Below are 57,671 nucleotides of genomic sequence, written 5' to 3'. Positions count from 1 at the left end.
TAGAGGTCAAAACCCAACAAGCCGTCTAGGGCAAAATTCCCTTCGCGGACTCGGTTGTAGGCGCGGTGGATTTTGCGGTTGAGGGACAAAATCATTGCGACTGCGTGTTCGGCGACGGCGTAGGGAGAATAAGCGGGAACTCGGAGAAGAGTTAAGCCTAAATCGCGGGCTGCGGCTAAATCGACGTGATTGAATCCGGCCGATCGCAAAGCCAACAACCGAACACCATTTTGGGCGATCGCCTGGAGCGTTTTTGCATCCAAAGAGTCGTTAACGAAGGCGCAGACTGCCGGAAATCCAGCAGTCAGAACGCTAGTTTCCAGGTTCAGGCGCGGTTCAAAAAACACCAACTCGTGTTTGTCGGCGTTGGCTGCTGTCAGAAAAGTGCGATCGTAGGATTTGGTGCTGAATACGGCTACCTTCATGATGTTTGCCTGCAAATCCAGTAATAGTTGGCGATTCCTTCCAGATTAACTCTAAATTTTACTAAAATGCCGTTGCCCCAAACCACCCACTTTCCCCGATCAATATGGAGTTTTGCAACGAAAACATCTCTGAAATAACCAGATTTTTAGCCCTCCTCACAAATCCTACTGACGTTTTCAAAAAAACTTCTTAAGCTATGGTAAAGGGCGAGCATGAATTGCTAATTGTTTAGGAGAAACTCAGGTGCAAAAACAACTCAGACCAATAATTCATGAAATCTTAGAAGGTTCAGAGCGTAGCAATTTATACAGCTTAGCAGGCAATATTATTATCACTGGTTTGATTCTGATAAATGTTGCAGCTTTTATTGCTTCTACTTCCCCCAGTTTCTCCCAAGAACAAAAAAGTATTCTAGAAAAGATCGAAATTGTTGCATCCTTAGTATTTACAATAGAATATGGTTTGAGGCTGTGGGTATGTACAGTAGATCGCAGATATAGCCACCCGCTTTGGGGAAGATTGAGATACAGTCTGACACCACTAAGTCTAATAGATTTAGTTTCAATATTGCCATTTTTTACAGTGCTGTTATTTCCCGAGTTAAGCTTCATCAATTTAATTCGCCTGTTGCGTTTGTTACGGCTGCTAAAAATGAGCCGTTATTCACACTCAGTGCGAACTATGGGAGCAGTATTGTACGCAAAAAAAGAAGAATTAATCGCCACAGCTTTTGCAGTTTTCATTCTGTTAATATTTGCCTCTAGCATCATGTATTTTGTTGAATACGAAGCGCATCCCAAAGCTTTTGGGAGTATCCTCGATTCAATGTGGTGGGGAGTTGTGACATTGACGACTGTCGGCTACGGCGATATTTATCCTATCACTCCTTTAGGTAAATTTTTAGGAGCAATTTTAGCATTTTTGGGAATCGGGATTTTTGCGCTACCCGCAGGGATAATTGCTTCTGGTTTTTCCGAGGAAGTGCAAAGGAGAAAACAGGAAAGAATTGGGGCAAACTTAGACCAATCTGCTAATTGTCAATCGGTACCAATGCTCGGGGAAGTCGAGATTGGTTTTGAAGAACAGCAAAGGGCGATCGCGCTTTACGTCGAAAGTTCCGCCGACTTAATGCAAATGTGCATCAACTCGGCGAAACAGAAATTAGGAAGTCATATTGAGAATGAAGAAGTTCTTCGGGATTTAGCTATTCATCTGTACAACGAGACTGTTCGCAAATTCCAGCTTTAATCAAAGCCATTGACAGTTGACAGTTGACAGTTGACAGTTGACAGTTGGTTCAAATTACCAATGACTAATGACTAATGACTAATGACTAATGACTAATGACTAATGACCAATGACCAATGACTAATGACTAATTACTAATTACCAATCTGGCGGTAAATTGTAATATTCAAGAGTCGATCGATCTTTGAGCAATTCTTGAGTTTGTTCATCCACCCGAATCTGACCATCAGCCAAGACTAACGCCCTTTGAGTCGTTTTCCCAATCCAGTTCAAATCGTGGGAAGCGATCAAAATTACCTCGATCGGCAATTGCGACAAAACCTTAGCCAAATGCCTCCGCCACGACGGATCTAGTCCATTTGTAGGCTCATCCAAAATTAAAATTGCCGGCTCTAATGCTAAAATTGCAGCTAATGCTGCCAACCTTCTTTGACCCCCAGAAAGCTCGTGGGCCGAACGGTTGGCAAATTCAACCAAACGGAATTCGTCTAATAGTGCTAAAGCCCGATCGCGCGCAACTCCCTCTGGTACTCCATAATTGCGTGGCCCGAACATCACATCCTCTAAAATAGTCGGCATAAATAGCTGGTCATTCGCATCTTGAAAACAAAATCCAATCTGCTTACGCGCTTCCGATAAAGTTGCCTGTTCCAGCTTAGTTCCCTGCACTCTCACCTCGCCAGATTGTGGCATTTTTAAGCCGATTAAATTTTCCAGCAAAGTGCTTTTTCCAGCGCCTGTCAAACCAAGTAAGGCAACTCTTTCTCCCGGTTGTAAGGTGAAGGAAATTCCTTGCAATACAGGTTTTTGCTGCGGATATCCGAATACTAAGTCTTGTACTTCGATTGTTGGCACAACTTTGAGATTAGTCAATTTTATTTACCTCAATTTTAGGATTAAGAGTATTTAGCCGCAGAGACCGCAGAGGGCGCAGAGAGGGAAAGAGAAAAGGAAGAAGCAAGAGGGAAGAAGTAACAATTACCAATTACCAATTACCAATTACCAATTACCAATTACCAATTACCAATTACCAATTACCAATTACCAATTACCGTAAGAAGCTATTGTTAATCCGGCTGCGGTTAAAATCGTGACTGTCAGCCAGAGTCGCTCTTTTGGTGTTGATTTTGAGTCGGCGGGCAAACTGCCTTTGTAGCCACGAATCATCATGGCTGCGTGGACTCTCTCGGCGCGATCGAGACTTCGCAAATAAAGCGCTCCTATCATCGAAGCACTGGCGTATCTCAGCCATCCCACGCTACCCGACAAACCTCGCAGTTGAGCGGATCGTTTCATCCGGTTGACTTCTGCGAGCAATATTTCTAAGTATTGTCCAGCTAAAAGCACAATCTCTTGTAAGCCTGCTGGTAGGGGCAATCCTTTCAGGGCAATTCCGAAGCTGTGTGGCGGCAAAGTTAGCAGAAAACTGTTCATAACTAGCAAGCAAATGAGGGAACGCAGCAACAGAAAACTCGCTCGTTCCCAACCTTGTGGTAGCACTAATAAGGAGAGGAAAATTAATTCTGCTCCTAATAGTTGCAGCAGGGTTCGCAGCGGTGCTTTCAGCCAAAGTGACCAAAAAAGTGCGATCGCCCCATAGATGCCCAGCCACAGCCAAGCACCTGTCTTCATAAAACCAATCCCAATCACAATTGTGAGAGACAGTCGCAATCGAAAAGGTATTGATAATTTAAGCATCTTTAGATTTCACCAACTGAGCAATCCCAAAAGCCGTACCGAAACAAATACCAGAGCCTAAAACTCCAGCAATGCTAGTACCTATTGGTTGTTCTTCTAATCCTTTAACACCGTAACCAGCTAGAGGAGTTGGAATCTCAATCGCCACAGCTTCTTTATCTTTAAAACCGTATTGTTCTGCTACCGCTTCTAACCCATCAGGCCAACTTGAAGCAAACAATGAAAGCACGCCACTAATTAATAACACCCCAATTACTGGCACTAACCATTTCTGTAATTGTGGCTGTTCTCCTGGTAACAAATCCGGCCGTACTTTCACGAGATAAGTTAAAACACCGCCTGTAATTAGCCCTTCACCAATCCCAATTAAAATATGAATACCTACCATTGCTGGCAATGCGATATTCAGCTCTACTGTGCCCGAAATTGCCAATTCAATCGCCACACAAATCGAAGCAGCAACAACGCTGAGAGCGGCTGCAATCCCCGCAGCTAGCGGCAAACGATTTCTGGAACCTCCCAATAGTTGCTGCAATGGCTGCAACAGCCACCAACCCACCCAAATTCCGACTAGCCCCATATTAAAAATATTCGCTCCCAGTGCGGTGATGCCCCCATCCGCAAACAAGACGCTCTGAATTATAAAAACCGTACTCATCGCCAGAGTTGCCGCCCAAGGGCTACCCAAAACCACGGAAGCTAGTGCGCCTCCCAACAAGTGCCCGCTGGTGCCACCTGCTACAGGAAAGTTAATCATCTGGGCCGCAAACACAAAAGCCGTGGTTAAACCCATGACTGGAGCTTGTCGCAACCCAAGACTGGCGCGGGTTCGATTTAGGGCAACTGCAATAAATGCTGCGCTTGCTATGCCCGTGGCAATTGCTACGGGCGGTGAAAGAAAACCATCAGGTATGTGCATCGATATCTCCAAAACATGAGAACTCCCAACCTTTTAGTCAACTATTTTTTACAAAACTTTACAATCCCCTCTGGGGGGATTTTTGCCGATTTTGGTTTCAGAAGCCACGTATTATCGGCTTTTTGATAACTATTATCAATAATTCGCGATCGACCTGGCAGTAAAATCCCTGAAGAATCAAGCTTTGACGCAAATCTTAAAATAAAATTAACAAAAGACTAAAAGTCAATAATGTCCCTTATTATCTGTTCTTGAGAATTAGTTGCATTACTTGCTTTCTAAAAGAAGCGGTAGAAATGCCGAGTAAGCAGTAAAAGTAAAAGTTTTGGGTGCTCTAAAAACTAAAAAGCCGGATTCTATTGCTAGTTAATGTCCTTTTAGCAGTATTTTAAGGCGATCGATCGCGTGAATGTGCGATCGACTCCTCCGCACGGCTTGTATTCTCAAGAAAGTCAAAATACTAATGCAACTATTCTCAAATACGTTCCCGAACAATCCAAACTCAATGAGGCCCGATAGCGGTGCAAAATTCAATCGAAAAATCAACTACCGATTTAGTTCCATCTGAATTTCCCAGACAATTAGATATTGCTCAAGTTTCTGTCTACGGGCTGAGCATTTTATCCGCTGGTTTATTTCTGTTTATGCCTTTCGTTAACCTACTCCATCCCAGCCCTTGGCAGCGATGGATGGGAACCATTCACGGCATGGGTTCAATGTTGGCATTAGTAGTCATGGCTTATACCGGACACTTAGCATTTCCCTTGCTACGGGGAGTCGGTAAAATCTTGCCACAAATGCGTACATTAGCCTTTTGGTCAACTCTTTTGAGTTTTTTAGCCATTGCTACCGGCAACTTATCATATATGCGCTATCGAGCAGGCGCAGATTTTGGCGGAGCTCGTGCTTGGCTGAAATCAAACTCGCCTTTAGTCCAGTACATTTTGATGGAATATCACGAATTTAGCGTGCTATTTACATTGCCTTTGACAGTAGCTTGTGCGTGGATTTTGTGGCACTATGGCGACTCAATTTTAGAGAAAAAAAATCGCCCCGTTTTAGCAGCCACGTCTGTAGCTTTGATGGCAATCATGTTTTTTGCAATGGGCGGCATGGTGAGCGGACTTGGTGTTGCTAAAATTCACGCTCTTTAGTAAATAGTTAGTTGATCTAAGATTTTGCACTATTCGCAATAATCTTCTTATGTGCGGGCTAGAAGCCCACCCCACGAAAACATTTATTTTTTGTGGAACAGTCATCTTGCCTGTTTATTTTGACACTATTAGCAACAGCTAATTACCAATTTTCAAACTTAGGAGATTTCTGCAATGACTCGACAGTTTTCCCGTGACAAATCTGCTGCAAATGAACCTTTTTACGGCAAAATTTGGACTAATCTAAAACGCTTCCCCAATGCTTTAGCTGACGGAGCAGAAACTCCGCCTAAAGATTCTGGTCCTGCGGCTGCCGCATTAATTAGTGCTGGAATTGGCTGTTTTACAATGATGGTAACTCACCACTTGTCAGACACATCCAAAGCCACAGAAAAACTTGTTTGGAATCTCGGTACTTGGATTCCCGGAAGCAAGACTGATAACGAATTGTGGGGAAATATCGGCAGTTACACTGGCAAAGAAACTATGTTGCTTGTCGGTTGGCTTGTCAGTTGGCCCATTCTCCATGCTTTATGGAAGAATAAGAACATTAAAAGCCGCACCATATTTTTATGGATGTTTGGCTTATTAGTTGCCGCCACAGCTATGTGTTGGCATCCTCTATTTCCCTATTTGCCGTTAACTTAAGTAATACGAGGTTTGTTGTCAATGGAAACTAAAAATAAGCCACTTCCAGCGAGGGAGATGCACAAATTTGTTTGGGTTGGCGTAGGAGTTTTTACTCTTTTTTGTGTGACTTATCCCATCGCCATGTGGCGTGTCACTCAAAAAGAAAAGTTTCGCGGTATTTACGTCAAGTCTTTGACAATTGAGGGGAAAGATCCCGCTAAGGTAGCAGATGTTAATGCTGTTGCTAATAAACCGGCGGAGCCAGCTATGGCGACTAGCACAACACCTCCGGCTTTAGCTGTTGATAGCACAAAAAAACTGCCTGAAAAGTCTCCTGAAATTGCACCTGTTGCTAATAAGTCTCCTGAAACGGCTATTGCGAGTAGCCCTACAGATAAGACTGTCCAAGCATTGCCTGTGTCAGCAGGTAAGCAGGAAGTTCAGGCGGTTGAGGTCACTAATCAGACAGCGGAAATTACCGATCGCACCAAACTAGATGAGTTAGCTCTCAAAGTGTACGATCGCATAAATCAGACTTGGCAAGCTACTCCCACATTCACTCAAAATCTAGTCTATCGAGTCACTGCAAGTCAAGACGGGGCGATCGGCAACTTCGAGCCCCTCAACCAACCAGCCAAGGATTACACCCAAGAAACCCCCCTGCCAAATATGCTGAAGTCTTCCCAGACAGGCAGCACCAAGGCGACAGTACCCGCAGCTAAGTTTACGGTAGTATTCGCTCCTAGCGGAGTATTGGAAGTTAACCCGTAAAACTAATATTAGTCATTTACTGGATAGGGCGAACCTTTAGTCATTGCAAAAGGTTTGAGATTTTTCCAGTGCGGCATCGACTCAATTCTCATCAGGTTTTTTCGAGATTATAGCATCAATCTTGATCCCAAAGTCTAACTTCAGGGTGTAGTTTTACACGCGCTCAAATACAACCCAAACATACATAGGGCTTGCTGAAAAATCAATCACATATTGCGTGGCATAGGTTTAGATGGCGCGAGGGAGAAAAAAGTGCAAGATAAACAGGTAATATAGATCAAAACCCGTGCATCACCTGCGATTGTGTACAAAAAAGCTGAGCTTGCTCCCTCCTTACCCTCCGAGTTTGAACTGCCCTTCGGAGGAAATTTATCAATCCTCAACCGTTGGGTCAAAATGGCTCAAATAATCCCGTGGGATGAATTTGAATCAGAATATGCTCAAAACTTCCCGACAAAAAAGGGGGCACCCGCCAAATCTTTTCGGATAGCATTAGGGGCATTAATTATTAAAGAAAAATTGGGAATTAGCGATCGCGAAACCGTAGAACAGATCCGCGAAAACCCGTATTTACAATACTTTATCGGTCAATCAAGCTACAGTAATGAGCTACCATTTGACTCATCTCTATTAGTTCACTTTAGGCAACGGATTAGTTTGAACCTAATTAATAAAGTGAACGAAAGCATGGTCAAAAAGATGCTAGAAATTACACCAGTTAAACCCGAAAAAAAAAAGGGTTCGGACGCCAAAAATGAGTCACCCAATCGCGGCAAATTAATCATAGATGCAACCTGTGCACCAGCCGACATTACTTATCCGACTGACTTAGGACTATTAAACAAAGCGAGAGTTCACACCGAAAAAATCATAGATATCCTATATAAACAAGTTAAAGAAAAAATCCCAAAAAAACCAAGAACCTATCGTAATATCGCCCGAAAAGACTACTTATTAATGGCTAAACAAAGAAAGCCACCTCGCACAAAAAGAAGACAGGCAATTAAGAAACAACTTCAATATGTCAAAAGAAACCTAGCTCATATTGAACAGCTAATTGAATCAGGTGCGACCCTAGAAGCTCTGAATAAAAAGCAATATAAAACCTTGCTAGTCCTCACAGAAGTCTATCGCCAACAGCAATCATTAATTGATAAAAATAAACAGAGTATTGAACATAGAATAGTAAGTTTAAGTCAACCCCACATCCGTCCTATCAGAGGAAAAGCCGGAAAAAGCGTAGAGTTTGGAGCTAAACTGTCAGCGAGCTGCTTTGAAGGATATGTATTTTTAGACCGAATGAGCTGGGATAGTTTTAATGAGTCAGGGGACTTAAAAGCCCAGGTAGAAGCTTATTATCGATTCACTGGACATTATCCAGAGTCCGTTCATGCCGACCGAATTTACCGAACAAGAGAAAACCGAGCATGGTGCAAAGAAAAAGGAATTAGAATCAGTGGGCCTCCCCTAGGAAGACCGCCAGCAAACGTCAGTAAATCAAAAAAGAAACAAGCGTTGGAAGATGAGAGAATTAGAAATGCAATTGAGGGTAAGTTTGGGCAAGGAAAACGAAGATTCGGTCTGAATAGAGTGATGGCTAAACTTGATAATACATCTGGTACAGTTATTGCAATTACTTTTTTGGTAATGAACCTCGCCACCTGGTGGCGTCGGGTTTTTTGTGTGTTTTTATGTCTATTTGGAAAAAGAACACCTGTTTTTTTAGGGGAGATAATCTACAGCTATACTTGGGGCGACTCGATACAGAAAAAACTTATCTTTAACCAAGCTTGAATATATTGATCGCTCCTGCTCTTGGTTGGCAATCAATTATTCAGCAAGCCCTACATATCAAAGGAGTTTCTAATGGTTCCCGATAACTTGTTGAATACATCATTTCCCCTGTTTCCCAATACTGCTATTGCAGACTTAGGAATATCCAGTGACTTGTCGCAGTTGAATAGTCTGATTGCAAAGTCGATTGGCTCACCCAGCACCCTCAATTCAGAAAGAACCGCCAGCGAAATTAAACTACTAGATAATGACAGCCTAATCACAGGCGATGGCAGCGGTACACTTTTTGCAGGCACTGGTAAAGACATCATCAATGCCGGGGCAAAAGCCACCAGCATCTTCGCTAGCGAAGGTAATAAAAGCATCGTCGGCAGCCCAGGTGACGATACCATCTACGCTCAAACAGGCAATGACATCATCAATGCCGGAGAAGGTAACAACCGCGTCTTCGCAGGCAAAGGCAACAACCGCGTGGTTACAGGTAGTGGCAACGATTTCGTCACCGCAGGTAGTGGCAACGACCAAATCTACACCGGTGCCGGCGATGACAACATCAACGCAGGCGACGGCGATAACTTGATCAAACCAGGAACTGGCAACGATACAGTTTCCCTTGGCAATGGTAGCGATCAAATCGTTCTCGAAGCAGGCCCTGGTTCCGTTACCATATCTGGATTTAATGGGAGTACAGATAAACTGCGCTTAGGCGACAGCCTCGCGGGCCAATTCCTCTCCTTTGTCACCGAAATGGGCAACACCCTAATCAAAGCCGGAGATGACTTGTTGGCAACCATCAAAGACGTAGCTACGGGAGTACAAAAAGCTCTCCTTTCCAACGATATCCCGCTGTACCGCTACCAGGCTATTGACCTAGGTTCGATCGCACCCACAGGCAATGCCACCCAAGCTAATGCTATTAACGACAAAGGACAAATAGTTGGTCGTTCCCAAACCACCGAAGTAAGTGGCACAGGCTTCCGCAATCAAGGATTTGTTTGGGAAAATGGGGAGTTCAAGCCACTGACTAGCACTGGCATCAAAAATGGCGGCGGTGACAATACCGGAAAAGAGGTTACTCAGCGCGGTGGTGGCGGCTTTACTGCGGCCATCAATGATCTAGGTGCGATCGCCGGTACAAGCGATGAATTTGCCGGTCGAGCCACAGACCGCGGCTTGCTGTGGCAAAGGGAGGCTGGTGGCGATTACACCCTACAAATCACCGATTTGGGTGGTGTTGAAAGCTACTTCTTCGACATCAACAACAAAAACGAAATTGCTGGCCGCCACATCTACGGGCCCGGTTCTACCTCAACAGCCTCAAATCGCACCCGCGCCTTTTATTCAAGCGAAGGTTTCATCAACCCCCTGCCAGATTTGGGCGGTGACACAGGTAGAGCGGTTGGAATTAACAATAAGAGTGTAATTGTCGGCGAAGTTGACAGTGACGGACTCAACGACAAGACCGTAAACACTGCGGCGTTGTGGGAAAAAGGCGCAGACGGTAAATATAAACTAACCAACCTCGGCACCTTTGGGGCAGAACAAGCCACTCTCCGTGACATCAACGATAGCGGTCAAATCATCGGTAGTACGAGCGGTGGCACTGGGGCTACAGCCACAAGCTCACCCTTCCTCTTGCAAAACGGTCAAAAAATCAACATCGGCAGCCTTGGCGGTGCAACCGGTGCCGCCGCTGGCATCAACCAATTCGGTCAAGTGGTCGGCGTCTCCCAGAATTCGAGCCTTCAAAACCGCGCTTTTGTCTGGAACAACGGCACTATCAAAGACTTGAACAGTTTGATCCTCACAAATCCGAGCTTTGGCGGCTCGAATGTGACATTAACTAACGCTACTGGCATCAATAACTTTGGCGATATTTCTGCCTATGGCAGTTACACCTACAGAGATGCGAAGGGCGTAAACCAAACAGGAACTCGCGCTTATCTGCTGAAGGCATTGGTGACGACTTAAATAATCAGTCGAAGTACAAACGCAGATACTTTTTGGGTATCTGCGTTTTTCTGTGTGCATGTGGGGTTAAAAAATTCCTTTATTTCTGATAATTATAATAATTATCAGAAATGTCAAAAATGCTAAGTTAAAACGATGTACTGAGGGCGGGAGCGATCGATAACTTTTTCCTCTTCCAATCGAGACATTAGCCGCGTGACGGTAATCCGAGTTTTGCATTCGATATTGCTATATTGCTATTAAATTAAAAAATGTGATATTATGACAACTGCTCTTGACTGCATCTTAGATCGAAAATAGCAAATGAAAGAACTCGACGAGAAAAAAACCCAAGAACTGCTATGCACCATCATGGAATGGGAACTAGCAGGAGTAGTGCGCTACACCCACTATGCACTAATGGTGACAGGGCCAAACCGAATTCCCATCGTGCAGTTTTTTCAAGCACAAGCAACCGAATCCCTACTCCACGCCCAACAAGCCGGAGAAATTTTAACAGGTTTAGACGGACATCCCAGCCAAAAAATTGCCCCCATCGAAGAAACATACAAACACTCCATCAAAGACTTGTTGGAAGAAAGTTTAAATCACGAGAAAAAAGCGCTTAAAAAGTATAAATCCTTACTAGAAGTCGTCACAGACTCCAGCGTTTATCTCGAAGAATACGCCCGCACCCTAATTGGACAAGAAGAATTGCACCAAGTGGAACTCAAAAAAATGCTGCGGGATTACAGTTGATTTAGTCATTAGTCGTAGGGTGCGTCGGTACAAAGAATCACTCAAAAAAAATAGACAATCTCAAAGCGACGCACCTTACCATTCGTCATTGTCATTAGTTACTCCAGAACCGCCTTAAGAGTATCTATAGCGTATCTAGCTCTCATATTCGCGGACGTTGTTGGGAAGAGATCCCTATACGTTCAAGGGTTATAATAACCTGTCAGTCATACCTCATCTTTTTGAGAAAGGCTATAAGTCCTTCTCTTAGTTTCTATTCCTTCACGCCCTAGCGCTTACGCGCGGCTTCGCCTAACGCGCCTTCGCGGATCAATAAATTGATATTCTGCCAGCGCTAAAATAAAAGTTGCTAAAGACTAAACACTAACTACAAATTAGCAGTTATCAAAAAATGAACTTTACTGAAGCCATCCCAACCTTTGTAATTACTCTCCGTGAAGGCGTAGAAGCCGCCTTAGTCGTCGGAATTGTCCTAGCTTGCTTGAAAAAAGCCGACCAAACTCACCTCAATTCTTGGGTTTATGCAGGTATCGCAGCCGGCATTGCTGCTAGCGGTTTTGTCGGTGTTTTATTCAATGGATTGCTCGCAGCACTATCAACATCAAATCAGCCTTACGCACCCGTAATTAAACAGCTATTAGAAGGCGTATTGGGAATTTTTGCGATCGCCATGCTAAGCTGGATGCTAATTTGGATGACTCAGCAAGCCCGCTTTCTCAAAGCCGAAGTTGAAGGCGCACTTACCGCAGCTTTAAAATCAAACACGAATGCTGGCTGGGGCGTATTCGGCTTGATTTTTATCGCCGTACTTCGCGAAGGTTTTGAAACAGTTATATTTATCAGCGCTCAATTTCAACAAGGTTTAACTCCAGCTTTAGGTGCTGTGGGCGGTTTGCTTGGGGCTGCAATCATTGGTTCCCTAATTTTTAAATGGGGTGTCAAAATCGATATCCGCCAGTTTTTCAAATTTATGGGAATCTTATTATTGCTAATCGTCGCCGGTTTAGCAGTCTCTGCACTCAAACATTTTGACGCCTCCGCTGCCATTTTGTCCCAGACGGATAGCCAGTATGCAGCAATTTGTGTTTTTTACGATCGCACTGCACAACTCCACTCTTGTATTTTAGGCCCGATGGTGTGGAATGTAGCGGGAGTTTTGCCCGATCGACAATTTCCGGGAGTGATTCTCAAAGCGCTCTTTGGATACCGCGATCGAATCTATCTTTTGCAAGCTGTTGGTTATACAATATTCTTACTAACAGTCGGCGGTCTTTACTTCCAAAAATTAACCCCTCAACCGACTCTTCCTACCAAAAATACTCAGCCTGCTCCCCCTCAGTAGCCTTAGCCTTGCTAGCAGTTTTTATCCTTTGCTTGGCTGCTCCAAGGGCGATGTTCAGTTGACAGTTGACAGTTGACAGTTGACAGTTGACAGTTGACAGTTGACAGTTGACAAAGGAAGGAAGAGGATTGGAGTAATGAATCGTCTTCTTTTGATTTCTCAAGGGCGATCGGGCGGGCGGGCTTTCAACCAATTCTTTATGGTAAAAAAATAATTGAAAAAAAATCACCCCAAATTTTCAGGTTGCGGGATTGATTGTTTGACTTATGTATGATACTATTTGATAATGGGAATATTTTTTATTTTTTTGATAAATACTTATATTTCAATTATTAAATTATACAGTCAATAGCCCTGAAAAGCAAGTGGCAATCCTCAAAAAAAAGAAAGTTTTTTAACTAAACTTAACAAAATTTTAAAAGTTAACAGTTAGCCGTTAACAGATGTCTCAAAGACCGGGCTTAAGTGGTACAGCATTTAAGCAGTATATTTCAATGACCCGTTATCGAGTCGCCAAATCCTCTATCCGAATTCCCCTATATGGGTCGATCGCCACAGACAATCTCTGGCACCCGCAGTAGCTTACCCTTAGCGCCATTGCCTGAAGTCGCAGGCAAACCCAGAAGAAACAGGAAGCTGTTCTTGCCGGCAAAAAATCGACTCCCAGCAAGATTTTTGGCGAACAGTTTTCTGATATGCGCTCAAGAGGGCTTATAATTAGTACAAGAATATTTACAGAACCCTAAAAGTTCTTAATGAACCTTATAATCCTTAGTCAGGAACTCCGAGGCTCAAGCCACTGAGCTTGTAAGAAATTGCAAGCTGTTCTGACCAGACCCCTCTTGGGAGGAGACGTTATTTAGGTCACGACACCGGCGAATGATCCGCCAGTTTTCCGCTCTGTCACCTGCGATTAAACAGTTTTAAAGTCACTGAAACAGTGTCGCAGGTCTAACAAGCCTTTATAACCAGGTCGAGGCGAACATTACCCCGGAAGGGAGGCTCCATCAGGAGCGAACATTATGCGTACAGGGTTGCAAGATTTGAGATGGTAATTGTCCCATTGAAAGTACATTACAAAAGTACACCAGACTCTTGCAACTCCAAGGCGGTAATGGTAAAGATTCAAGGCGGTTGAAATCGCCTGGTCATTTTCCTCTCAGGTCTTTCATACCCTGAGTTTCCCACTTACCGAGTTTTTTTATGAAGCTTAAAATTAAAAAATTGCTCCTTAAAGTTACCTGGAACCCCCAGAAGGCTGTAGCCTCCGCCATCTGGTTAGCGGTGAGATAAATGATGATGCCTCGGATACTTGTTATTGATGATGACGCGGCGATCGCCGAACTCGTAGCCGTCAACCTAGAAATGGCTGGCTACGAAGTCACCCAGGCAGAAGACGGCATCAAAGGTCAGGCACTAGCAATACAAATGCTCCCCGACCTGATCATGCTAGACCTGATGCTGCCTAGAGTAGACGGATTCACAGTGTGTCAGCGATTGCGGCGTGACGATCGCACCGCCGACATACCCGTCTTGATGTTGACAGCCTTAAGTCAAACTCAAGATAAAGTAGAAGGCTTCAACTCCGGCGCCGACGATTACCTGACCAAACCCTTTGAACTAGAAGAAATGCTGGCACGAGTGCGAGCCTTGCTGAGGCGCACAGACCGCATCCCCCAAGCTGCCAAACACTCAGAAATCCTGAATTACGGCCCGCTAACTCTTGTCCCCGAAAGGTTTGAAGCTGTTTGGTACGTTAATACCGTCAAACTGACTCACCTAGAGTTCGAGTTGTTGCACTGCTTGCTCCAGCGCCACGGTCAGACAGTCTCTCCCAGCGAAATTCTCAAAGAAGTCTGGGGTTACGACCCCGATGACGATATCGAAACAATTCGCGTACACATCAGACACCTGAGAACCAAGATGGAACCCGATCCCCGCCATCCTCGGTACATCAAAACCGTATACGGCGCGGGTTATTGCCTGGAGTTGCCCAGCAACGAGCAAGTAGCCGAGGAAAGCAGATCATCGGAAAGCAAATCATCTGCTTGAGCTAGCGTGTCCGATGCCACAAGCAGTTAAAAATCTAACTAGAAAAGCCTGAGAGCAAACGCTCTCAGGCTTTGTTGTTTAGAGTTTGAGATGAATATGCCAACAAGTAGCGATTAACTCTCTTGATTCAGAAAAAAACAATCCCGCACCCCTTCTAGCCCCACTTTTATCAAGCTTGCCCAGAAGAAAGTACCGAATTTCTTTTGCCACCTTGTCTTTTCCGAGAGGATTAGATAGCTACTTAAACAAAACTCTACCTTTACTAAGACTATTTGTCAATAAATTTATAAATCTTGCTCTAAATTTTATTCTGCCCAACCGGAGGAAAAGTTCTTATTGTAGCTCAAAACCAATTGTAGACTTGGTTTTACGATATTTTAAACGGCTGTGTTACATATCTTAACTAAAATAAGTGAAAAACTTTATCAAATAGCCCTTGACGAAACTTCTAAAATTGTTGATTATCTATATCAATAAGCCGCACAAGCTTAAGACTCAATTGACATCTTTCTCAAGAGGTAACTCGCCGTGACAAGCATGGCCAAAAAATCCTTCCCAGCCCAAGGAGAAACCTATCCCTGGTGGGCCGGCAACGCCCGCTTAATCAACCTTTCGGGTCGTTTGCTAGGTGCTCACGTCGCCCAAGCCGGCCTCATCGTCCTCTGGGCGGGAGCCTATACCCTGTTTGAGCTTTCCCGCTTCAACCCAGAATTGCCCATGTACGAACAAGGCTTAATTCTGCTGCCCAACCTAGCCAGACTTGGCTTGGGTGTCGGAGCCGGAGGCAAAATTGTTGATACCTATCCGTACTTTCAGATTGGTGTCATTCATCTAATCAGCTCAGCCTTTCTCGGCTTCGGTGGCATCTTCCACTCCCTCAAAGGAGAAGCCACCCTCGAAGAAAAAACTCCTTTCTTCGGCTACAGATGGGAAGACAAAGAAAAAATGACCACAATTTTAGGCATCCACCTAGTTTTGTTAGGTATCGGAGCCTTCTTATTGGTGGCCAAAGCAATGTATTTCGGTGGTTTGTATGATACCACGATCGGGCAAGTGCGGGTGATTTCGGAACCCACATTCGACCCAACTGTGATTTTCGGCTACCTATTCGGCGCAGGTGGCAAAAACTGGATTGCCTCCGTCAACAACCTCGAAGATGTTGTCGGCGGCCATATGTGGGTAGGAATTCTCTGCATAATCGGCGGGTTGTGGCACATTCGCACTCAGCCTTTTGCTTGGACAGAAAACCTGTTCGTCTGGTCAGGAGAAGCTTATCTCTCCTACAGTCTTGGCGCTTTAGCCTTAATGGGTTTCATCGCCGCCTACTTTGTCTCAGTCAACACCCTGGTTTACCCAGTAGAATTCTTCGGCCCAGCCTTAAAAATTGGCATCCAGCAATATCCCTATTTCGATAGTGGAGAAGTTTTGACTTCTCGAACTTGGCTGGCAAATTCTCACTTCTGGTTAGCCTTCTTCTTCTTGCAAGGACATATTTGGCACGCCCTCCGAGCAGCGGGATTTGACTTCCGCAAAGGCGAAGTCGTCAACCAAGTTGCAGCGAATGCAGCGAGTTAACCCAGAATTTACGCGCGGGGGTCAAAAACCCGGTTTCTGCACCAACATTTCTCGAAAAAAGCGACGACTTTTGTGAGAAACCGGGTTTTTTGGGCAACTCCAATTCACCGAAATTAGAGGAAAGCGAAAATGCAAGCAATAGCTGAACCGAATTTAAAACCAGAACCGGAAAAGCCAGAAAACGAGTACGGCTGGTGGGCTGGTAACGCCCGTTTCACAGAATTTTCAGGACGAATTTTAGGAGCTCACGTCGCTCACGCAGGTTTGATTGTACTCTGGGCCGGGGCGATGACCCTGTTTGAAATTTCCAATTTCAACCCACAGCAGCCCATGTACGACCAAGGTTTAATCCTGCTGCCGCATTTGGCAAGTTTGGGTTTGGGAGTAGGTAAAGGTGGTCAAATTGTTGATATCTATCCCTATTTTGCGATCGGAGTTGTGCATTTAATTAGCTCCGCAGTTCTTGGTGCCGGCGGCCTTTATCATTCCTTGCTCGGCCCGAAAGTATTGCCACAAAACAACACTTTCTTTGGTTCCTTCGGCTACGACTGGGAAGACAAAGATAAGATGACCAGCATCATCGGCATTCACCTATTACTATTAGGTGCTGGTGCTTGGCTGCTAGTCGCAAAAGCCTTATTTTGGGGAGGTCTTTACGATCCCCACGTCGCAGATGTACGAATAATTAGCGAACCAACCCTCAATCCCGCCCGCATTTTTAGCTATCTCTTGCCCGTACAAGGCCCGGAAGGAATGGCAGCAGTTGACAACTTAGAAGATGTTGTGGGCGGTCACATTTATGTCGGCTTGCTCTGCATCATTGGCGGTTTCTGGCATATCTTCACCAAGCCTTTTGCCTGGGCCCAGCGAGTGTTGTTTTGGTCGGGAGAAGCTTACCTTTCTTACAGTTTGGGCGCTTTGGCTTACATGGGCTTTTTGGCTGCCTACTTTGTGACAGTAAACGACACTGTTTATCCAGAGGTTTTCTACGGCCCTGTGGGTTTAACCGGCCCGGAAGCCACAGTAGTTTCTTCGCGGACTTGGCAGGCAACAAGCCACTTTATCTTAGCGATTTTGGCGCTTTCCGGTCATATTTGGCACGCCCTGCGGGTACGGACAAAAGCAGCAGGATTTGATTTTCGATCGGGCGAATTTGTAACGGCAACTCCTGCTATGGTTCCAGTTGCAAGTGCAACGACAACCGTAAGTTTTTCTGACACGACTGTAACTTTTTTGCGGAATTTGCCGATTTACCGCAAGGGATTGTCTCCCATAGTCAGGGGATTAGAAGTTAGCTTGGCTCACGGCTATTTCCTGGTAGGAGCTTTTGCAGTATTGCTGCCTTTACAAGAAAAAGGTTTAGCACCTCTGGCAGGATTGCTGGCAACTCTGGCATTAGTCTTGATTTTGGCAATAGGCCTCTCGATTTACGAGAATCGGAACATCGAAGCAGGTAAAGTTCTTTACTGGCACAAAACGCCGGAAGATTGGAGTTTATTCCGGGGCGGTTTTGTGATCGGAGGTACGAGCGGAGCTTTCCTTGCTTATTTGCTGCTAGACAATTTTGCTGGCATTGATGCAATTTTCCGAGGTGTTGTGAACTGAACTCAAAATAGAATCTGAATCGAATTTAAGCAAGAAATTAGAACTTTGTTTCTTGCTTAAATTGGCTCATTTCTGGATTTGTGTGTACTGTTGAGAAAATCACCCTATGACTGTTTTTATTTGCTGTTTCTGTATCGGGACTTTGATGGTTCTGTTTTTGTGGAGTATTTCGGTAGCGCTGCGAGAAGGATTCTATCAAATTCGGCGACTGCATCAAATTCCGTGTTCGGATTGCGAGTTTTTTACTAATGACTACCGTCTCAAGTGTACCGTGCGGCCGTGTGTTGCTTGTACTGAAGATGCGATCGGCTGTACCGACTTTGAACCGAAAACTTGTTTTGCCAATTCTTGTCAACAACATTGCTCTAAGCTTCATAAACCTTACACAGAAATACCGACAACTAATCCTTCAGTTACACCTTTAGCAAGAGGGAAAAGCGGCTATAGCCCTCAATTATGAATTGCGAACAATTTGTAGGGGTAGTGCCCCGTGCCTACCCTCCTCTCCTCTCCTAGATAACTAAATCCTTCTGCCTTCACAAATATGAATTTATACAGTGCTAACTCACTCAAAGTCGAACTCAACCAGAGGGGCTGTCGCCTGACTCCCCAGCGAGAAACTATTTTAAGCGTCTTTCAAAATCTACGGCAAGGCAATCATTTGAGTGCAGAAGAGTTATATAAAACTTTACAGAGTCAAGGAGAAAAAATTGGCTTATCTACTGTATATAGAACATTGCATTTATTAGCCAGAATAGGGATTTTGCGCGAACTAGAATTAGCAGAAGGACACAAACATTATGAACTAAATTTGCCTGAATTACACCACCATCATCACCTGGTTTGCATTCAGTGTCACAAGACTTTTGAATTTAGCGATGAATCGATTTTTAAAATTGGGAAAAAGCAAGTTGAAAAAGCTGGTGTAGAATTGCTGGATTGTCAGTTAACTGTGCGTGCTGTTTGTTTTGAAGCGCTGCGGGAGGGATGGCCTTCTTTGATACCTAGCAATTGGTTATGTCCTCAATACCATTCGGAAATGGAGAGTGAAGTTCTTTAGGGGCGGTGGCTGTGAGCTCCCGCCCTTGGCAATCAAGCAACCTCTGAATCGAAACGTTGGTGTTCCATCCGAAATACGTTGGCGTACAAACTAGCAACAATCTGTTTGCCTTCCTGGGTCAACTGCAAATAACCGAGAGATTCGCTAATGTGAGGATAAATTCCACTCCAGTAAAACTTAGAGTAGCTTTGGAGCAAGTCGCCCGGATGTCGGTATCCCAAAACTTTAGTAGCACCGCTTTCTTCCAATTCGTAAAACAGCGCGCCAATTTTTTGTAAATATTGTGGGTTGCTGAGCTGACCTATCAAGTCAGCACCGCGAACTAAACTAGAATAATTACCTGCATCTTGGTCAATGTTGCCGTCAAGCACCGAGAAACGAGTCTGTTCTATGTTCTGCTTGATTATCTCAGCATTAATTAGCTTGTGGTTGCCGAAGCGCTCGTCAATGAATAGTTTTGCTCTGTCAACTCGGTAAGGAGATAAACTAGCCGCTGTTGCACCAGGAGCAAGTGCAATTCTCATGCCATCTTTTCCGGTAGCATACAATCCTGCTGATGCTTGGTCTTCTCGGCAAACTCCTTTGACATATCCGATATCTTGGCACAGCAAAGAAATGATGAAGTGCAGCCAATTTTCACACGAGACTCCGCCCTTGCGAATGTGTTTTCCCCGCAAAATTTCTTGACCGACCAAGGTAATACAAATGGCGTGTTCTGTATTGTGATAAAGAGCGTCGCTGCTGGCAATGTTTTCTAACGCCATTGCCCCCACCCAGGCAATAATGTCGGCATAGTCGGATTTGTAGCCTCCGTAAGTGCGACTATATCCATTTTCTAGTTGTTTGATGAAAGCTTCGATCAGCAGTTCTGTAGAATTAAACATACCCTGTCCTTTTCCTTGAATATTGCCTGTCAAGTGTGGTGAGTCTTATTTGAGTCTCTATATAATATAATTTATATATGATTTTATGGATGAGATTTTAACTCAAAACTGAAAACTCACTCACCTGCGTTGTTGGCGCTTGCCTTTGGAGGTAATATCAACACTCCAAACGCCACTTAGTCCATGACTAAAAGCCATCCCCGTCGGACTGCATAGAGCAGTCTGCTAACAATTTTTAGCTCGTCTGAACTTTTTAAAGTCTCAGAATTAATTTCGTATTGAATTTGGTGGAACACCGTCCGATCTATCTTACCGGATTTCCAAATATTCAAGTAAAGTTCGGAAATTGTACTTTCAGGAATATAAGTTTTGGTTTTCATCTGCGCTCAACTAAATGTATATTGCTTATTATCAGGTAATTTTATATAACTTTATGTGATGTCGATCTCTCTGAGGCTGTGATGCGAGCGGCTGTGATGCGATCGCACGGTAGAGTTGATGGGCGTCTCCGAAAAATGGTGGTTCGATATTTCGCGCGATCGATTTTGCACCACTGCTGTGACCCTCTTCAAAGTTGGGCTTCAATATATAATGCCACATATGTATTGGTACGACGGGCGATCGCCGCATCCCAACTTCGAGCAAACAAGCAAGAAAGTTCGCCCGCCGTGGAAATTTCTTGCCAAAAAAACTCGAGTCGTGTACTATATAGAGTCTGGTATCCTCACTTACCCATAATTATTTTCATTTATCCCGTCCCCACACAGGGGAAGGGACTTTCAGTGCGGATGCCGCCAAATCACTATATTCAGCAAAAAGCTAGAAATGCCGTAACTCATGCCCACTATTCAGCAACTCATCCGTTCAGCACGGGAACAAACGCAGAAAAAAACCAAATCGCCAGCTCTCAAGAGTTGCCCCCAGCGCCGCGGAGTTTGCACCAGAGTGTACACGACCACCCCGAAAAAACCCAACTCGGCGCTGCGGAAAGTGGCTCGGGTACGGCTGACCTCTGGTTTTGAAGTGACAGCCTACATCCCCGGCATCGGTCACAACTTGCAAGAACATTCGGTAGTAATGATTCGAGGCGGTCGGGTAAAAGATTTACCTGGAGTTAGATACCACATCATTCGCGGTACATTAGACACTGCCGGCGTGAAAGACCGCAAGCAAGGTCGTTCAAAATACAGTTGACAGTTGACAGTTGACAGTTGACAGTTGACAGTTTAAGAGCGACCTCTACCTAGAAGGAAGAGGATTGGAGTAATGAATAGTCTGATTTTAACTTCTCCCTCACTCGTGTTCCGGCTTTCAACCAATTCTTTCTGGTAACTCGCATCCTTGAGGGGTGGAAAAGCCAAACTTTCGATCGTCCGCGATCGATAATATCTGAGTTCAAAACCCCAAATTCAATCATTCAAAATCAAAAATCCCAAATAGAACTATGTCTCGCCGCACAGTTATTCAAAAACGTCCAGTTCCTCCAGATCCAACCTACAACAGCCGGTTGGTAAGCATGATGGTGAGACGGATCATGCAGCACGGCAAAAAATCCGTGGCCTCCAGCATAGTCTACGACGCCCTGAAAACCATCCAAGAACGCACAGGAGCTGAACCGTTAGACTTGTTTGAAAAAGCAGTCAAAAACGCTACACCCCTGGTAGAAGTCAAAGCCCGCCGGGTAGGTGGCGCTACATACCAAGTGCCGATGGAAGTACGTTCCGATCGCGGAACCACCCTCGCACTCCGTTGGCTGATCAGATTTGCCCGCGCCCGCACAGGCCGCTCGATGGCTGCCAAGCTGGCTAACGAACTGATGGATGCAGCCAACGAAACAGGCAGTGCTATTCGCAAGCGCGAAGAAACACACCGTATGGCAGAAGCTAACAAGGCTTTTGCTCACTACCGTTACTAATTGCCAAATCGTCGGGCATGGAGAAGAGGTCGATCGCGCGGCATAAAAGCATCGGGCGATCAATTGAAAAGTGTAAATTTTGAGTATTGAGATTGCTTCTCCAGGGACAATGCTGCCGGCCATTCGTGAAGCAAACTCAAAACTCCCAAAGTAAAAATTCACCCGGTCTCTGAATCCTCCATGTCGCATCCTTAATATTTTTGTAAACAAATGTTGCAAAAAATATTAAAATGTAACAATACGCTCCATATACTTATGTTCTAAGTCGGTAGCGATGGCAAACAAAGTTATTATGTAGTATAGTTGTATTATAGCAACACAAACTCCAAGGAGGTAGCTGTGGCACGTATCGTCCCGCTAGAGAAAACTCGCAACATCGGCATCGCCGCCCACATTGACGCGGGCAAAACAACAACAACAGAAAGAATTCTGTTCTATTCTGGCATGGTTCACAAAATGGGTGAAGTGCACGATGGAACAACAATTATGGACACGATGGCGCAAGAGCGAGAGCGGGGAATTACGATTACTGCTGCCGCTATCACCACCACTTGGAAAGAGCACAAAATCAACATCATCGACACTCCCGGACACGTAGACTTCACTATCGAAGTAGAACGTTCCATGCGAGTGCTTGACGGAGTGATCGCAGTATTCTGCTCGGTAGGTGGAGTGCAACCACAATCGGAAACAGTTTGGCGACAAGCCGATCGGTATAAAGTACCGCGAATCGTGTTTGTCAACAAAATGGATCGGATGGGCGCGAACTTCTACAAAGTCTATGCTCAAATTTGCGATCGGATGAGAGCGAACGCTGTACCCATCCAAATCCCGATCGGCAGTGAGGAAAACTTCCGGGGAATTGTAGACATAGTGCAAATGAAAGCCTATATCTACAAGAACAACACGGGCACTGATATCGAGGAAGTAGAAATCCCCGATGAAGTCCAAGAGCTAGCGGCCCAATATCGCACCAAGCTGATCGAATCCGTAGCAGAAACCAGCGACGCCCTTACCGAGAAATACCTCGAAGGTGTAGAACTAACCGAAGACGAAATCCGTTTGGCCCTGCGCCACGGTACTGTCCAAGGTACGATCGTCCCCATGCTGTGCGGTTCGGCATTCAAAAACAAAGGCGTTCAGTTGTTGTTGGATGCAGTCATCGACTATCTGCCGTCGCCCTTGGAAGTTCCCCCAATTCAAGGACTCCTACCCAACGGCGACACCGCAGAGCGCTTTGCCGACGACAACGCCCCGCTGTCAGCTCTGGCATTCAAAATCATGGCAGACCCCTACGGTCGCCTGACCTTCCTCCGCGTTTACTCCGGTGTCCTCAAAAAAGGTAGCTACGTCCTCAACTCCACCAAAGACAAAAAAGAGCGGGTTTCTCGCCTAATTGTACTCAAAGCGGACGATCGGATAGACGTAGAAGAACTCCGCGCCGGAGACTTGGGAGCAGCCTTGGGTCTGAAAGACACCTTCACCGGTGACACCATCTGTGAAGAAGGCTCCGAAGTGATTCTGGAGTCCCTGTTTATTCCAGAACCAGTCATCTCGGTAGCGGTGGAACCCAAAACCAAACAAGACATGGAGAAGCTCTCCAAAGCCCTCCAGTCACTCTCCGAAGAAGACCCCACCTTCCGAGTCAACGTTGACCCAGAAACCAATCAGACAGTCATCGCCGGCATGGGAGAACTGCACTTGGAAATTTTGGTAGACAGGATGCTGCGCGAATTCAAAGTAGAAGCCAACGTCGGTCAGCCGCAAGTAGCCTACCGCGAAACCATTCGCAAATCCGTCCGCGCCGAAGGTAAATTTATCCGCCAAAGCGGCGGTAAAGGTCAGTACGGTCACGTGGTGATCGAACTAGAACCTGCTGAAGAGGGAACCGGCTTTGAATTTGTCTCCAAAATTGTCGGTGGCACTGTACCGAAAGAGTACATCAATCCGGCAGCACAAGGGATGAAAGAAGCCTGCGAATCAGGTATTCTAGCAGGATATCCCGTGATCGACCTCAGAGCTACTATGGTAGACGGGTCTTTCCACGATGTAGACTCTTCAGAAATGGCATTCAAGATCGCCGGTTCAATGGCAATCAAAGAAGCCGTGATGAAGGCGTCGCCTGTGCTGCTAGAGCCTATGATGAAGGTAGAGGTTGAAGTTCCCGAAGATTACATCGGGAACGTCATCGGAGACCTCAACTCGCGTCGGGGTCAGATCGAAGGTCAAGAGACGGATCAGGGAATTGCCAAAGTTTCTGTAAAGGTTCCACTAGCAGAAATGTTCGGTTACGCTACTGACATCCGCTCCAAAACCCAAGGTCGAGGCATCTTCACAATGGAATTCAGCCATTACGAAGAAGTGCCGCGAAATGTGGCTGAAGCCATTATCGCTAAGAACAAAGGGAACTAATGATTTAAGGTTTTAGATTTTGGATTTTGGATTGAATCCAAAATCTAGAATCTAAAATCTCAAGTCTAAAATCGCTAAAAAAAACAAGGAACAAATCGAGAATGGCACGCGCAAAATTTGAACGGACTAAACCCCACGTAAACATCGGCACAATCGGTCACGTTGACCACGGCAAAACAACTTTGACCGCGGCGATTACGATGACTCTCTCTGCACTAGGTCAAGCAAAGGCTAAGAACTACGCCGACATCGACGCTGCGCCCGAAGAAAAAGCACGGGGTATTACGATTAATACCGCTCACGTAGAATACGAAACCACAGGTCGTCACTACGCCCACGTGGATTGCCCCGGACACGCTGACTATGTGAAAAACATGATCACCGGTGCTGCTCAAATGGACGGCGGCATCCTAGTAGTGTCAGCGGCAGACGGCCCCATGCCTCAAACTCGCGAACACATCCTGCTAGCTAAGCAAGTTGGTGTTCCCAGCTTGGTTGTCTTCTTGAACAAGGAAGACATGGTGGATGACGCTGAACTGTTGGAACTGGTAGAACTGGAAGTTCGCGAACTTTTGAGCTCTTACGATTTTCCTGGCGATGACATCCCCATCGTGACTGGTTCTGGCTTGAAAGCTCTCGAAGCGATGCTTGCTAACCCCAAAACCAAGCAGGGCGAAAATGAGTGGATTGACAAGATTTACAAGCTGATGGAAGCAGTAGATGCTTACATCCCTACTCCAGAACGCGAAATTGACAAGCCTTTCTTGATGGCAGTTGAAGACGTATTCTCGATTACTGGTCGGGGTACTGTGGCTACTGGTCGGATTGAGCGCGGCAGTGTCAAAGTAGGCGAAACTGTCGAAGTGATTGGTCTTAAGGACACTCGCAGCACTACGGTGACTGGTGTGGAAATGTTCACTAAGTCCTTGGATGAAGGCTTGGCCGGCGACAACGTGGGTCTACTCCTCCGGGGTATTTTGAAGGCTGATATTGAAAGAGGCATGGTAATTGCCAAGCCAAAATCCATCAGTCCTCACACTCAGTTTGAATCTGAAGTTTACATTCTGAAGAAGGAAGAAGGCGGCCGTCACACGCCATTTTTCTCTGGCTACCGCCCTCAATTCTACGTCCGTACAACTGACGTAACCGGTACAATCATGCAGTTCACTGCTGATGACGGTTCGGAAGCTGAAATGGTGATGCCTGGTGACCGGATCAAAATGACTGTAGATCTGATTCACCCGATCGCGATCGAACAAGGAATGCGCTTCGCAATTCGCGAAGGCGGCCGCACCGTCGGCGCCGGCGTTGTTTCCAAAATCCTCAAGTAGGAATCCGCTAACAGCCCTGATAGCAGAAAAGCCACCAAATGTCAATAGGCTTTTCTGCTATTTAGTGAGTAGTTAGTAGTTATTGGTTAGTAGTTATTGGTTAGTAGTTAGTGGTTAGTAGTTATTGGTTGGTAGTTATTGATTAAATATTCGATAATAAAGAACAAATAACAAGTAACAAAGAACAAATAACAAGTAACAAAGAACAAATAACAAAGAACAAAAAATAAACAGAACCTAGAAAATTAAAGAAACCAAAATGGCAGCTATCCCACAACAAAAAATTCGCATTCGCCTCAAAGCTTTCGATCGCCGAATTCTCGACGCATCTTGTGAAAAGATTGTAGATACAGCAAATCGGACAGCAGCTACTGCGATCGGTCCGATTCCCTTGCCCACAAAACGGCGGATTTACTGTTTGCTGCGATCGCCCCACGTAGACAAAGATTCTCGCGAACACTTTGAAATTTGCCAGCCGGCGTAGATATTGAAGTCAAGCTGTAGATTGACAGTTTGGGAAATAACAAGAGAAGGAACAATGGAAAAATACATTGTTCCTTTTTTTTCAATTTTGGACGCAAGGATAGTCAGAAACCGGGTTTTTTTACGAAAATTCTGAGTTATGACTCGGCGGTTGAAACCGCGTCTATACAAACAAAATCGGCCTGCGCCGATTGAAGAATAAAGGGGTTTGGAAACCCGGATTTGGTATTAGGTAAAAAAACCGGTTTCTTTGGTATGAGTGCGTCCAGGACTGTGTTTGATGAAAATTTGGGCGATCGAGTAGCAAAAACAAATGCGGGCAAAAGCAGATAAACCCCACTTGTGGAAGCCAGATATAGCCCAGTTTGTTTAAGTCCTACTAGACATTGACAAAATAGTTGGCGCTGAGGTTGAGATTGGTGGAACCTTGAACGATCGCAATTAGTTCCGCACGGCTTTCATTCAGGAAGATGGCTGTACCCACAGCTAAACCAGTTGGTGACGCTCCCAGACTATACCTCGACTTGGGGCCGGACAGTTGGATCGTATCTTCTAAAGCATTGAAATCGGTAATTACCGCAAAATCGCTAAGACCGGAGGTGCTAATATTATTATCGCTGTAGAAAGCTCCCTGAGTAGCGCCTAGCACAAAGCGATCGCGCCCAGCGCCGCCAGTCAAGCGATCGATTTCGCCAACACCTCTTCCTACTGCGGCATCTGCTCCCGTGAGTACATCGTCGCCTTCATCTCCAAACAGGCGATCGCCACCAGTACCACCGAAAACAGAATCATTACCGCGTCCACCATTAATGATATCGTTGTTACCTTCCCCAAACAAAGAATCATTGCCATCGCCACCGGAAATCTTGTCGTTTCCTGTGCCGCCACGAATAGTGTCATTGGCTGCGCCACCTGCTTGATTATCGTTATTGGCAGTACCCAACAGGTTGAGGGAAACAACGGATTTATTATTTTTTGTAATAGCATCGTTTTCGCCAGTAAATGCTGCGTTCACTACTGTATTTAGGTTGAGGAGAGAACCGTTAGACTGTGAAAAACTATTACCTTGGAGCAATTCTGTGAAGAGGGTAGTACCGTAGGTATGATTGCCACCTAAAAAGTTCTTCGGGAAGATAGTTTGTCCAGGTTGGAACCAATCTTTTTTGTTGGCATAAATATCGAGAGAACCGAGCCGATCGTTGTAACCTAATACCTGGCTGGTATGAAAAGTTACAACGCGAGTAGCGTCAGTTGGATCGAGGCGATCGCCTGCACCCTTACCTTCAAATGCCGGGCCAGCGGGGTCTAATCCCACAATTTGATTAATCACTTTTCCGGTGGATTGGCGATAGGCAGAGGCTGCAAATCCAGCAACGTGAGCTCCTAAACTGTGTCCGATTAAGGTGGTGTAATTAGGATCTACACCGCTATTTTTCAAGTAAGCAGATAGCTGATTGCCAACATTCTGTGTTTTGTCGGCAGAAGGGAAATACAAGACATTACCAGCATCTTTTTCCCAGTCAACAACGACGAGATTTGCATGAGATTCTCGCTGGCGTATAGTTTGAGCTTGGTCTGCCAGCCAATCCCCTGGCTTGTAGCCGTTGCCTGCATTTCCGCCGGTATTACGCCAGCCGTGAATAAGTACATAAGTTGGTGCGTCAGGATTGATCCGTGCGGAACGGTCGATCGAGCCGTTCCCCCAAATATTAAAATTGACTCCTGAAGCGCCAGTAGGATTAGAAGACATTGACCCAAAAGCGTTCATTGTAGTGGTCATGTTCATCGTTCCCGGGCTCATATTGGAAAACATCTCAAGAGATAAACTTGCATCCATTCCTGGCAGACTAGAAAAGTTATTGAGCGATAGGTTGCTATTCATGACTCCGAGACTGGTATTGTTTGATGAGGAAGTAATGTTAGAGTTAGAGCTAGAGGTAAAAATCGAAATTGCCATTGGTTTCTCCTTATGTATGTGAAGATTTTCGCTGAATTAAGTTAATTGACTTTGCTGACTTTTGAAATGTCAGATTTTTTCCCATTTTTGGGATTATCTACTGTTCGCCAGTCATCGGAGTCATTGAAATCGATTAGGACTTCTTGATTCGGTTCTCATTGAAATCTCCTCTTGTGAACTATTCAAACGAAGGTGCGCTAGCAGATGGCATAACGCACCCATAAGCTATACTCTGCAAAGTAGAAAATCTAAGCAGCAGAAGCCAGTTCGCCATCACGCAAGACTATATATTCGTGTGAGTAATACTGTTCAGCAGCCTCTAAAAGCCCACTCACTAGCCACCAGTTAACCCCTCCAGAAACAATTCCACCAACCAAGGGAATCCAAGCTGTACCAGTCTTTGCCATAAGTTTCGCAACTAACTTTGCAGCAGCTTTAGATGCAGCTTTAGATGCTAATTTTGCTCCGAGTTTAGATCCACCTTTGAGAGCTACTTTTGAAACAAGAACTCCGGCTACCTTAGCAGCTATCTTCGGTGTTGCTTTGCTACAAACTTTAATACCAACTTTTCCGACTGGAATGGTACTTGCGGCTTCTCCAAGCCCTGTCCAAATAGACATGATTAAATTCATATCTACGTCGTAGTCAACATCAACACCTTTGATATGACCAATCCCGAAACAGCCCAAGGCACTGACTCTCCCACACCAGGCCAGATCCGCAGGTATTGCTGCTAACCCCATAGGGCCTCCTAAAGCACCTGATATTCCCCCAGATGCTACTACCATCCGTATGCGTTCACCTTTCCATTCATCTATCGTGTAACCTTTAATTTGTTTTTTCAGTTGTTCTCGTTCCATACTACTGCCGAGGTTTGCCAAATCTTTGAACATCTGTGCGATGTTATTATTGAGGCTCATATCGATCGCTCCTGTTTTTAGATTGATAAGAGAGTAGAGCTGTTGGGAATTGGTAAAATGGGGTATTAAGGTAACTGCCGAAGCTGTAAAATAGCTTTACCATCTCCGGCAGCGAAGGCTTACGCTGAAAAGGGATTCGTTACTTTATTTAAGCCTTCCAATCGTTGTGATTATTCAAACCATTGGGATGGTGATGGACGTATGTGTCCACTCCATTCAGCGCAGCTACGATCGCAGCGAGACCACTAGCAACCGATGCTACTACTTCCAAACGTTGCTGCCATTTGGGCTTATTGGAGTTATCTTTGTCTGATTGAGCCATTTTGTCCTCCTTTAATCTTGCAATCTTTGGCTATGACTCAACTGTCTCATCCGAAGCTAGAATCGTGCCAGCACAAAAACAGATCAGTTCGATTCCCTGTATAACGATCTGAGTTTGTGCTTGACAACGAGGGGGTAAAATGTTACCCGAAAACTAAGGTTGTTGCTTCGATATTTCATCTGCAACTGCTAGAGCAATGGGTAAAATAAAGACATATTCAGATAATTTCTGGTTAAAGACACCATCTATCTTATCTTTTCCATCCTGCTGTATCTTTGATGTATCCTTACCAAGTGCTGAAACAGCTAAATAGTAAACAGAATCCTTCCCTAAAGGAGCTTCCAACCTTTGCATTAACCGAACTTCTGCCAACTGTTTTAGGGATTCTTTGAAAGCAGGAACAGCATCTTCCCCTAAAGCATTCCCCATATTTAATAAACACTTACGCACTTCATCAGAAATCATCCTACCGATGTCTTTTTGCTGTAAAACTTTACTCTTCTTACTAGAAGTATCCTTATTGTCTTTACTCTTGGGGTTATAACCTGTGCCTCCCAGCGAACAGAATCCATCAAAAGACTCATCATCCAGTTTGTCAAAATTTGACGGTACAAAAATACCTTGACCGATCATCTTTTCGTAGAAACTGTTCAAAAACAATCGGTCTTGTTCTCCATCTTTTTTAGCATAGAGGTCGGATTTTGGAATGACGCAGATAAAATTTATCCCTGATAAATTACCTCTTTGCGTTTCTAGATCGCTGATGATTTGTTCCAAAAGATATAACTGATTGACCGTAGCTCTACCCTCGCGTGATTTATTGACGACCGCATAATTTTCCGCAACAGCTTTCCAAATTTCTGCATTGCGAGTTTTAGTCAATTTTTCGCGAATAGTAGGCTCAATCGATAAGTCAAAGAAAAAGATAATTGTATTAGCATTTTTCAGGATTCTCAGTACCCAAGGTTGAGAACCTTCTTCTGTCAAACTGCGCGCCACATCTTCTCCCGCTATATCGGTAAAGACAAAGTGAGTTTTATCGAAATTATTTGAACCAATTTCAGGAAACTGCACAGAAAGTTTAATACTGGTTTTAGTACCTGTTTTTGTGGGTTTAGGAATCGACCCATTACGATACTCTTTTTCTAGCTCTTGCAATCGTTGTCGATCATCTGGTAAATCAAGGGCTACAGTTGCTCCCAAAACTTGTACGTGATCGAAAAAAGAAACTAACCCTGTGAGTAAAACACTTGATTTGCCAGTACCCGGACTTCCTAGTAAGATAATTGAGTGAGTTTCGCTTTCTTTGGGATACCAACCGCACCGTTTATTATTATCTCCTGAAGGCCCTGTACAGGAAAAATTGACTAGCTTATAAATTTCTCGACCCCATTGTTTGACAAGTTTTCTCACAAACTCTTCAAGTAGAGCTTCGCTATTTAGCGTATTAGTCTTTGGGGAAATATTTGATGCTTGTTGTACGTTTTGTTGCTTCAACAACTTCTCTTTACTAGATTTTAACTCTTTCTGCAAATTGTCTGATAATCTCAGTTTAGGATTACCTAACACCACTTCCGAGTGAAGAATGTCTAGTAAATTACGGTATGAAATAATTGTTTGCCGAGGTAAGGTAAATGGCACATTACTATCTAGAGAGATTGTTTTTAGTTCATAAATGTCACATTTTTTACTGTTGTGTCCCAGAACTATCGCTAAAACAAATTGCCCTCTAATAATAGCTTTGAGTAATCCTTCATCATCTTTATTTTTACCATGAATTTCCTCTAACTTATTTAAGTACCATTGGATTGTTGGACAAACTTCATTGAGTAGTTCTTTGAGCCTTTTTCTGTTTGGTTCGCTCTCAAGTTTTTTCATCCATTCAAAGACATTCCTTTGGTCAAAAATCAAATCCATCAAATTCCCAACTAAAGAACGAGGTTCTATACCACGCAGGAGAGATTTACATTCTCGATCCAAAAGTTCTTGGTCAGTTTCTGTTTTGAGTGGGAATTTATCATGATTTCTGATTTGCTCAAAAAAGTCTAACTTTTTCTGAACAAAGTCTTCCGCAGCATCTTTGCCTAAAATACCTCGATACATCCCTTGATGAGATAATTCTCGTTTATTTTGAATTGCATCGTTGTTTTCTTCATCATCATCAGCATCAACACTTTTATCATCGGAAAAAAACTTTCTTTCCTGCCCGTATGGATAACGACCATCCGTTGATGGTTTTAATAACAAGTTTCTTTGTTCTAACTTAGTTTCCAATCTTTCTAAGAAAAGCCGTAGGGCCGCAATATTGCCATCTAACTCTAAGCGTAAGTTATCAGTCAAAATCATTTCATAGCCTTGAGTTCTGATACCAATGGGAGAGCCGCAAGCCGGACAGGTAATATAGTTCTCCTCACTTTCAGCCGTTTTCAGAAAATCAAATACAGTATTGGATGTCATAATTGATGTTACTCCTGGATTGTTTGTAGAGAGAGGCGTTACCAAGAATCTTGCAATCCTTAGTTATGACTTAACTGTCTCATCCGTCCCATGAATACTCCAGCACAGAAGCAGATCAGTTCGATTCGGTGTATAATGATCTAAATTTGTGCTTGACAACCAGGGAGTATAATGTTATATGAAGAGTCTTAAAGCTTCTCTTCGGGGACTGGCTAGGATAAAACAGGCTAGAGAAGAAAGGGGATGGGCAATAGAAGACCCTATATGGCGTGAAGAAGCCAGTCAGATCCTTGACCCTAATCGAGATTGGGAGAACGTAGAGGAAACATATTTAGCTGTATCAATAGGGACTTGGAAACGATTTTTGCAGGGAACACCTATTAAAAACAATACTTTCAAAGCTTTCTGCCAGGTTTTGGGTCTGAATTGGGAAGAAGTTGTCGATAATAATCCATCTCAGTCAACCACTCTGGCTGTATCTTCAAGCCAAGACTGGGGAGCAGCACCAACTGTCTCCTATTGCTACGGGCGCACTCAGGAACTAGATACATTAAAAAAATGGATTTTGAAGGACAAATGTCACTTAATTTTTCTGCTAGGTCAAGGAGGTATAGGTAAAACTACTCTCTCGATCGAATTAGCAAAAGAAATTCAAAATAAATTTGACTATATAATCTGGCGAAGTCTTGGGGCATCGCCACCAGTAGAAAAAATCCTAGCAGATGCAATCAAATTTTTGTCTGATCAGCAAGAAACTACACTACCAGAAACTTTAGAAGAGAAGATCGGCAGACTGGTTCATTACTTAAAATCTTCACGCTGTTTGTTCATACTGGATAATGCAGAGTCAATTCTTCAAAGTGGTAGCCACATAGGTCAATATCTGGAAGGATATCAAGGGTATGGTGATTTGCTAAAACGAATAGCTCAATCATCTCATCAAAGCTGTTTAGTAATTACCAGCCGAGAAAAACCAGAAGCAATTGAATTGATAGCCAGACAGAATCAAAATATACGTTCATTATATTTAGATGGTTTGAAGGTAGAATATGGTCGAGAAATATTTACTGTATTTGGAGAATTCTCTGGATCAGAAGATGACTGGAAAAACGTTATTGAAAACTATGCAGGTAATCCTTTTGCTTTAGAAGTTCTAGCACAAGATATTCGAGATTCTTCATTAAGAGGGGACATATCTCGATTTGTAAAAAGATATTTAAATAGAGGCAGAGTAAAATTTACTGAAATCAACAATTTATTAGAACGTCAGTTTGAACGGCTATCTCTGTCAGAAAAACAAATTATGTACTGGGTGGCAATTAATTATGAGCCAGTTTCAGACGAAGAATTACAGGAAGATATTATTTTATGGGAAGCTCAACAGGAATTAGTCGAATGTTTAGCGTCTTTAAAGCGACGATCGCTCATCAAAAATACCGAATTGGGATATACACAGCTACCCGTATTGAAGGAATACATTATCCATCGACTAATAGATGAACTTTGCCAAGAAATTAAAACAGAGCAAATAGAACTTTTGAACAGCTACTCTCTGTGCAAAGCCACATCCCAAGACTATATTAGAGAAACTCAAGTTCGCCAAATTATCACGCCTTTGCTGGAAAGATTGCTTCAGGAACTTGGCGGGAAAAGAAATGTCGAAAGTAAACTCAAACAAATTATTTTCAATTGCCAACAACAATCGCCTAAAGCGCCTGGATATTTAGGAGGTAATATTCTTAATATCTTGTGCGAGCTAGAAACCGATTTGACAAACTATGATTTTTCGGATTTAACTATTTCTCAAGCCTATCTTCATGGAATTCAATTACATCAGGTTAATTTTGCCAACTCTGACTTATCTAAATCTTTTTTTTCTGAACCTTTGGGTAGCATTCTATCAGTAGCATTTAGTCATGATGGTCAATTATGGGCAACAGGTGATGCAGATAAAAATATTTATATTTGGCGAGCGGATGGTCAACTCATAACTACTTGTGTAGATCATACTAATTGGGTAAGGTCAGTTGCCTTTCATCCTCAAAAACAAATTTTAGCTAGTGGGAGTGACGATCGCACTGTCAGGTTATGGGATATTAATACAGGTCAATGTCTTGCTACATTACAGGGACACACCGATCGAGTTTGGTCAGTAGCCTTTAGTCATGACGGTAAGATATTGGCTAGTGCTAGTGATAATGCCGATCGCACCGTAAGATTGTGGGATGTGGATGATGTTGACTCTCCTCAATTTCTGCGAACTCTACCACATAGTTACTGGGTAGTCAAAGTTGCTTTCAACGATCGAGGGACAACTCTAGCCAGTGGGAGTGCCGATCGAACTGTAAAATTATGGGATGTTAATACAGGTGAATGTCAGAATACCTGGCAAAACCTCTCGCATCAGGTTCGATCGATCGACTTTAGTCCTGATGGTGAAACTCTAGCGACAGGTACGGATGATAAACTTGTCAGATTGTTGGATATTAAGACTGGTAACTGTCTCAAAGAATTTTTGGGACATGATGGAAGAGTGTGGTCAGTTGCTTTTAGTCCTGACGGTCAAACTCTGGCTAGCGGTGACCATCTAACTGTCAAGTTATGGAACATTGAAACGGGTGAATTATTACTCACTTTACCAGAAATCGATCGCCGAATTAGAACAATAGCTTTTAGTCCAAATGGTGAAACTTTAATTACTGGTAGTGACGATCAAAGTGTTAGATTGTGGGATATCCGCAAAGGCGAATCTTTGAAAACTATCTATGGCTATACTCAAAGAGTTTGGTCAGTTGCTTTTTCTCCTGATGGGAAAACTGTTGTTAGCGGCAGTGACGATCGCACAGTAAAACTGTGGGATATCGAGACAGAGAAATTCAAAATACTGGGTATAGCTACAAAGCGCGTTCAGTCAGTTGCATTTCATCCTCAAGGCACAAAAATAGCCAGTGGCGGTAATGATGGGAGAGTACAGTTATGGGATCTAGCTACTCGTAAATGTTCAAATTTCTCAGAGAAGCACAAAGATTGGATTTGTTTAGTAGCTTTCAATTCGGAAGGAACAAGACTGATTAGCACTGGTGACGATTGCAGGATAAAAATATGGGATGCTAACACGGGTCACTGCTTAGAAAATTACGAACATCCATATTGGATTCGATCGCTTGCTATCAGTCCTGATGGTGAGAATATAGCGATCGGTAGTGATGCTACAATCTTACAAATATGGAATATTCAAACAAAACAACTACTCGATATAGGAAAGCATCAAAAAGGAGTGTATGCAGTCGCCTGGAGTCCTGATGGTAAAATTATCGCCAGTGGGAGTGATGACCTCACTATCAAATTATGGGATAGTAAAACGTATGAATGTCTGCATACTTTAACAGGACACAAACAGCCAATCAGATCGGTTGTGTTTAGTCCTAATAGCAGCCTTGTTGCTAGTGGCAGTGATGACTGTACGATCGAACTATGGGATGTAAAAAGTGGTGCTTGCCTCAAAACTTTTACAGAACATGAAAATACCGTTCGTTCCGTTGCTTTTAGTGCTGACGGATTAATGCTGGCAAGTGGCAGTGAAGATGAGACAATTAAACTGTGGAATATTGAAACACTTACCTATATTAAAACGCTGAAAGCTGAACGCCTTTATGAAGGAATGAATATTGCAGGCGTGACTGGGATTACTAACGATCGCAAAGATACGCTGAAAGTATTAGGCGCAGTAGGAAATTAGCGATATGTTGAGGTTAATAGGCAAACCTACTCTATTTTAATCCTTAAACCTACGTTGCTCCGATTTAACGGGCGATCGTCGGAACTTTTGGCACGCTATATGTAGCGTGCTTCCCCGATCGCCCCTCACCCCCGCCCGGAATTACTCAAATCAGTTAAAGTAAGAAAAAGAAGCGCAAGTACCGTCACCTTTGAGCGACAATGGCATCCTCCTCCTCTGTAGCAGTTCGCGAACTCCCCTTATTTCCTTTGCCGGAAGTGGTTCTATTTCCAGGTAGACCGCTGCCACTGCAAATTTTCGAGTTTCGCTATCGAATTATGATGAACACGATTCTGGAGGGCGATCGCCGTTTCGGTGTGCTCATGTGGGACCCGAACCAAAACAAAGTCTCTGCCGTTGGCTGTTGCGCCGAAGTCATTCACTGTCAGCGCCTCCCGGACGATCGCATGAAAATCATGACTCTCGGACAGCAACGGTTCCGAGTCCTCGACGCTGTTCGGGAAAAACCCTATTTAGTCGGTTTAGTAGAATGGATTGAAGACGAACCGCCACAAAAAGACCTCCGATCTTTGGGCAAAGAAGTCGAACAACTGCTTCGCGATGTAGTTCGCCTCTCTAGCAAATTGATGGATCAGCCGATCGACCTACCCGAAGACATTCCCAGTTTGCCCACAGAACTATCCTACTGGGTAGCCAGCTACCTTTACGGTGCAGCTACAGAACAGCAAACTCTTTTAGAATTGCAAGATACTGCTGCGAGATTGGAACGCGAAACCGAAATTTTAACTTCCACTCGCAATCACTTGGCAGCAAGGACTGTACTCAAAGATACGCTCAAGTAGTCAATTTTCACAGAACTGAAGCATCCTCAGTTCTGCCTCGGATAACAACTCCGAGGCAACCGTCCCAAACATTGTTCCATCGGAAAAACACCGATTTTAAACTTTTTGTTCCGAAAAGCAAAGGGAATGGCTGGGAACTGTTAGCAGTGGATAGTGCTATAACTGTCAACTGTCAACTGTCAACTGTCAACTGCTATAAATGCTTGTGTTAGAAAATCTCGAACCGAAACCATACGATGCAGTTAGAGGCGGTCAACTGCCGCCTCCGGTGGGCGGTGTGGTACTCGGCGGACTAGCAGGAGTCAGACACCGACTGTCTAGTTCAGTCAGCGAACATCGGATTGCAGCGCTAAAGGAAGCCTTCAATTACGGCGATGCAGGCTTAAAAATAGTCATCAAGATTTGTCAAAGCGAAACAGGGCCAGTGCAGCGGGCGGCCTGCGATTTGCTGCGAGAAAGGCTGAGCGCGATCGCCCGCGAAAAATTACAAGCCTTCGTACCTGCAAGTTTAGATTCAGAAACAGCGGCAGACAGGACTCAAAAAATCTTAAAGAACTCAGCCAGTACAGTCTCAGAAAAAGGCGATCGGCAGTTATCAGAAGCACAGTTAATATTTGAGACAACTGTGCAGCAGATGGAACCCAATTTGTTGCTCTTAGAAGCATTAGTAGCCTCTGTAGAACGCGAAGGCTTTACCAGCGAACTGATGAATTTTTGGGATTTATTAATCTTAGAAATTCAGGAACCTCTCAAAGAACTTCGTCAGGCTGTTGGCAGCGCGATTTCAGCCCAACTGCGGATTCAGTGGCAGTACAATCAATCTGAATCCCAAGCCAATCAGTGGCAGCAGCGAGCTTTGCTAGCTCTTCAGAAAGGCGATGAGAACTCCGTTCGACAAGCCTGGGTTCGCAAGCAAATAGAGTTGGATAAGGTAGCAAAAGTGAAGATAGATTTAGACGACCAAACTGTACGAGTAGAAACTCTCAATCGCAACTTGCTAGCTTTGGAAAGTAAGATTGCCGAAGCTAATTCTAAGAAAGAAATACTAAAGATGCAGGTTCATTTTTCTAAGGTACAGGAGCAAATTAACTGCACTTTTAGCCAAATGAATACTATATTTTTTAGTCCTTAGCTGTCGGATTATGTGCGGATATATTGCCTGATTTCAGACTTGTCTGATGCAAAACTGAATTGCCCTGCTTAAATTTGTAGCCTCATCTAACTTAGCGCCTTCGCGGTTAGCGCCGCACAAAAATGCCCCGCTCAAATTAGCACCGCGCAAATCAGCTTCTCTCAAATCCGCATCCTGAAGGTTACTTTCAGACAAAAATGCTCCTCTCAAGTTGGCTCTTCTGAGACTTGCTCCCCGCAGTTTTACCTCACTGAGATTTGCTCCTTCGAGATTGGCTTCATCTAAGCAAGCATCTATCAGGTTGGCTTCCATCAAGTTCGCTTTATACAAGTTTGCCCCGGTTAAGTTGACACCAATCATTTTCGTGTCTCCCAAGTTGGCGTTTTCCAGGTTTGCATTAATCAGCTCAGCCCCTGTTAATCTGGCACGAGTTAGCTTCGATCCCCTGAGATCTGCCCCATTCAGATCCGCCATGATCAGACAAGCATTTTCGAGGTTTGCACCAATTAAGTTAGCCCCACTTAGGTCTGCTTCAGCTAGAATTATGTCCTTTAAATTGGCACAGGCGAGGCAAATATGAAGTAGGGAAGCTTGTGACAGGGAAGCACCTATTAAGTTGGATTCGTGAAAATCTCTTTCTCCGGCTGCATATCGCTTGAGAAGTTCATCAGCATTCATCTCGCTAGCCCCCTAAGTATTAATACAATCATACTACTGACAGTACAGTGTAGCAACCAAAGATTTTTAAAGTTTCCGTGTGTTTTTTTAACTCTTCTAGTGCCGATCGCACTAATGTAGAACAAGCATCGGCTTCCACGTCCATAAAGAAGATATATTCTCCGAGCGATCGCTTAGTCGGCCGAGATTCAATGCGACTTAGGTTAATACCGCGACTGGCAAATACTTGCAAAGGTTTTACCAATGTTCCGGGCATATTAGCAGGTACGCTAAAAGCTAGTGACGTGTGAGTACAATTCGCCGAAGTTGAATCTAGGTGCGAGTTAGCCGCTAGTGTGGTGCCGGATGTCATTGATGACTCGTGGGATTCTGCGAAGTTTCCTAATTTTCCTGCATCGGAGCCAAGTACCCAAAATCGAGTGTAATTGTCGGGATAATCATTAATCGGGCTCGCTAGCACGGGCAATTTGTAGAGTTCGGCGGCTCTTGGCGAAGAGATTGCCGCTATACTGCTATCTTCTAGATAGTGCAACGCTTCCGTCGTTGAATTAGCCGGAATCAACTGAGCCTGTGGGATAAACTCGGCCAACCACAATTGACACTGAGCTAGGGCTTGCGGGTGAGAGTAAACTTTTTGAATCTGGTTAAAATTTTGAGCATTTGACAGCAGTGCGTGGGAAATCGGCAAAACCAGGGCGTGTTTAATTCGCAGTGCATCCAGCCGCCACAGGGTATCTAGGGTGACAGTGACGCTACCTTCTATGGAATTTTCTACCGGCACAATTGAGTAATCAACCAGCCCGGAGGCAGATGCCTCTAGTGCCTGAGAAATGGTGGAATAAGGATACAGGGTGCATTCGGAGTTAGTTTCCCGGCTCAACCAATTGACATAAGCCTGAGCCGCTGTTTCTGCATTGGTACCTACAGGGCCGAGATGTGCGATCCTCTTCGAGGGCTTTGCTAAGGAAATTTTCATAATAATCGGCAATTTTGCGTTACAAATGTTTGCTTTACTCTCATCAGCCAGCAAGTATGATGAAAAAATTAGCCTGAGTCCCAAAAGCTTTTATCCGTTATTTCTCGGATGAGATGGGGCGAGTGGGCGAGTTAGTGCGCGACTCAAATCACCTTAAAAAAGTTATAGTTTATTAAGATATCCTTACGAATCCCACATATTGACATATTCTCATGTATACCCGTTTTAATGCTTCCCAATCCGTTGAGATCGCCGTACCAGATGAACGGGTTCCCATTCAACATTATCTGCGCCAGCCGAGGCGATTGGTGAACGCCCTAGTCGATCGTACTCGCACAGAGCAACTAAGCGATGACTGTTTCCGCCTGAAAATGCGACCGTTACAATTTATGATGCTCAGCATTCAACCCACAGTAGACATGAGGGTATGGGCGCAGTCGGAGGGCGCAATCAATTTGGAGTCAGTCGCCTGCTCGATTCTTGGTGTGGATTATATAAACGATCGCTTTGCTCTCAATCTTAAAGGAAAGCTTTACGTACATCAAAATAGTGGGGTAGCGTACTTGAAGGGAAAAGCGGATTTAGAGGTGCAAGTCGAGTTACCGCCACCGTTTTGGCTGACGCCCAAACCAATTTTAGAAGCAACGGGCAACGGCTTGCTCAAGAGTGTACTGCTAAGCGTCAAACAGCGATTGATGTATCAATTGCTCTTAGATTACCGCCGCTGGGCAAGCAGCGAAACAGAAGTAATATCGAGCGATATCCCTCAAATCTTATCGGTTGAAGGTTGAGCGGGTATTAGAGAATGACGTTGCTTAATCAGGGTATGAAAATGGGTAACTTGAAAATTCAGCTATATTAACTGACCAGACGATCGAATGCAATGCAGCCTGAATTTTGTTGAAATTTGCTAGCTCCCATAGATAGCAGCGGGTCATTCAAAATCGATGTGAGTCAGCGCTCCATCATCGTCTTCCATGATTCTCCTAGGCCCAGACCAAGCTGTTGATTTGTCTTGTGAAACTTCGGCCTTTTTGTCGGTGAGTTCGCGCTGTGGTGGCCGAGTTTTTGGGCTCGGTTGCACATTCGTCGCCCCCACCCGGATTCGGATTTTTGGTCCGGAATTGCCCAAGCGAATTGTCATCCCGTCCGCTACTGACACCTGAGCGATCGGTTTATCATCTACATAAGTGCCGTTAGCGCCAAAATTAATAATTTCCCAGCCATAAGAATGATTCCACAGCTCTACGTGGTGGCGGGAAACTACAGCGCTGTAAATAATTACATCATTGTCGTTCGATCGACCGATCCGAACCACAGATTCGGATTCAAAACACCAACTTTGAACTGGGACAGACTGAATAGGATGTAGCAGAGTTAAGGTAATCACTGATGTTTTGACACTCCCCCGCATGACTGAAACGGGGATGCTTCAAGAACCAATTTTTGCGATAAAACCGCAAAAGATTTGATGCTTAAAGGCGTTGTCAGTGCGCCGCTACTCCCTCGCTTTGCCGTAAAAGTTGAAGTTTTGACTGCTTGAGGCATTTGAACAAACTTTTGATTGTTGGCTTGGACTCCAAGTGCGAACTTTGCCTGTCCTCGATCGCCACCAAACACGATATTAATCTGGTGAACTTGGCCGCGATTGACAGCAGTGCGAAGTTCTCGATCGATTGAATCTCGGATGGAGCTACCCGGCCGATCGCCCATCTGGGCCGATCGATCGGTGGAGTGACCATTTTCCCACAGATCGATCGGAGAATTCAACTCAGACGAGTGCTGGTTGCACCGCTGATTCGAGTTGTCGATCGGGCGACAGTCTGCGACGATCGGCGAATTGCTGTTTGCCCCTACAGAAGTTAACCAATTATTAAGGCTGCGGGTTCTAGATAAAATAGGAGTTGGTTCTCTCAAACAGCATAGGTCTTTTAGGGTTGCTAACATTTTTCGTATTGATGCGATACCTTTAAAATACAATGCTTTGAGCACTAGAATTCCTCGCCCAGAAAGCCTCTATTTCGCGTACTCTGTACCGATCGAGCTTTCGGGTGCCGGCCACCCCAAAAATGCGATCGGCAAGCAGCTACTTTCTCGATCGGGAAAGCCGCACTTCAGGGCAAATCCGACTCTGGCGGTTCCACCGGATCGGGCGGTACAGATTCATCCCTTTGGCGCTTCAACTCTGCGACTTTTTCTTGAGCTACATCCCTGACTTCTATAGCTTTATCTTGAAGTTTTTCCGCCAGATTTTGAGCGTTCCGCTTCACGCCAGCCACATTTTTAAGAGTTCTGTCAAGATCTTCCTGTAAAAACTCGGCTACCATGCCGACTTTATGGTGCAGTCCCTCCGCGTACTGCACGGGTTCGGATACAGCAGCCTCAGAGACGATCGCCCGCTTGCTGCCGATCGTCGAAATCGCCTGCACCGGCAACAAGTAAATCCCGTCTAAAACGCCGCGCCAGCCGCTAGATTTAAACAGGTAATCCCTAACAGAACCAGTCCGGACATCAAATAGGTAGTCAACCACCGTACCTGCCTTATTTCCTGCGTCCGTAAGTACCTCAAGGCCGATCGGACAAACAGCTTGTTCCGGCTGATGCAATTCCGGAAGTTCCGGGTTAATCGTCACCAAAACATTTTCGCCCACCGTATCAACTTGCGCCCAAGCGAACCAGCGTTTTTTGTTGCCCAAAAGTCCCGACTTGCAAGTAAAGCCGATCGCCCGCTGGGAGTGAGGATCGAGCCAAAGCCGATCTACCCTGCCGACCTCTTCCGCCGTGCGGCGGTCGATCGTGCGGCGGTTGATCAGTTCGCTGCGCTTAACAATCTGTTGTGATGTACTCATAAATAAACTCCTGAGTGCCGCCTGCAAGAAAAATGTCGATCGTCCAAAGATGTCGATTTAATATTCTTCTTCTTCTTCTTCTTTTTCTTCCGAATAATGGGGAGTATTTTCTGCCTCAGTTAACTCGTCTTCTTCCCTGGAAGTGCCAATTTCTTTTTGGCTGGGAATAGGAATCGTGCTAAGCAGTGCGCCCCCGGAGGGAGCGTGAATTGCCTTAGCATCCCTTGACTTGACGCTAGTTTGTGCTAACTGGGCTGAGGACTGATTCCCACCGACGTTGATTTGAATTTTCGGGCCCGAGCGAGCCAAGTGAACGATCAGACCGTCCACAACGGGAACCTTAGCGATCGGCTTACCATCGAGGTAAGTACCGTTGGTACCTAAATTGATCAGTTCCCAATTAATGCCGCTGCGTCGCAATTCGATGTGGCGACGAGAAACCACAGCGCTAAAAAGAACGACGTGGTTTTCAGTCGATCGCCCGATCCGGACGACCTCTTCGTCTTCAAAGATCCAACTGCGGACGGGAATAGACTGGAGTGGATGTAGCAAGGTCAGCTTAATCACATTGGCAGCATTGAGTTTTGGTAGAGCGCCTCAAGATGCGATTTTAGATTTTAGACTTTCGATCGCCCAATCCAAACTCGATCTAAGAGATTTGAAATAGAAACGTAACCAGGTCTCCTTTTCCCAGAGAGATGCGGTCTCCCGGTCGCAACCGATGTCGGTTTCCCTTGGGCAGGGGAGTATTGTTGACGTAAGTGCCGTTAGAACTGCCTACATCTTCTAGGTAGCAAGCATCTCCCTCCACCCGGAGATTTGCGTGTACCCGAGAAACTATCTCAGAATTAGCAAATCCCGAAACATCAATATCTGGCGGCACCAAGTCATTTGGCTTGCCAATGTGAATCACAGCGAGATTGTGAGGCAATTCCATCGGCGTATTTGTCTGAACGTGTATCAGTCGCGCCGACTGCTGTTGCAGTTGAGTTTTAGCCACACCCGCTGGCTGTGGGTCGGGAACCGGGGGAGAGGTATTTGGTGCTGTTGTCACCGATTCTGTTGTAACAGGAACCGAGAGCGACGGCGAGGGATCTGGAATCGTCGGAATGCTGGCGGGAGTTTTTTCCAAGTTCGGCCCCTGATGTGGGGTAACTAGAGGTTCCATTGCGATCGTCGGCGGTTCGGTTGATCCTAAGTCCGGCACCAGTGGCGATACCACTGTGGGGCCCACAGGCGAGACGGACGGTACTGTCGCCTCAACTTCTGGAACGTAGGAACCAGGACGCAAATTAAAGCCACACTGACCGCAAAATGCTGCATCTGTCTGAACCGCTGCACCGCAGTTTGAGCAACTGGCGGTAACGGGTAAAGGCGTGTAACAAGACTCGCACTGGCTGGCCCCGTCGGGGTTCTGGTGATTGCAATTGGGACAGACAATCATCGATTTCTCCTTGCTATCGGCCAGATTTTCCAATCAGCCTCGTAAAAATAGTTGTGTATATGGTCAAATTTTAACTTTAACCGCCACAATTCTTATATTGCTTCGCTAATACTAGCAACTGAGTTCGCGCCGTGACATTCGGAACGAAGGAAAAGATTGAGTTAGTAATACTGCTGACAGTGCTGACTCTGGAGGCTCTCTCAGCTATTTTACTGCAACGCCTGCCGCAGCATCGAGCAGCCACCAAAGTTCGCCTTCTGGTTGAACGAGTCTGGCTGGATAGATCGTGGAGTCGGCTGCGGGGGCAAAAATTTGACTGAGGGCGGGTTGTTTGCTGGCTCCTGCCACCATGAAGATGACGCACCGGGCGCGGTTGATTAAGGGGAATGTAAAGGTGATGCGGGGTTGACCGTCTTTGTTGCCGACGGTTATTAGGGAGTCACGGACTTGTAAGGCTGGTGTGCCGGGGAATAGAGAGGCTGTGTGGGCGTCGTCTCCTATGCCCAATAGGATGATGTCGAAAGCGGGAAACTCGCCGTCGGATATTTTGAAGAATTGCTGCAATTCGGTTTGGTGCGTCGAGGCGTCGGCTGCGGGGTCAGCCGCGCCTGTGGGCATGGGGTGGATGTTGCTGGCGGGGATGTTTACTCGATCGAGCCAAGCGAGGCGCGCCATTTTTTGATTGCTGTCCGGGTGATCTGGCGCAACGTAGCGTTCGTCACCCCAGAAAACGTGAATTTTGTCCCAAGGCAGGTCTTGGGTGGCGATCGCTCTGTAGAGCGGTTCTGGTGTGCTGCCACCCGCCAAGGCGATCGTGCAAACTCCACGTTCTGCGATCGCTGCTGGGATTTTGGACAGGACAACCGCGAGCGATCGCTCTATGAGTTCTTCCCGATTTGCTAATACTTCTACTACTTTTTTCATTAATTTCCTCTCAACTTTTCTCTTCGTCTGGAGCTGGGCAATTACCCAAATTCGGCCTTGACATTTTGCTTTGAGGTCGATCGGCTGATACGCTTGGAAGGCTCTACACAGCGTCAAGTCGGATTTTATCAGAAGAATGGGTTTAAAACCCCGTCTTTTAAGACAGCTTTGTATTTAATTTTTTTCTATGTTACCATAGTATTAGTAGTTTGGTAAGCAAAATGCTAAAAGCCTTCAAGTACAGAATATATCCTACCAGTGAGCAATCCATTTTGCTTGCGAAGTCGTTTGGCTGTGCAAGATGGTTTTACAACTACACGCTCAATCTAACGTCTGAAACCTATAAGCAAACAGGGAAAGGATTAAGTAGAAATGAAATAATCAATCTTCTACCTTTTCTTAAGAAAGAGTACGAATGGCTGACAGAAGCACCATCACAAGCCCTGCAGCAAGCAGCCTTAAATCTTTCTAGTGCTTTCCTTAACTTTTTTGAAGGTAGGGCTAAATATCCTAACTTTAAGAAAAAGCGGAATAGACAATCTATTAGATTTCCTCAAGGATGTAAATTAAAAGACGATATATTGAGATTGCCTAAAATTGGTGATGTTCATTGTAAAGTTTCAAGGCAACCAGAAGGGACTCTAAAATCTGTCACGGTTTCAGTTAATCCATCGGGGGAATATTTTGCAGCCTGCCTCTATGATGATGGTAAAGATTTACCTGAAAAATCATCAGAAGGAAAGGCGATTGGGATAGACGTTGGTTTAACCCATTACGCTATTACATCCGATGGAACCAAGCATGGGAATCCTAAATATTATCGAAAATATGAAAAGAAGTTAGCTAAGAGACAAAAGCAACTAAGCCGTAAGCTTAAAGGTTCTAATAACCGTCATAAAGCTAGGATTAAAGTTGCCAAGGTTCACACTAAGATTGTCCGATGTCGCGAAGATTTTATACACAAACTAAGTCGTAAATTAGTTGACGAAAATCAAGTCATAGTTGTAGAGAATCTAGCAGTTAGAAACATGGTGAAAAACCACAAACTAGCTAAATCAATTAGTGATGCTGGTTGGGGAGATTTTTGTACCATGCTGAAATACAAGTCGGAATGGGAAGGAAAAATCTACATCGAAGTAGATAGGTTCTATCCCAGTTCTAAGACTTGTAATAACTGTTTAAATCGCGTGGATAGCTTGAGTTTGGATATTCGTAGTTGGCAATGTCCTAAATGTGGAGAAAACCATGATAGAGATATTAATGCTGCTAAGAATATTCGGGATGAAGGTTTACGAATTTTGGCGGTAGGGCATACCGTTACTGCTTCAGGAGGGAGAGTAAGACCGAGTAAAGGCACTGCTTTTACAAGGCATCTCCCTGTGAATGAAGAATCCTAGCCGTTTACGGCGGGGAGTGTCAACATTCTTATGTCTGCTTTATTTTGCTGGGCAAAACTTATTTCGGTCGGTACTCAATCGAGCTTCACCTGTTGCATACATCTGTAGCAACAGTTTCCGAGAGTTAGGACGTTCTTAATTGCACTTTTCACACGATATATGTAATGGAACTTCCTTCATAGTTCTTGCTTCTGCTATTATGTTTTTCGCAACTTGCAATCAAAATCGCGATCGCACTTACCTGGGGACAGCAAAAATCATCAAGATTGATGTGGTAGACTATGGAAAATAGTTTTAGGTCCCGAGGCTCGGATGGAAGCAAAACTATGTCAAATTTTAAGAAATTTCCTACATCTGTCCGCTATCTAATAGCGCGTTTCCGCCACTGGACGCAACCGTCGGTTTGGGCTCCGCTAGCCGTGCTGTGTGCGGGGGGGTTATTTATCTGGGAAGTCTCCGTACATCCAGAAAGGTTGAGCATAGATGGCGAAGAAGAAGCAGCAAACTCAAACAATCCAGATGCGATTCCCGGACTGTCTGCTGAAGATAGTGCCATTGCTGCTGAAATCGACAGCTTGCCAGTGCTAGTCAATCAGTTCAATCGCTCCAATTCTGAACTGAACTTGTTCAATTCATCAGCAGTCAAAGGCAAAGGTTTATTCGACGAAATTCGCACTCGCGGCTTAGAAAAGCCTAAGCCCTCTTCAGAGCCAAAGTCGGCGGCAATCAACACATTTGTGTCGCTGTCAAATTCACAAAATCCTGCGGTTGGGACAGTCAACAATAACCCGCAAAATTCCAGCTTGCCAAGTTCAAACCCGACATCTGATTTGAGTTTATCTGGCAGTGGGACGACCATTTCCGGCATAAGAGCGATCGAGTCTGAGCCTGGGGGTACACCGGAAGCATCAGGTAGCGGTAATTCCGGCAAACAAAACGACAATCCTCTGCCTTTGAGTCCGCTGCAAGCAGCCATGAAAAAATACGTCGCTGCTGACACTTCAGCAACGGCGGCGGCCGTGAAAAGTGCAAACACCCCTAAATTGCTCGATCGACCGGCTTCCCTTGGATCTGGGACAAATCCGGCAAATTTGTTGCCAACGGTCGCTACAGCTCAAGGAAAAGCAAATCCTGGGAATGTTCCTGCGACAATCTCCCCACTTCCGGCTTCTACTAATACAATTATTAGCGACTCTCAACAATTTTTAAACCCGGCAGCTACACTTCCTGAATCATTTACCGGGTTAAATTCCAAAGCATCAGTCATCCCCACAATTACTCCACAGGTTCCAACGGTGGCTTTGCCCAAAAATCCCTATCAAACTAATTTATCCGACTCGGGCTTGATACCGGAAGTTCAACCTGTGGCGCTTCCTGTCGCCACACCTTCACCAATACCGCTAATTCCGAATTTCGGGCAATCCCCTAGCACGGGAGTAAACAAGATCATTAATCCTCAATTCTCTCCCAATTCAGCGAATTCTCAATTTCAACAACCTCAACCAAGTCAGATTAATTTGCCAAGCCAGCCTAACTTTGGAGCAGTTCCTCAAAACACCAATCAGGGCGGGCAGCCAATTCAACCGCAACCTTTTTCTACACCTCGCTCTTTGACTCCGGGACGCTATATTGGTGGCGGCGAAATTAATACTTTTGCTAATCCTTAAATGAAGGAAGAAGGAAGAAGGAAGAAGGAAGAAGGAAGAAGGAAGGGGAGCATCTCAGTTTTGCATCTGTAGTGCTGTCCCCGCTCGCGAGCTATACGAGCTCGCACTGTAAAAAAATGTTTTTTGCAAAAATGAGATGCTCCCGAAGGAAGAAGTTGAATTGTAGGGTGTGTCGCCCTTGAGAATCCCTGAAGTTGACAGACAATTTCACATATCCGCACCTGAAAAACCCGGTTGAATTGTAGGGTGTGTCGCCCTTGACAATGCCGGAATTTGACAGACATTTTTACATATCCGCACCTGAAAAACCCGGTTGAATTGTAGGGTGTGTCGCCCTTGACAATGCCGGAATTTGACAGACATTTTTACAGATCCGCACCTGAAAAACACGGATGGAAGAAACAAACCTAACACTTTTTTGTAGTAAAAATTTGGAGAAATGGTATAAGGTGCGTCGCCATGAGATTGTCGATATTGAGTTAGAGATTTTTCTTGAGCGACGCACCCTACGACTGTTAATTTTTCCAATTCTCAATTCCCAATTTGATTGGTAAAACTTACCTAGAGGCGGCTCTTCCCAACAACAATCCGCCGATTCCCAAGCCAAATGCGATCGGCAACCAAGCCGATAGAATCGGTGTTAAAACAGCTTTCACGCCCATAGAACTGGTGACGAAAGAAAATACGTAGTAAGTAAAAATCACCACTACGCTAATACCAAAACTCGTGCCTTTGCCCGATCGCCGCGGTTGAGTTCCCAAAGCGGCTCCCACTAAACCAAATACCAAGCACACGAAGGGAAAAGCATATTTTTCTTGAATTCGCACCCGGAGTTTGCGAATTTGCGGTGCATCGCCGCTGTTTTTAATGATTTCCAAACGCTCTAAAGCTTGAGCAATGTTCATTTCCTTGAAATCTCGCACTCTCGCAGCTAAATCTAAGGGCGTGCGGGGAAGTTGCAACTGCTGGTGTTGAAACCTAACTATATTGCGGTAAGAGCCGTCTGGAGCTACTATATAAGCGGTGCCGTTGAAAAAATCCCAGGTGTTTTCTGAGGGATTCCAAGTCGCTGATTCTGAAGAAACGATTTGATTGAGACCTGGTGCGGAGCGATCGATAATTGTTAAACCTTTCATTTGCTGGCCGTCAAACTGTTCTGCATAAAAAAAGCGGGACAGGATTTCTTCGCCACCTTTTTCGGGTTTGCGAAATTCTGTGTAAATAATATTTCGATCTTGAAATGTCGGTTTTTCTCGCTTCAGGGCTCTGTCTAAAGTTAAAGTGGCTCTGTAACTGGCGGCGGGTACAACTAATTCTTGCAAAGCAAAGGTGAAGCCGGCAACGATTAAACTCATAATGACTGCGGGCATTATCAATCGGTAAACGCTAACTCCGCAACTGCGGAGGGCGATGAGTTCGCTGTCGCTGGAGAGTCGGCTGTAGCTCATTAAGGTTGCTAGCAGCATTGACATGGGGAAAGCTAATACTACAAAGTACGGAATTTGCAGCAGAAAAATTTCCAGGGCGGCGCCGTAGGGGAGGCCTGATTCTGCTACTCTGCGGACTAATTCAAATAACGCTCCCACGGTGACGGCGACTGATGTAAATAGTCCGACGCCAAACAGAAATGGGCCGATGAGTTCTTTGGTAATGTACCAGTCCATTACTGATATTCTCGGCAGCCAGTTGAGGGGATTGAAGGATTTGGACGTTGCTATTTTCATACTTTGGCGTTTTTGCCGATCGCTCCTTAAGTTAAAATTTAAATTCTCAATTCTAAATTTCTTGGGAGTTACGCAGGGGTGGTCAGAAACCGGGTTTTTTTACGAAAATCCTTCGTTATATTCCAAAGATTAACTAAAAAACCCGGTTTCTTGGACTTTGAATGCGTAAGTCCTGTTTCTGTCTTGTGCTTTTAAAAGACTATCGCACGAAGTTGTCGCCTAGGTAATACTGCCGCACTAAAGGGTTGCTATAGAGTTCTTCTTCAGCCCCGGAGGCTAAAATTTGGCCGTCTCGCATGATGTAGGCTCGATCGGTAATTTCGAGGGTTTCTCGGACGTTGTGATCGGTGATCAGGATGCCGATTTTACGATCGCGCAGTTTGGCAATTATCGTCTGAATTTCGTCAACTGCGATCGGATCGACGCCTGCAAACGGTTCGTCTAAAAATAGAAACATCGGCCCGTCTCGCCCAGCAGCTAAGGCTCTCGCTAGCTCAGTCCGCCGTCTTTCTCCCCCCGAGATTTGAATTCCCAAACTGGATGCTATTTTTTCTAAGCGAAATTCTTGCAACAGGAAATCGACTCGCTGCTTCCATTCCCAGCGTGGCACTTGAGTTTGTTCTAAAACTAACAAAATGTTGTCGCGCACGCTCATGTTGCGAAAAATGCTGGCTTCTTGAGCGAGATAGCCTATTCCCAACTCCGCTCGTTTGTGCATCGGCAATTTAGTGATGTCTAAATCGTTGAGCCAAACAGTTCCTTGATTGGGTTTTTCTAATCCGGTAGCTATGTAAAATGTTGTGGTTTTGCCTGCACCGTTGGGGCCGAGGAGTCCGACGATTTCTCCTTGGGCTACTGAAAGGTTGACGCGACTAACTACATTGCGTTTTCCGTAGGATTTGTGAATATTTTCGAGTACAATTTTCATGCTCGTCGAGGCAACTTTTAAGAAGAAGTCATTAGTCATTAGTCATTAGTCATTAGCGCTGTCCCCGCTCGCGAACCCTATGAGTCATTAATCATTTGTCATTTGTCATTTGTCATTTGTCATTTGTCATTTGTCATTTGTCATTTGTCATTTGTCATTTGTCATTTGAAACAACTGTCAACTGTCAAACTGTCAACTGTCAACTGTCAACTGTCAACTGTCAACTGTCAACTGTCAACTGTCAACTGTCAACTGTCAACTGTCAACTGTCAACTGTCAACTGTCATTCGCATCTATTCTGGGTTATCGAGTGTCGCGCATTTCAGATCCGAGTCCGGAACAGGCAGGATGCCTGTTCCACAAGAATGGCAATAAAAATTATTGTTTTAGGTAGATATGCAACAGTTGATGTTTTTGCCGATGCGAAATTTTGCTGCTACCGGGGGCTGTTACTTAGGAGCTGTTCGGGGACGGGCGGCCGGTTTAACAGCGGGATTTGGATTAACCGGAGCTGGTTTGGGCCCGATCGAATTTTGGGCTGCTGCATCTTGCTCTGGCGCCACCAGATAGACGGATTCTACTTGTCCTGGATTGTCTGGGAGCGCAATAAACCGCCCTTCGTCAATCAGGTATGTGATGGTTTCGCCGCGCAGGCTGTTTCCCTGCTGCAATACGTACACGTCACCGCTGAGAATGATCCGGCGCTCGCGGCTGAAGTATTGAGCTTGAGCTGCGGTTGCTTGTATTTGGCGGGCTGGGTAGTTGATTTGGACGTTGCCGCGGGCTGTCACGATGCCGGTTTTGGAGTCGGCTTCTTGGATGTCCGATCGCACGGAAAGAGTGCGGGGCGGCGCGGCTTGCGGGTAGGTGGGAGAGGCGATCGCGCCAGCCAGAGTCAGCGGCAACAGCAGCGATAATCCTTTGAATAGGCGGGAATTGAGTAGTTTAGCGGAGGGCATCATAGCTTGCAAGCCTCAAAATTTTTGAAATTGCTGAAGGGCATTATCTCACCCCTGATTTTTCTCTATGGAGATTAGATCCACCACACCCGATCGGTTAGGTATTTTATCTTAACGGCCGTGAAAAATTCCCGTAAGGTCGATCGACCTGCCCGAGAGCGTCAACCAATTATCCTAGCAAGACAATAGCCCTTTCTTCGCCTGTTTGGATGATTTACTGGAGAAAGCAAGTTTTTTGACGGTTTGGGCGATCGGGAAGTTTCGGGCAGTCTCAAAGGTAGATTGCATAAGCTGTCCGCAAAAAGATAATCTTACAACTGTGCTGATAAAAGTCAGAATCTTTGGAAACAATTAGTCCACATTGTCCCGTTCGATCCAGCGTGCGGCTGTGAATTTCCCATTGCTTGCCCCGGCTCCAACGCACTGTTAGCCTGCGCTTTGCAGCCATCATACTTCCATAGGCAACATTAACTACCCAAGCTGGTACAAATCCATTCCAATCGTCGCTCAAGTCTTTTGAGCAATGATATAAACATGATTCTCAGGATATTGATCGTATTCAAGGTGAAGGGATGTAAATTGAGACTCACTCAGAATCTTTAGGAAAGCATTTACACCTAGTGTGCTGTACTCAAAGTCTTGACCTTGAAATGTTCCAGAAACTTCACCTGCTTCATGCCCACCCCCACACGTGAACATCAATACACCATCAGGTTCAAGAGCATTGCATAGCTTTTTCATCACAGATTCTTGCATATCTAGCGGCAGATGAAATGTGCTGTCCCAAGCAACAATCAAGCTGTAGGGTTTGGGAGGATTCCAACAGCAGATGTCTGCTTGATAGAAGACGATGTTTGGATGCAGTTGTTTGGCTAAATCAATCATTTCTGAGGAAATATCAAGTCCTTCCACTTGAAATCCATGTTCGCTTAGGACTTTAATAAAGCGTCCACTGCTTCCACACCCTATATCAAGAGCTACCTGCTTTTTATGGGTGAATTGAATAGCACACCAGTGGGCAATACGATCGTATCGGGCTGCTGTATCCTCTGTATCCATGTTTATTCTTACTTATGACTGTCTCAGCATTAACCTGAAGCAACCTAACGTTCCCAATCACCCGCCGCAGATACACTCAAACTCAAACTGATAACCTATCAGCGGTCAGTGTGCATTGGGGTTGTTAGCTGGCTGGCGCATACTCATTACCTAAATCAAAGCAAAAAATTGATTGCAACTACTTGAACTCAATACAGATGTAATCTTCATTTTTCCAACTCACTAAATGGTGAGCAAATATCTATCAAGCAACCATTCGGATCAACAGTTAAGAATCGACGCTGCCCATAAAATTCGTTTCTTAGTTCTTGAACTATGCGAAGCCCCATAGCTACTGCTTTTTCGTAGACTAGATCAACCTCGGGAACCACAAAAGTTACATACATACCTGAAGGAGCGGTTTGATATTCTTGTGGAACTAAACTATGACTACGAAGAATGATTCCAAACTCTAGTTCTTTATTAGACGGACTACGAAGTTGAACATACCAATCACTATCGTAGCTCACATCAAAGCCAAGCAAGGTCACATAAAAATCTCGGCTTTCAGCAAGTCGATCGGAGCAAATGTTTGTAAGAATGCGGCTAAAACTCATGAGTCTTCCTAATCATTGGTTTAGTCCAGCTAACTGCTAATTATATAGCAAATGCGGTACAATACATAAAATGGCATAAAAATACCGCAGGTCGCTCATGTATATCAACCCCTGCTTACTCCAGATCGCAATCTCCTTTTATCGATCGAGTTCGGTGTACCAGCCTGCTCATATTGAAGTTTGTTCTAGTTTGATAATTCGCGGCAATCGCAAGCCTGCAACTTCTGCACCTGTTAACAACGGTACAAATTCAGCGACTTTTTCCGGGCCAGCTTGCTGCAAAGCACTCAAGAGTTTAGCACTTTGTCGGATCAAGTCTTCAACGGCAATTCCCGCATAACTCGGTTGATAATAATTGAGCCGATTTATGCCTTCTCCCAGCAAGATTACTGCACCGCGCCAGTTTTGATTGCTTAGGTGATAAAGCGCGACAGAAATTTGCAATATTCCCTGATAAAATCTTTTGTCCGGTTCGCCCGCTTCCATCCACAAAGCCTCTAAGGTATCGTGACAAGCGTAAAAATCTTGGCTGTTAAATTCTTCGATACCTTGCCAAAACTCGATCGGCATTTCCTCTGTCATTCGATTGAAGATTGGAGATTTTGGATTGGGGATGTGTGTTAGAGTAGGCGGCGATCGTTGAGGTCGCTCTTAACTGTCAACTGTCAATTGTCAACTGAATTACGACCTATTTTCACAACAATTACCAATTTTACCAGAAAGAATTGGTTTAAAGCCCCAAGCCCGATCGGGAAAAATTAAAAGAAGACTATTCATTACTCCAATCCTCTTTCTTTCAGGTAGAGGTAGCTCTCAACTGTCAAGCGGTCAACTGTCAACTGTCAACTGTCAACTGTCAACTGTCAACTGAAGACCGCCTACTTAACCGATTACATGGTCTCTCTGACTGCTTGAATCTGATCCATGCTAATTTCCTGATTGGTTCCAGCAAAATCGTTATCTGGCGTCAGAAATAACATACAGTGACATTCTTTCCGCTCGCGCATGGGAATGCAAGGACAGTTCCAGTAGGCGGCTTTGACTTCGGCTTCTTTATCTTCGTAATGGCGACAAGGGCATAGGGGAGCACCTAGTTCATCTTTGTGCTTTGCTAGTCCTTCTATAACGACAGCAGTGACTGAAGGCTCGGAACAAAAGTAAGTTCCGGTGCGCTTGGCGTAGGTTTCGGAGAAATTCTTCATCGCCTCCAAAGTTTTTTCGTTGGAGAGTTTGGATTTTTCTGTTGTGTTCATAGTTGAGGATCGGAGTTGAGGATGCTACGAGCTTTTGACAATTGTACCCCAGAATGTGATTTTAAACACTTGATATTTCTCTTTACTTACAAGGAGGAAAAACTTGACAAAAATTGAGTTTTAGGTTGTCGGTTTTTTGGTGATTTTTCTGCATCCCTCCGATTTCGGGAAACTGGCGGTTGACACGGTTTTTGGAGCTGCTAATAGATTTGACCGATCGCCCGCCCAGACAAAAACATCCCCCAACGGGGATAAAAAAAGATAAAATATGAGACCGCTGTCCCTGTTTCCGGCATCTCATGGCAATTTCCCCGCATCCCACCCGCACCAAAAAAGTTCCTTCCTCTAAGCTAATTTGGCCCGCTGACACCGAGTTAGTCGGATTAGTGTTTGAATTGACCCCCCGCGCAGCTAGCTATCTGTACGCGCAGTATGCTATAGGTTTGCACGCTTGGTTTTTGCATCAAATTCAGGAAACTGACCCGGAATTATCGCAACTTTTGCACGACTCGCAGTCAGAAAAAGCCTTTACTATTTCGGGATTGGAGGGTGATTTGCTTCCAGCCGGTAAGGAATTTCAGCTTTTGGGCGATCGCATTTACCGCTGGTATGTCACAGGACTGTCCCAGCAAGTAGTACAATGGCTGAGTCAGTGGCTGCAAAATTTGCCCCAAGAGATTGATTTGCGAAATGCTCCGCTGGTAATTCGCTCTTGGGATATTGCTTTTTCTCCCACAACTTACCAGCAATTGCTAACAGCAGAACATCCATTATCTAGAAACATAAAACTTAGTTTTGTAACTCCTACAAGCTTTCGCAGCAAAGGGCATCACTTCCCGCTACCAGTTCCCGAAAATGTTTTTCACAGCTATTTGCGCCGCTGGAATAACTTTTCGGGTATGAATGTTGACCAAGCAGAATTTCTGAATTGGATTGACGAAAATGTAATTATTAGCCGCCACAAGTTGGAGTCGCAAAAGGTGGCGGCGGGCAAAAAAGGCATGGTAACGGGATTTACTGGGGCTGTGGAATTTGCGATCGGGCGATCGGCCGGATTGCGCCCTGATTTTGTACAATTATTTTATGCCTTGGGGCAATTAGCACCTTACTGCGGCACGGGCCACAAAACAACCTTTGGATTGGGACAAACGCGATCGCAATGGTTGACAGAATCCCTACCCGAAGTCTCTATCCAAAGCGTATTGGCGGCGCGAATCGATGAATTGACAGAGAAGTTTATGGCGCACAGAAAGCGTACAGGCGGGAGTCGGGCTGGTGAGATTGCGGAAACTTGGGCGACGATTTTAGCGCGCCGGGAATTGGGGGAATCTTTGTTCGATATTGCTGCTGATTTGGAAATGCCTTATGAAACTGTGAAAACTTATGTAAAATTAGCAAGAAGAGCTTTGAAAGTTGAGGATTGAAGCAGACACAGAAGGAAAAAGCACAGGGGTGTATCTGGCGCAAGGTAAATATATCTGTAGGGGCGAAGCATGACCGCAGAAAATAGGAGATTATAACTAATAACTTATATGCGGTCATGCTTCGCCCTCTTCCTTGCGCCAGATGCGCCCGATCTATTTACTATTAGGAGACCTGAGGAAAATTCTCGAATTAGTTGATTTATTTTCATTCCTGGTTTTTGTTTTTTACAAGTAATTGTGATTATAATATATCCAGTGTCCACCATGAGTTCTATGCCCGAACCTAAAAATAGATTTAAACTTGGTCTCTTATTAGATCTATATGAGAGCCATTTCTTAAAGCATTCATTTATGCGAAAGTTGCGTTTACGTCATCTGAAGCATTGGTTCAGTTGTCTCAAGGTAGGACAAAAGATTAGTGTGGGCTATGGACTGGCGCTGGGAGTGGCAATTCTGGGAACCGCTACAGGAATCTCGATCGCTGACCAATATCATCAACAAGCTGTTAGACACGAACAAAATGCGATCGAAGAAACTCAATTCATCAGTGAATTGCAGATCCAGCTCGTTCAAGTTCTCCTCCACCAACAGCAGATCCTGATGCTATTGGAAAATCGAGATTTGCTAGACCAACAGTATTCCTATTTTTTAAACCATGTGGCTCTATTCAAAAAAGAATGGTCTGAGTTTAAATCTTCGGAAGGGGATACAAAAAATCATAAGGTTGACGAGTCACCTGCTGAAATAAATACCGTCAGACGTTTTCTGCAAGCCAATGAAGAGATTCCAGAGGCTTACTTGCAGCAGACAGAGGCGATATTAAAGGCAATTAATTCCGCTGAATTATCACCCGCAGAAATTCAGATATTCCGCAGCCAGCTCTTGACTTTTGGTAGCAGTCCTACATCGCTGCAATTGAAGAAATTTTTACAAGATATAGAGCAATTAAAGGTAAGGGCGTATAAAGATTACAAAGAAGCAAAAACTGAGTTTGCAAATGTACAGGTGCTACGAGTACAGGTTATTGCTGGGAGCATGATTTTGTCAGTGGCGATCGCCATCTTCCTCGCGATTTATACCAGTCGGGCGATCGCTCGTCCCCTCCAGCAAGTCACCCATATTGCCCAGGAAGCAACCCAAACGGGCAATTTTGATTTACAAGCTGCTGTTACCACTCAAGATGAAATTGGTATATTAGCAACAGCCCTAAATCAAATGATTCGACGAGTCAAGCAACTGCTACAGGAACAACAAGCCGCATCCACAGAACGCCTAATTCAACATGAAAAAATGGCGACTTTGGGACAGTTGATTGCAGGAGTAACCCATGACATTAACAATCCAATTAATTCCATAGCCGGCAACCTAACCCATACTGACAGATACCTAAAAGACTTACTAGAACATTTGCACATCTATCAGCAGCATTACCCCGAACCTGCGTCAGAAATTATCGAACACGCTGAAGCCATTGAGCTAGAATTTGTAGAAGAAGATATACCCCTAATGCTTGCATCTCTTCAGCAGAGTGCTGAACGTATCCGCGATATCAGTTATTCCATGCGGTTGTTCGCACGAGCAGACTCTTCCCAAAAGATTGCTTTCGATATCCACGAAGGCATCAACAGCACGCTATTAATTTTGAAACACAGACTCAAAGCCAATAATAATTATTCGGAAATTACTGTTGCCAAAAATTACGGCAAGTTGCCAAAGATTAAATGTTTCGCTGGACAATTAAATCAAGTATTTATGAACATTATTGGCAATAGTATTGATGCCCTAGATGATGTAATGGATCGAAGTAAAAATTCTGATAATTCTGAACTCGTGCTGATTCCTTCTATTCAAATTCAAACTGAAATTATCGAAGATAATTGGGTCAGAATTAGGATTGCTGACAATGGTTCAGGCATCGATGAAGCGTTGAAATTACGCTTATTTGAGTCATTCTTTACAACCAAAGATGCCGGGAAAGGCACCGGGCTAGGACTCTCAATGAGTCACCAGATTGTGACGGAAAAGCATGGGGGGAAACTCTACTGCAATTCCCAACCTGGACAGGGAGCGGAGTTTGTGATTGAGTTACCTATTGGTTAATTTTAATGAATAATCAAAAGCAGAGTTATACGAATTTTTTATGAGGCTGCATAGAATCCGAATACAAATTAGGTACGTAGTTGCGCTTTAGCGCTCTTTATAATATTAGGAAAGAACGCTAAAGCGCAACTACGTACCTATGATGACAATAAAATCAGCCTGCTTATTCAGGGGAACTTAGGGGAGATCGGGATATGTGCAAGTTCACATTAAATTGGTATTATAAAACTTTATTAAGTTTGTAAGCAGTAGTAAGCAATAGTAGTATCATCTAGTCAAAATGGTCAAGAGAATTATTGCGATCGTCAAAAAATGG

At 44.7% G+C, this 57,671-nt stretch carries 52 protein-coding genes and 1 pseudogene (1 of these 53 running past the window's edge); 26 read left to right on the top strand and 27 right to left on the bottom strand.

Annotated features, from left to right (window positions below; translation table 11 throughout):
• Nucleotides 1-425, bottom strand: the 5' end (the start) of a protein-coding gene (locus JGK20_RS06010) for a 2-hydroxyacid dehydrogenase (protein ID WP_293218635.1). It extends 580 nt beyond the left edge of the window; the window shows 425 of its 1,005 coding nt (coding positions 1-425); its start codon is at nucleotides 423-425; the stop codon falls past the left edge of the window.
• Nucleotides 426-669: 244 nt separating this feature from the next.
• Between JGK20_RS06010 and JGK20_RS06005 the strand changes: the two genes are divergently transcribed.
• A complete protein-coding gene (locus JGK20_RS06005; RefSeq protein WP_293183844.1) occupies nucleotides 670-1,674 on the top strand; it encodes an ion transporter in 1,005 nt (334 codons plus the stop codon).
• Between the two features lie 138 nt (nucleotides 1,675-1,812).
• Here JGK20_RS06005 and JGK20_RS06000 read toward each other — a convergent pair whose 3' ends face one another.
• The 3 genes from JGK20_RS06000 to JGK20_RS05990 all read right to left on the bottom strand — a co-directional run bounded on the left by JGK20_RS06000 (nucleotide 1,813) and on the right by JGK20_RS05990 (nucleotide 4,291).
• Nucleotides 1,813-2,547 carry an ABC transporter ATP-binding protein gene (locus tag JGK20_RS06000; RefSeq protein ID WP_293183842.1) on the bottom strand — a complete coding sequence of 245 codons (735 nt, stop codon included), beginning with the start codon at nucleotides 2,545-2,547 and terminating at the stop codon, nucleotides 1,813-1,815.
• 168 nt (nucleotides 2,548-2,715) lie between these two features.
• Entirely contained in the window at nucleotides 2,716-3,372 is a 657-nt protein-coding gene (locus JGK20_RS05995) for an energy-coupling factor transporter transmembrane protein EcfT (protein WP_293183840.1), read from the bottom strand.
• Nucleotides 3,365-4,291, bottom strand: coding sequence for an energy-coupling factor ABC transporter permease (locus tag JGK20_RS05990; RefSeq protein ID WP_293218633.1), 927 nt, complete (start codon nucleotides 4,289-4,291; stop codon nucleotides 3,365-3,367). The genes JGK20_RS05995 and JGK20_RS05990 overlap by 8 nt, the downstream gene beginning before the upstream one ends.
• Nucleotides 4,292-4,812: 521 nt before the next feature.
• Here JGK20_RS05990 and JGK20_RS05985 point away from each other — a divergent pair.
• The 12 genes from JGK20_RS05985 to JGK20_RS05925 all read left to right on the top strand — a co-directional run bounded on the left by JGK20_RS05985 (nucleotide 4,813) and on the right by JGK20_RS05925 (nucleotide 18,983).
• Nucleotides 4,813-5,445 carry a hypothetical protein gene (locus JGK20_RS05985; RefSeq protein ID WP_293183836.1) on the top strand — a complete coding sequence of 211 codons (633 nt, stop codon included), beginning with the start codon at nucleotides 4,813-4,815 and terminating at the stop codon, nucleotides 5,443-5,445.
• Nucleotides 5,446-5,619: 174 nt separating this feature from the next.
• Nucleotides 5,620-6,093, top strand: a complete 474-nt coding sequence (locus JGK20_RS05980; RefSeq protein ID WP_293183834.1) for a hypothetical protein — start codon at nucleotides 5,620-5,622, stop codon at nucleotides 6,091-6,093.
• Between the two features lie 21 nt (nucleotides 6,094-6,114).
• Nucleotides 6,115-6,846, top strand: a complete 732-nt coding sequence (locus JGK20_RS05975) for a hypothetical protein (protein WP_293183832.1) — start codon at nucleotides 6,115-6,117, stop codon at nucleotides 6,844-6,846.
• Between the two features lie 303 nt (nucleotides 6,847-7,149).
• Nucleotides 7,150-8,640, top strand: coding sequence for an IS5 family transposase (locus JGK20_RS05970; protein WP_293229754.1), 1,491 nt, complete (start codon nucleotides 7,150-7,152; stop codon nucleotides 8,638-8,640).
• A 72-nt stretch (nucleotides 8,641-8,712) separates the two neighbouring features.
• Complete coding sequence (locus JGK20_RS05965; RefSeq protein ID WP_293191381.1) at nucleotides 8,713-10,611, top strand: DUF3466 family protein; 1,899 nt, start codon at nucleotides 8,713-8,715, stop codon at nucleotides 10,609-10,611.
• Nucleotides 10,612-10,914: 303 nt separating this feature from the next.
• Nucleotides 10,915-11,349 (top strand): ferritin-like domain-containing protein, encoded by a 435-nt coding sequence (locus tag JGK20_RS05960; RefSeq protein ID WP_293153590.1) that lies wholly within the window; start codon nucleotides 10,915-10,917, stop codon nucleotides 11,347-11,349.
• Between the two features lie 391 nt (nucleotides 11,350-11,740).
• Nucleotides 11,741-12,691 (top strand): FTR1 family protein, encoded by a 951-nt coding sequence (locus tag JGK20_RS05955; RefSeq protein WP_293183827.1) that lies wholly within the window; start codon nucleotides 11,741-11,743, stop codon nucleotides 12,689-12,691.
• 1,299 nt (nucleotides 12,692-13,990) lie between these two features.
• On the top strand, nucleotides 13,991-14,743 hold the full coding sequence (locus JGK20_RS05950; protein ID WP_293186988.1) for a response regulator transcription factor: 753 nt from the start codon (nucleotides 13,991-13,993) through the stop codon (nucleotides 14,741-14,743).
• A gap of 537 nt (nucleotides 14,744-15,280) precedes the next feature.
• A complete protein-coding gene (locus tag JGK20_RS05945; protein WP_293208620.1) occupies nucleotides 15,281-16,318 on the top strand; it encodes a chlorophyll a/b binding light-harvesting protein in 1,038 nt (345 codons plus the stop codon).
• Between the two features lie 129 nt (nucleotides 16,319-16,447).
• Nucleotides 16,448-17,923 (top strand): chlorophyll a/b binding light-harvesting protein, encoded by a 1,476-nt coding sequence (locus JGK20_RS05940; protein WP_363319259.1) that lies wholly within the window; start codon nucleotides 16,448-16,450, stop codon nucleotides 17,921-17,923.
• 106 nt (nucleotides 17,924-18,029) lie between these two features.
• On the top strand, nucleotides 18,030-18,383 hold the full coding sequence (locus JGK20_RS05930; protein WP_293186984.1) for a hypothetical protein: 354 nt from the start codon (nucleotides 18,030-18,032) through the stop codon (nucleotides 18,381-18,383).
• Between the two features lie 84 nt (nucleotides 18,384-18,467).
• On the top strand, nucleotides 18,468-18,983 hold the full coding sequence (locus tag JGK20_RS05925; RefSeq protein WP_293186983.1) for a transcriptional repressor: 516 nt from the start codon (nucleotides 18,468-18,470) through the stop codon (nucleotides 18,981-18,983).
• Nucleotides 18,984-19,015: 32 nt separating this feature from the next.
• Here JGK20_RS05925 and JGK20_RS05920 read toward each other — a convergent pair whose 3' ends face one another.
• The 3 genes from JGK20_RS05920 to JGK20_RS05910 form a co-directional block, all read right to left on the bottom strand.
• Nucleotides 19,016-19,867, bottom strand: coding sequence for an Npun_R2479 family HD domain-containing metalloprotein (locus tag JGK20_RS05920; RefSeq protein WP_293186982.1), 852 nt, complete (start codon nucleotides 19,865-19,867; stop codon nucleotides 19,016-19,018).
• Between the two features lie 176 nt (nucleotides 19,868-20,043).
• The gene (locus tag JGK20_RS05915) at nucleotides 20,044-20,247 is read right to left on the bottom strand and encodes a hypothetical protein (RefSeq protein WP_293153605.1); all 204 of its coding nucleotides are present in this window, start codon (nucleotides 20,245-20,247) and stop codon (nucleotides 20,044-20,046) included.
• Between the two features lie 31 nt (nucleotides 20,248-20,278).
• A complete protein-coding gene (locus JGK20_RS05910; RefSeq protein WP_293229751.1) occupies nucleotides 20,279-20,512 on the bottom strand; it encodes a hypothetical protein in 234 nt (77 codons plus the stop codon).
• Nucleotides 20,513-20,704: 192 nt separating this feature from the next.
• Between JGK20_RS05910 and rpsL the strand changes: the two genes are divergently transcribed.
• From rpsL to rpsJ, 5 genes and pseudogenes are all read left to right on the top strand, one after another.
• A complete protein-coding gene (gene rpsL, locus JGK20_RS05905; RefSeq protein ID WP_293229748.1) occupies nucleotides 20,705-21,061 on the top strand; it encodes a 30S ribosomal protein S12 in 357 nt (118 codons plus the stop codon).
• A 250-nt stretch (nucleotides 21,062-21,311) separates the two neighbouring features.
• Nucleotides 21,312-21,782: a 30S ribosomal protein S7 gene (rpsG, locus tag JGK20_RS05900; protein ID WP_006632196.1), complete on the top strand. Its 471-nt coding sequence runs from the start codon at nucleotides 21,312-21,314 to the stop codon at nucleotides 21,780-21,782.
• A gap of 339 nt (nucleotides 21,783-22,121) precedes the next feature.
• Nucleotides 22,122-24,194, top strand: coding sequence for an elongation factor G (gene fusA, locus JGK20_RS05895; protein WP_293186980.1), 2,073 nt, complete (start codon nucleotides 22,122-22,124; stop codon nucleotides 24,192-24,194).
• A 101-nt stretch (nucleotides 24,195-24,295) separates the two neighbouring features.
• A complete protein-coding gene (gene tuf / locus JGK20_RS05890; protein ID WP_293186979.1) occupies nucleotides 24,296-25,525 on the top strand; it encodes an elongation factor Tu in 1,230 nt (409 codons plus the stop codon).
• Nucleotides 25,526-25,793: 268 nt separating this feature from the next.
• Nucleotides 25,794-25,991, top strand: a pseudogene (rpsJ, locus tag JGK20_RS05885) (30S ribosomal protein S10); the annotation flags it as partial.
• 396 nt (nucleotides 25,992-26,387) lie between these two features.
• Here rpsJ and JGK20_RS05880 read toward each other — a convergent pair.
• The 4 genes from JGK20_RS05880 to JGK20_RS05865 form a co-directional block, all read right to left on the bottom strand.
• Complete coding sequence (locus JGK20_RS05880; protein WP_293229745.1) at nucleotides 26,388-27,965, bottom strand: hypothetical protein; 1,578 nt, start codon at nucleotides 27,963-27,965, stop codon at nucleotides 26,388-26,390.
• Nucleotides 27,966-28,213: 248 nt separating this feature from the next.
• Complete coding sequence (locus tag JGK20_RS05875; protein ID WP_293229742.1) at nucleotides 28,214-28,885, bottom strand: hypothetical protein; 672 nt, start codon at nucleotides 28,883-28,885, stop codon at nucleotides 28,214-28,216.
• 148 nt (nucleotides 28,886-29,033) lie between these two features.
• Complete coding sequence (locus JGK20_RS05870; protein WP_293229739.1) at nucleotides 29,034-29,207, bottom strand: hypothetical protein; 174 nt, start codon at nucleotides 29,205-29,207, stop codon at nucleotides 29,034-29,036.
• Between the two features lie 153 nt (nucleotides 29,208-29,360).
• The gene (locus tag JGK20_RS05865; protein WP_293229736.1) at nucleotides 29,361-31,664 is read right to left on the bottom strand and encodes a hypothetical protein; all 2,304 of its coding nucleotides are present in this window, start codon (nucleotides 31,662-31,664) and stop codon (nucleotides 29,361-29,363) included.
• Between the two features lie 178 nt (nucleotides 31,665-31,842).
• On the opposite strand from JGK20_RS05865, the gene JGK20_RS05860 reads away from it, so the two are divergent.
• From JGK20_RS05860 to JGK20_RS05850, 3 genes are all read left to right on the top strand, one after another.
• Complete coding sequence (locus tag JGK20_RS05860; protein ID WP_293229733.1) at nucleotides 31,843-35,403, top strand: NB-ARC domain-containing protein; 3,561 nt, start codon at nucleotides 31,843-31,845, stop codon at nucleotides 35,401-35,403.
• A 200-nt stretch (nucleotides 35,404-35,603) separates the two neighbouring features.
• Nucleotides 35,604-36,245 carry an LON peptidase substrate-binding domain-containing protein gene (locus JGK20_RS05855; protein ID WP_293213209.1) on the top strand — a complete coding sequence of 214 codons (642 nt, stop codon included), beginning with the start codon at nucleotides 35,604-35,606 and terminating at the stop codon, nucleotides 36,243-36,245.
• 199 nt (nucleotides 36,246-36,444) lie between these two features.
• Nucleotides 36,445-37,377, top strand: a complete 933-nt coding sequence (locus tag JGK20_RS05850) for a PspA/IM30 family protein (RefSeq protein ID WP_293229730.1) — start codon at nucleotides 36,445-36,447, stop codon at nucleotides 37,375-37,377.
• Between the two features lie 33 nt (nucleotides 37,378-37,410).
• On the opposite strand, the gene JGK20_RS05845 is transcribed toward JGK20_RS05850, so the two are convergent.
• Nucleotides 37,411-38,055 carry a pentapeptide repeat-containing protein gene (locus JGK20_RS05845; RefSeq protein ID WP_293186437.1) on the bottom strand — a complete coding sequence of 215 codons (645 nt, stop codon included), beginning with the start codon at nucleotides 38,053-38,055 and terminating at the stop codon, nucleotides 37,411-37,413.
• 28 nt (nucleotides 38,056-38,083) lie between these two features.
• Nucleotides 38,084-39,031: a prephenate dehydratase gene (pheA, locus tag JGK20_RS05840; protein WP_293208501.1), complete on the bottom strand. Its 948-nt coding sequence runs from the start codon at nucleotides 39,029-39,031 to the stop codon at nucleotides 38,084-38,086.
• A 212-nt stretch (nucleotides 39,032-39,243) separates the two neighbouring features.
• On the opposite strand from pheA, the gene JGK20_RS05835 reads away from it, so the two are divergent.
• Entirely contained in the window at nucleotides 39,244-39,822 is a 579-nt protein-coding gene (locus JGK20_RS05835; RefSeq protein ID WP_293191369.1) for a DUF1997 domain-containing protein, read from the top strand.
• Between the two features lie 143 nt (nucleotides 39,823-39,965).
• Here JGK20_RS05835 and JGK20_RS05830 read toward each other — a convergent pair whose 3' ends face one another.
• The 6 genes from JGK20_RS05830 to pgl all read right to left on the bottom strand — a co-directional run bounded on the left by JGK20_RS05830 (nucleotide 39,966) and on the right by pgl (nucleotide 44,248).
• Nucleotides 39,966-40,421, bottom strand: coding sequence for an FHA domain-containing protein (locus JGK20_RS05830; RefSeq protein ID WP_293186431.1), 456 nt, complete (start codon nucleotides 40,419-40,421; stop codon nucleotides 39,966-39,968).
• Nucleotides 40,418-40,978, bottom strand: coding sequence for a hypothetical protein (locus JGK20_RS05825; protein ID WP_293191367.1), 561 nt, complete (start codon nucleotides 40,976-40,978; stop codon nucleotides 40,418-40,420). The genes JGK20_RS05830 and JGK20_RS05825 overlap by 4 nt, the downstream gene beginning before the upstream one ends.
• A gap of 167 nt (nucleotides 40,979-41,145) precedes the next feature.
• Nucleotides 41,146-41,880 (bottom strand): PRC-barrel domain-containing protein, encoded by a 735-nt coding sequence (locus JGK20_RS05820; protein WP_293186427.1) that lies wholly within the window; start codon nucleotides 41,878-41,880, stop codon nucleotides 41,146-41,148.
• A 57-nt stretch (nucleotides 41,881-41,937) separates the two neighbouring features.
• On the bottom strand, nucleotides 41,938-42,447 hold the full coding sequence (locus JGK20_RS05815; RefSeq protein WP_293186425.1) for an FHA domain-containing protein: 510 nt from the start codon (nucleotides 42,445-42,447) through the stop codon (nucleotides 41,938-41,940).
• A gap of 82 nt (nucleotides 42,448-42,529) precedes the next feature.
• The gene (locus JGK20_RS05810; protein ID WP_293186423.1) at nucleotides 42,530-43,324 is read right to left on the bottom strand and encodes an FHA domain-containing protein; all 795 of its coding nucleotides are present in this window, start codon (nucleotides 43,322-43,324) and stop codon (nucleotides 42,530-42,532) included.
• A gap of 204 nt (nucleotides 43,325-43,528) precedes the next feature.
• Nucleotides 43,529-44,248: a 6-phosphogluconolactonase gene (pgl, locus tag JGK20_RS05805; protein ID WP_293208506.1), complete on the bottom strand. Its 720-nt coding sequence runs from the start codon at nucleotides 44,246-44,248 to the stop codon at nucleotides 43,529-43,531.
• 221 nt (nucleotides 44,249-44,469) lie between these two features.
• Here pgl and tnpB point away from each other — a divergent pair, with 221 nt between their 5' ends.
• Nucleotides 44,470-45,645 (top strand): IS200/IS605 family element RNA-guided endonuclease TnpB, encoded by a 1,176-nt coding sequence (gene tnpB, locus JGK20_RS05800; RefSeq protein WP_293229727.1) that lies wholly within the window; start codon nucleotides 44,470-44,472, stop codon nucleotides 45,643-45,645.
• Between the two features lie 326 nt (nucleotides 45,646-45,971).
• Complete coding sequence (locus JGK20_RS05795; protein WP_293229724.1) at nucleotides 45,972-47,312, top strand: hypothetical protein; 1,341 nt, start codon at nucleotides 45,972-45,974, stop codon at nucleotides 47,310-47,312.
• Between the two features lie 557 nt (nucleotides 47,313-47,869).
• Here the strand turns inward: JGK20_RS05795 and JGK20_RS05790 are convergent.
• The 8 genes from JGK20_RS05790 to JGK20_RS05755 all read right to left on the bottom strand — a co-directional run bounded on the left by JGK20_RS05790 (nucleotide 47,870) and on the right by JGK20_RS05755 (nucleotide 53,831).
• A complete protein-coding gene (locus tag JGK20_RS05790) occupies nucleotides 47,870-49,036 on the bottom strand; it encodes an LptF/LptG family permease (RefSeq protein WP_293186417.1) in 1,167 nt (388 codons plus the stop codon).
• A 199-nt stretch (nucleotides 49,037-49,235) separates the two neighbouring features.
• On the bottom strand, nucleotides 49,236-49,964 hold the full coding sequence (gene lptB / locus JGK20_RS05785; RefSeq protein WP_293186416.1) for an LPS export ABC transporter ATP-binding protein: 729 nt from the start codon (nucleotides 49,962-49,964) through the stop codon (nucleotides 49,236-49,238).
• Nucleotides 49,965-50,413: 449 nt separating this feature from the next.
• Nucleotides 50,414-50,926: an LptA/OstA family protein gene (locus tag JGK20_RS05780; RefSeq protein WP_293220652.1), complete on the bottom strand. Its 513-nt coding sequence runs from the start codon at nucleotides 50,924-50,926 to the stop codon at nucleotides 50,414-50,416.
• A 268-nt stretch (nucleotides 50,927-51,194) separates the two neighbouring features.
• Nucleotides 51,195-51,434: a hypothetical protein gene (locus JGK20_RS05775; protein WP_293229721.1), complete on the bottom strand. Its 240-nt coding sequence runs from the start codon at nucleotides 51,432-51,434 to the stop codon at nucleotides 51,195-51,197.
• A complete protein-coding gene (locus JGK20_RS05770; RefSeq protein WP_293229718.1) occupies nucleotides 51,431-51,982 on the bottom strand; it encodes a class I SAM-dependent methyltransferase in 552 nt (183 codons plus the stop codon). Before JGK20_RS05770 ends, JGK20_RS05775 begins: the two co-directional genes overlap by 4 nt.
• 206 nt (nucleotides 51,983-52,188) lie before the next feature.
• On the bottom strand, nucleotides 52,189-52,578 hold the full coding sequence (locus tag JGK20_RS05765) for a VOC family protein (protein ID WP_293186411.1): 390 nt from the start codon (nucleotides 52,576-52,578) through the stop codon (nucleotides 52,189-52,191).
• Between the two features lie 168 nt (nucleotides 52,579-52,746).
• Entirely contained in the window at nucleotides 52,747-53,160 is a 414-nt protein-coding gene (locus JGK20_RS05760; protein WP_293229715.1) for a DUF309 domain-containing protein, read from the bottom strand.
• 308 nt (nucleotides 53,161-53,468) lie between these two features.
• Nucleotides 53,469-53,831, bottom strand: a complete 363-nt coding sequence (locus tag JGK20_RS05755) for a ferredoxin-thioredoxin reductase catalytic domain-containing protein (RefSeq protein WP_293157224.1) — start codon at nucleotides 53,829-53,831, stop codon at nucleotides 53,469-53,471.
• Nucleotides 53,832-54,130: 299 nt separating this feature from the next.
• Here JGK20_RS05755 and cas6 point away from each other — a divergent pair, with 299 nt between their 5' ends.
• Together cas6 and JGK20_RS05745 are read left to right on the top strand one after the other, a co-directional pair.
• Nucleotides 54,131-55,255 carry a CRISPR-associated endoribonuclease Cas6 gene (gene cas6, locus JGK20_RS05750; protein ID WP_293186410.1) on the top strand — a complete coding sequence of 375 codons (1,125 nt, stop codon included), beginning with the start codon at nucleotides 54,131-54,133 and terminating at the stop codon, nucleotides 55,253-55,255.
• Nucleotides 55,256-55,606: 351 nt separating this feature from the next.
• Entirely contained in the window at nucleotides 55,607-57,355 is a 1,749-nt protein-coding gene (locus JGK20_RS05745; protein ID WP_293186408.1) for a HAMP domain-containing sensor histidine kinase, read from the top strand.
• Nucleotides 57,356-57,671 lie beyond the last annotated feature (316 nt).

Source organism: Microcoleus sp. PH2017_05_CCC_O_A, from assembly GCF_020738785.1.
Taxonomy (GTDB): domain Bacteria; phylum Cyanobacteriota; class Cyanobacteriia; order Cyanobacteriales; family Microcoleaceae; genus Microcoleus.
Note: the sequence above shows the minus strand (reverse complement) of the source record. Positions and strands in the feature narration are given on the sequence as shown.

Bases quoted from the DNA above. Each gene is read 5' to 3' on its own strand.
- JGK20_RS05995 (WP_293183840.1), bottom strand. From the start codon at position 3,372: ATGCTTAAATTATCAATACCTTTTCGATTGCGACTGTCTCTCACAATT.
- JGK20_RS05990 (WP_293218633.1), bottom strand. From the start codon at position 4,291: ATGCACATACCTGATGGTTTTCTTTCACCGCCCGTAGCAATTGCCACG.
- JGK20_RS05980 (WP_293183834.1), top strand. From the start codon at position 5,620: ATGACTCGACAGTTTTCCCGTGACAAATCTGCTGCAAATGAACCTTTT.
- JGK20_RS05975 (WP_293183832.1), top strand. From the start codon at position 6,115: ATGGAAACTAAAAATAAGCCACTTCCAGCGAGGGAGATGCACAAATTT.
- JGK20_RS05965 (WP_293191381.1), top strand. From the start codon at position 8,713: ATGGTTCCCGATAACTTGTTGAATACATCATTTCCCCTGTTTCCCAAT.
- JGK20_RS05960 (WP_293153590.1), top strand. From the start codon at position 10,915: ATGAAAGAACTCGACGAGAAAAAAACCCAAGAACTGCTATGCACCATC.
- JGK20_RS05955 (WP_293183827.1), top strand. From the start codon at position 11,741: ATGAACTTTACTGAAGCCATCCCAACCTTTGTAATTACTCTCCGTGAA.
- JGK20_RS05950 (WP_293186988.1), top strand. From the start codon at position 13,991: ATGCCTCGGATACTTGTTATTGATGATGACGCGGCGATCGCCGAACTC.
- JGK20_RS05945 (WP_293208620.1), top strand. From the start codon at position 15,281: ATGGCCAAAAAATCCTTCCCAGCCCAAGGAGAAACCTATCCCTGGTGG.
- JGK20_RS05940 (WP_363319259.1), top strand. From the start codon at position 16,448: ATGCAAGCAATAGCTGAACCGAATTTAAAACCAGAACCGGAAAAGCCA.
- JGK20_RS05930 (WP_293186984.1), top strand. From the start codon at position 18,030: ATGACTGTTTTTATTTGCTGTTTCTGTATCGGGACTTTGATGGTTCTG.
- JGK20_RS05925 (WP_293186983.1), top strand. From the start codon at position 18,468: ATGAATTTATACAGTGCTAACTCACTCAAAGTCGAACTCAACCAGAGG.
- JGK20_RS05920 (WP_293186982.1), bottom strand. From the start codon at position 19,867: ATGTTTAATTCTACAGAACTGCTGATCGAAGCTTTCATCAAACAACTA.
- JGK20_RS05915 (WP_293153605.1), bottom strand. From the start codon at position 20,247: ATGAAAACCAAAACTTATATTCCTGAAAGTACAATTTCCGAACTTTAC.
- rpsL (WP_293229748.1), top strand. From the start codon at position 20,705: ATGCCCACTATTCAGCAACTCATCCGTTCAGCACGGGAACAAACGCAG.
- rpsG (WP_006632196.1), top strand. From the start codon at position 21,312: ATGTCTCGCCGCACAGTTATTCAAAAACGTCCAGTTCCTCCAGATCCA.
- tuf (WP_293186979.1), top strand. From the start codon at position 24,296: ATGGCACGCGCAAAATTTGAACGGACTAAACCCCACGTAAACATCGGC.
- JGK20_RS05880 (WP_293229745.1), bottom strand. From the start codon at position 27,965: ATGGCAATTTCGATTTTTACCTCTAGCTCTAACTCTAACATTACTTCC.
- JGK20_RS05875 (WP_293229742.1), bottom strand. From the start codon at position 28,885: ATGAGCCTCAATAATAACATCGCACAGATGTTCAAAGATTTGGCAAAC.
- JGK20_RS05870 (WP_293229739.1), bottom strand. From the start codon at position 29,207: ATGGCTCAATCAGACAAAGATAACTCCAATAAGCCCAAATGGCAGCAA.
- JGK20_RS05865 (WP_293229736.1), bottom strand. From the start codon at position 31,664: ATGACATCCAATACTGTATTTGATTTTCTGAAAACGGCTGAAAGTGAG.
- JGK20_RS05860 (WP_293229733.1), top strand. From the start codon at position 31,843: ATGAAGAGTCTTAAAGCTTCTCTTCGGGGACTGGCTAGGATAAAACAG.
- JGK20_RS05855 (WP_293213209.1), top strand. From the start codon at position 35,604: ATGGCATCCTCCTCCTCTGTAGCAGTTCGCGAACTCCCCTTATTTCCT.
- JGK20_RS05850 (WP_293229730.1), top strand. From the start codon at position 36,445: ATGCTTGTGTTAGAAAATCTCGAACCGAAACCATACGATGCAGTTAGA.
- JGK20_RS05845 (WP_293186437.1), bottom strand. From the start codon at position 38,055: ATGAATGCTGATGAACTTCTCAAGCGATATGCAGCCGGAGAAAGAGAT.
- pheA (WP_293208501.1), bottom strand. From the start codon at position 39,031: ATGAAAATTTCCTTAGCAAAGCCCTCGAAGAGGATCGCACATCTCGGC.
- JGK20_RS05835 (WP_293191369.1), top strand. From the start codon at position 39,244: ATGTATACCCGTTTTAATGCTTCCCAATCCGTTGAGATCGCCGTACCA.
- JGK20_RS05825 (WP_293191367.1), bottom strand. From the start codon at position 40,978: ATGTTAGCAACCCTAAAAGACCTATGCTGTTTGAGAGAACCAACTCCT.
- JGK20_RS05820 (WP_293186427.1), bottom strand. From the start codon at position 41,880: ATGAGTACATCACAACAGATTGTTAAGCGCAGCGAACTGATCAACCGC.
- JGK20_RS05810 (WP_293186423.1), bottom strand. From the start codon at position 43,324: ATGATTGTCTGTCCCAATTGCAATCACCAGAACCCCGACGGGGCCAGC.
- pgl (WP_293208506.1), bottom strand. From the start codon at position 44,248: ATGAAAAAAGTAGTAGAAGTATTAGCAAATCGGGAAGAACTCATAGAG.
- tnpB (WP_293229727.1), top strand. From the start codon at position 44,470: ATGCTAAAAGCCTTCAAGTACAGAATATATCCTACCAGTGAGCAATCC.
- JGK20_RS05795 (WP_293229724.1), top strand. From the start codon at position 45,972: ATGTCAAATTTTAAGAAATTTCCTACATCTGTCCGCTATCTAATAGCG.
- JGK20_RS05790 (WP_293186417.1), bottom strand. From the start codon at position 49,036: ATGAAAATAGCAACGTCCAAATCCTTCAATCCCCTCAACTGGCTGCCG.
- lptB (WP_293186416.1), bottom strand. From the start codon at position 49,964: ATGAAAATTGTACTCGAAAATATTCACAAATCCTACGGAAAACGCAAT.
- JGK20_RS05780 (WP_293220652.1), bottom strand. From the start codon at position 50,926: ATGATGCCCTCCGCTAAACTACTCAATTCCCGCCTATTCAAAGGATTA.
- JGK20_RS05770 (WP_293229718.1), bottom strand. From the start codon at position 51,982: ATGGATACAGAGGATACAGCAGCCCGATACGATCGTATTGCCCACTGG.
- JGK20_RS05765 (WP_293186411.1), bottom strand. From the start codon at position 52,578: ATGAGTTTTAGCCGCATTCTTACAAACATTTGCTCCGATCGACTTGCT.
- JGK20_RS05760 (WP_293229715.1), bottom strand. From the start codon at position 53,160: ATGACAGAGGAAATGCCGATCGAGTTTTGGCAAGGTATCGAAGAATTT.
- JGK20_RS05755 (WP_293157224.1), bottom strand. From the start codon at position 53,831: ATGAACACAACAGAAAAATCCAAACTCTCCAACGAAAAAACTTTGGAG.
- cas6 (WP_293186410.1), top strand. From the start codon at position 54,131: ATGGCAATTTCCCCGCATCCCACCCGCACCAAAAAAGTTCCTTCCTCT.
- JGK20_RS05745 (WP_293186408.1), top strand. From the start codon at position 55,607: ATGCGAAAGTTGCGTTTACGTCATCTGAAGCATTGGTTCAGTTGTCTC.